Genomic DNA, 57,671 nt, shown 5'->3' on the forward strand with positions numbered 1-57,671 from the left:
TGTAGTCGATGCACGCGTCGAACCCGAAGTCCTCCACCACCGCCTGGCACTTCTGCGGCCCGCCCGCGACCCCACCGGCGCCGGCCGCGCCCGCGCAGCCCCCGGTGACGATGTACCTGCACTTCCCGTTCGTCACCGTGCCGATCCCGATCACCCCCCCGCCGCCGCCGGCGCCTCCGCGATAAGGACGTGGCGCGCGAGAGCCACGGCGCGCACACTGGGCGGTGACGGCATGAGCGGCGAGGAGGTCGCGTGGGCGAATACGGTGCGTTCGGGTTCGATCCCGACGAGTTCGATCGAATGATCCGCGAAGGCAGCGAGGGGCTGCGCGACGTGTTCGAGCGGGTCAGCAAGTTTGTCGCGGCACCCGGAGCTCGGTCCGGGTGGTCGTCCATCTTCGAGGACTTCTCGCGGCGGCCCCGCCCGGAGCCCGAGACCGCGGGCGAGGCGGGCGACGGCGTCTGGGCCATCTACACGGTCGACGCGGACGGCGGCGCTCACGTCGAACAGGTCTACGCGACCGAGCTCGACGCGCTGCGGGCCAACAAGGACAACGTCGACCCCACCCGCAAGGTGCGGTTCCTGCCGTATGGCATCGCGGTCAGCGTCCTCGACGGCGATTCGCACGACGACGAATCCCCCGAGGCGCCGTAACGGCCTCAGCCCTGCTGGACGACGTTCGCGCTACCCGAGTTGCTGACCTTCGGCGTGCCCGAATGGTAGGTGACCTTGTTGCTCAAGCCTGAGGCCTCGATGCTGTCGACGGCGTCGACGGTGATCTCGTTCTGCACCCCCGACACGCTAAGGCTCGCGCAATGACCGCTGATCACCACCGTGTTGGACACGCCGCTGACGTTGACGACGTTGTCGTTGCAGGCGATCGTCCGGTTCTCGTCGATGCCAGTGATGGTCACCTGGCTGCCCGGCGCCGGCGTCGGTGAGGTGGATGTGGTGGTCGACCCCGGCGTCTTGGTCCGGGTAGTGGTCGACGGGGCGGTGCCGCCGGGTGTGGTGGCCGGCGGACTGAACGTGTTGGTGAAGGTCGGCGGGGAGTTGATGATCGAGCGGACACCGGAGAGCTGGTGCGCCGCGAAAGCGGCGATGCCCCCGGCCAGGGCCAGCACGCCGACGACGATCAAGGTGCCCACGATCCACCACATCCGATTGCCGGAGGGGCCTTGCGGCGGCGGGCCGCCGAGTGGGCCGCCATAGCTCCACGCGGGCGGTGGCGGAGGGGGGCCCGCCGTACCCGCCCGGCCCGGCGGGCTGCGCGCTGCTCGCTTCGGATGCCCGCGCCGCATCGGCGAGCGGGCGTTCGAGTTCCCGGATCCGATCCTCAGGGTCGTCGTTTGCTGCCATGGGATGAATATGCCATTCGCCTGGGCGGTTTCGGCGGGTTCGGTAGTTTCTTGCATCGTGCCCGACTTGCCGAACCGTCAGGTCCTCCTTCGTCGCCGTCCCACCGGGCTCGTTCAGCCCGGTGACACCGAGCTGGTCACCACCCCGGCGCCCGTCCCCGCGGAAGGCGAGGCCCTGCTGCGCACCACCTACGTCGGGATCGACGCTGCCGCCCGCACGTGGCTCGACGACCAGCCCAGCTACCTTCCGCCGGTGCAGCTCGGCGAGGTGATCCGCGCCGCCGGGATCGGCGAGGTAGTCGCCTCGCGCTGCGACGCCTACGCCGTCGGCGACGTCGTCACCACGCTGACCGGCTTCTCCGAGTACTCGATCATCCGCGACGATTTGTTCAGCACGCCCATTCCCGGCGAGGACGATCAACTGGCGATCATGTCGGTGTACGGGCCCACCGGTGCCACCGCGTATTTCGGCATGACCGACATCGGCCGGCCGAAGGCGGGGGAGACGGTCGTGGTCTCGGCGGCCGCGGGGGCCACCGGGTCGGTGGCCGGGCAAATCGCCAAGATCGCCGGCGCCCGGGTGGTGGGGATCGCGGGCGGGCCGCAGAAGTGCCAGGCGGTGGTGGAGGACTTCGGGTTCGACGCGTGCATCGACTACAAGAACGACGACCTCGCCGCGGCGCTCAAGCAGCACTGCCCGAAGCGTGTCGACGTCTACTTCGACAACGTCGGCGGCCCCATCCTCAACGCGGTGCTGGGCCGGTTGGCCCCGCACGCGCGGGTCGTCCTGTGTGGCGTGATCTCCAGTTACCTGACCGGGGAGCACCCCGGGCCGGCCAACTACGTCAACCTGCTGTCCAAGACCGCGTTGATGCAGGGGTTCAACGCCCTCGACCAGTGGGGTCGCTTCGACGAGGCGTTTGCCGCGCTGCGGCAATGGGAGGCCGAGGGCCGGCTCAAGCACCGGGAGACCATCTTCGACGGCATCGAGTCCTGCGTCGACGCCCTCAACGGACTGTTCACCGGGATCAACATCGGCAAGACGCTGGTCAAGCTCAGCGAACCGGCCTCACGCTGACCCTCTTTACCACGCGAAAAGTCGCCGCCACGGCCGCGGTGTGGCATGCGGGGCATCGCGGCGCGTGGTTTCATAACACCGTTTGCAAGAGTTGCTTAGGGGTATCGCGCTAGGTCGGAGCACGGCTTTCACGATTGGTGGGTTGTAGATGGATCGTCGCAGCATGATGTTGATCTCGGGGCTCGGCATGCTGGGAGCTGCGATGCGGTTGCCGGGCGCCTGGGCCACCCCCTCGGCGCCGCAGGCGCCCCCGTCGGCCGGTCCCGGCGGTCCTTACATCTTCGCCGACGAGTTCGACGGCCCCGCGGGCTCGCCGCCCGACCCCGGCAAGTGGACGATCCAGACCTGGCAGGACGACGTGTTCCCGCCCGTGGAGGGCATCTACCGCGACGACCGCCAGAACGTCTTCCAGGACGGGCACTCCAATCTCGTGCTGTGCGCCACTCACGATCTGCTGAGCAACACCTATTACAGCGGCAAGCTGCGCGGCAACTTCCGCAGCATGATCAACCAGACCTGGGAGGCGCGGATCAAGCTGGACTGCCTGTCCCCCGGCCTGTGGCCCTCATTCTGGGGCGTCAACGAGGACCCGCTGCCCGACGGCGAAGTGGACATCTTCGAGTGGTACGGCAACGGCCAGTGGGCCCCCGGCACCACCGTCCACGCGGCGTCCAACGGCAAGACCTGGGAAGGCAAGTCGATCCCCGGGCTGGTCGACAGCAACTGGCATACCTGGCGAATGCATTGGGGCGAAAAGGGATTCGAGTTCGCGCGGGACGGCGCCGAGTATTTCAAGGTGCCCAACAAGCCGATCCACGTCGCTGGGGGCGCCCCCGACGACTTCCGGTGGCCGTTCAACATTCCCGGCTACTGGATGACGCCGATGTTCACGCTCGCCGTGGGCGGTGTCGGCGCCGGTGATCCGGCCGCGGGCACCTTCCCGGCCTCGATGCTGGTCGACTACATCCGCATCTGGTGACTAGCGCTGCGCTTTGAACACCTGAACGAGGTTGAACTGCCAACGCTCGACGAGCCGGAAGCCCAAGTCGTGCGGGACCGCGAAGGCGGGGGTCGCCCCGTAGACCGGTCCGGGCGGGATCGCCGGTCCCCGCTCGTGCGCCGGCTGTGACGGGTCGGCCTGGGTGATGATCCACACGACGCCGCACTGGCCCAATGGTTTCGCGACGACCTCCGGAATGAGGTTGGTGTCGAAGACGTCGTTGCGGTCGGTCGCCCGCTGCCACAGCGTCAGGTCCACCAACTTGCGGTAGGCGTCCGGGCGCGCCGCCAGCAACGGCCGCATCGGGGCCGGCATGAACGTCACCGTGTCGTTCACCAGCAGGCAATCGCCCCGTGCCGCCCGGGCGCTGATCAGGTCGGCCACCTGGCTGTAGTCCATCCCGTATTTGGCGTACGGATCACGCTGCGCCCGAACGTAATTGGGGGTCGCTGCGATGGCGAACAGCCCGACCAGGGCCGTCGTCCGCCAGGGCCGGGCGGTCACCGCGGCGGCGCAGACGCCCAGGATCAGTGCCATGCCCGGCGCCGTGAAAGACAGGTAGCGCGGGGTGTAGATCGGGTGCACCAGCGCCGAGTAGGCCACGATGGCCGCGGTCGGCAGCGCGAGCCACGCCACCGCGAGGGCCAGCAGGTGCCCGTCGGACCGCGCCAACGGCGCGGACTTGCTGAGCCACAACACGATAGCCGCCGTGATCACCAGCGCCGTCAGCACGGCGAACGGGGGGCAGCGCTCGAAATACTGTTGCACCACGACGTCTTCGAGCGTCCGGCGACCGATCGGCGCGATCCAGCTGATTTGATGCGCCTGCCCCGCGACCGTCACCAAGAACGGTGCCATGGCGCAGACCCCGCCGGCCGCCGCGACAGCGAATCGCAGTAAAGCCCTTCGCGCGCAACGGGATGCGACCAGCAGGACGACGTGCGCCGCGACCATCAACGCGAGGTAGACCTCGAGCGCGATCGATGCGGCCAGGGCGGCGCCGTAGGCCGCCCACAGCCAACCGGTGTCGCGGCGCGCGGCAAGCACCAGCAATACCGTCAGCCACACGGCGGCCAGCATCGACAGCGCGTAGGGGCGGGCCTCGATGCCCGCCCACGTCGTTCGGGGCAGGATGGCGCAGAAGACACCGGAGGCGACTGCGACGGTGCGCGACGAGAACTGCTTGCCCAGGACGACAATTCCGGCGGCCGCGCCCCCCACGGCCAGGCCGCTCGGGGCGCGCGAGGAGAACTCGGTGGGCGCGAAGACCTGAAACCAGGCGTGCATCAGCACGTAGTACAGGCCGTGCACGGCGTCGACGTTGCCGAGCATCCGCCACAGTTGGCCAAGCGACCGACTGTATGCGGCGGAGATCGTGGCGGCCTCGTCGTACCAGAACGACGGGCGGCCCGCGCCGCCCAGACTCACCGCGACGGCGAGCAGCCCGACGAGCAGCGGGTCCAGCGCGGCCGACGGGCGGCGAAGCGGGTTCCGCACGCCGCTATGGTGCCAGAACCTGATCGGGTTTCCGCCGCTGGTGGCCTATGACCGGGTCAGTTGAGCAGCCACACGTGCCAGAAGCCGTCGGAGCCCTCGCGGCAGTCCCAGTGGGTGTAGAGGTGGTCATTGTGTGCGATCTCGACGTTCGGGGCGTCCGCCTCGCAACCGGCCAGGCTCGAATAGTTGCCCTCGACCTCTACCTGGTCGGCGCCGGCCACGCCCACCCCGGTGGTGAGCAGCCCGGCCAACGCCAATAGGCCAGCGGCGCAAGCCATCTTCATGTGGGACCTCCCCTTGTTTGCTGAGCCGACTATATCCGCCGGGTCGATCGCCGGGTCGGAAATGCGGAACTCGGCCGCGTTCGAACGTATGATCGATTGATGGGGCAGTTCGTGTCCATCGGGTACAACGGCCAGCCGGTCCGCAGCCCGTTTCGGGTGGTGCGGCCACCGCTCACGGTGCTGGTGGACCTGACGGTGCTGTTCCCGCGCGAGCCGCACCGCTCCGGCCGGTACCAGCCCAACGGGCTGCAACTGCACAAGGTCGTCGAGGGGTTGCTCAGCTGCTGGGGCCTCTGTGAGCAGGGCGACTGGTGGGGCCTGGTCACCTACCCGGTCGCCTACGGCTCGGAGCGTAAGACCGTCACGCATTGGGTGCCCGCCTGGACGCTGCGCCGAAAGCCGTTCTGAGGGTGGCGGTTACACCGGATCCATGCGGTCGCGGCGGCCCGATGCGATGATTGCTGCCCGTGGACGCAAGTTGGGGTTCGGTGCTCACCAAGCTCGTCGCGCTGGCGGCGGTCATCGCGCTCTCGCCGATCACGGTCGTCCCGGCGGTATTGGTGCTGCACGCGCCGCGGCCGCGCCCGACCAGTCTCGCCTTCCTCGCCGGATGGGTGCTGGGGCTGGCAACCCTCACCGCCGTCTTCGTCAGCGGTTCGGAGCTGCTCGGCGGCCTGCACAAGGCGCCACCGACCTGGGCGTCGTGGGCGCGGGTGGGGCTGGGGTCGGCGCTGATCGCGTTAGGCGCATACCAATGGCTGACCCGGCATCGGCACGGCAGCATGCCGCGCTGGATGCGCTCGTTCGCCAACCTGCGCCCGGCGCGCGCCGGCGTGACCGCGGCGGTGCTGGTGGTGCTGCGGCCCGAGGTGTTGATCATGTGCGCCGCGGCCGGCCTGGCCGTCGGCAGCAGCAGCCTGGATGCGGCCGGGAAGTTGTTGGCCGCCGCGGGGTTCGTGGTCATCGCCGCGTCAACCGTCGCCATCCCGATACTGGCGTATGCCGGCGCCGGCGACCGCCTCGACGATCCGCTGGAACGCCTCAAAGTCTGGATGGAGGAAAACCACGCGACGCTGCTCGCCGTCATCCTGGTCCTGATCGGTTTGATGGTGCTCTACAACGGGATTCACGCCCTGTAGATTGCTGCCCATGGCAGGCAGCTGGGGCACCGTGCTCACCGGGCTCGTTCCGCTCGGACTGGTCATCTCGCTCTCGCCGCTCACGGTGATCCCGGCGGTGCTGGTGCTGCAGGCGCCGCGGCCGCGGCCGACCGGCCTGGCATTTCTCGGCGGCTGGGCGCTGACCCTCGCCGCGCTGACGGCGCTCTCGGTCACCGCCTCCCACCTGCTCGGCGGCTTGGACAAGTCGCCGCCCCGATGGTCGTCGTGGTTGCGGGTGGTGCTGGGGTCGGGGCTGATCGTGTACGGCATCTACAAATGGCTGAACCGGCACGGCGACGCCGAGTCGCCGAAATGGATGCGCTCGTTCGCCACCATCACCCCGGCGCGGGCCGGGATCATGGGGGCGGTCCTGGCGGTGGTGCGGCCGGACGTGCTGCTCATCTGCGTCCCGGCCGGGCTCGGCATCGGCACCGCCGGGCTCGGCCTCGCCGGTGACTGGGTGGCCGCCGCGTTCTTCGTCGCGATCGCGGCGTCCAGCGTCGCCATCCCGATCCTGGCGTACGCGGCGGCCGGCAGCCGGCTGGACGACACGCTGGCGAGCCTCAAAGACTGGATGGACCGCAACAACGCCGCCCTGCTCGCGGCGGTGCTGGTCCTGATCGGTGTGATGGTGCTCTACCACGGGATCGACGCTCTGTAGCCGCCGTCGGCCAGTCCCGCGTCCTCCTCGAGCCGGTTGAGCGCGCCGAAGGCGTATTCGCGGACCAATTCCCGGCCGTAGTCGCGCAGCATGCCCGCGTAGCCCTTCGCCGCCCATTGCCGGCAGTGCCGCTCCTCGTGGTGCAGCACGCGATCCAGGTCGAGGCGGCTCTGCACGGGCGTCCCGTCGGCGCGGACGTACCAGGCATGCCCGGACTCGACGATCCGGCGAAGCCATCCGGCGGGGTCGGTGACCGCGCCCAAGTTGACCATGAAGATGTCGCCCCAGGTGGTGCCGCCGCGCCGGCAGAACTGGCGCTGAATCCAATTGCCGCCCATGCCCATCAGGATCCCGTTCGGCGTCGCGACGAGCCGCCCGCCGTTGCGGTCCACGAACCTGACGTCGCGGCTGTAGCTCCAGCGATTCGCCTTCTGCCGCCGCATGATCCGCGTGATTTCGGCGGCGCCGTACGGGGTCGGGGGGAAGTCGGTGCGGTGCGCCCCCTTGGTGCCGTAGCCGGTGCCCGCGTTCAGGATGTAGGCGCACAGCGCCACCGCGCGGGCATCGTCGCCGCCGGTGCCGCGGGTTAGGAGGAAGAAGGACTTGCCGTCCGGGTCGCGAATCTCTGTCGTTGTCCCGAGCACCCGAAAGCTGGCCGGGGTGACGGCGTGCCGCCGGGCGATCTCCGCGACGACGTCCGGGGCCACGCCGCGCCGCGCGGCGTTGTCCCGCCATGCCTGGAAGTAGCCCGCTGCGTCCATGTCCGCCAACCAATTTAGGGTGTACCCAATGAACATGCGGCCCTGGCGACGCGCGCGCGGCATCAATCAGATCACCCGGGGCCTGGGCACCCTGGACCGGGAGATCTTCGAAGCGATCGCCGAGACCAACACGCCGCTGCTGGACTCGATCATGCCGCCGCTGACCCGCGCGGCCGACAACTCCAAGCTGTGGTTCGCCATCGCCGCGGCCCTGACGGCCTCGGGCAACAAGAGCGCGCAGCGCGGCGCGACGCGCGGCGTGGTGACGCTCGCGGTCACCAGCCTGGTCACCAACCAGGTCGCCAAACGCATCCGCCGCCGCCCGCGTCCCGGGTACGAGCTGGTGCCGCTGGTCCGGCAGGTCCGCCGCCGGCCGACGTCCAACTCCTTCCCGTCCGGGCATTCCGCCAGCGCCGCCGCCTTCGCCGTGGGGGTCGGGCTGGAGAACCCGATGCTGGGTTTCGGGTTGGCGCTGCTCGCCGGGCTTGTCGGGCTCTCGCGGGTGGTCACCGGCGCGCACTACCCGGGCGACGTCGTCGCGGGGTTCGGCATCGGTGCGGGCGTGGCAGTGCTGGGCGGCCGGCTGGTTCCGCCGATCGTCGAAACCGCCCTGCCCAAGACCGAACCGCTTCGCGTCCCGGCGCCCGAACGGCCCGACGGCGCCGGGGTGGTGCTGGTCATCAACCCGGAATCGGGCAGCGGCACCGGGTCCCGCGTCGTCGATGAGGTGCGCGAGGCGCTGCCGAAGGCAGACATCCGTGAGCTCGGCCCCGACGACGACCCGCAGCAGGTCCTGCGCGACGCCGCCGCGCACGCCGAAGTGCTCGCCGTCGGCGGCGGCGACGGCACGGTGGCTGCCGCGGCGAGGGTAGCCATCGAAGCCGGGCTGCCGCTGGCCGTGTTCCCCGCCGGCACCTTCAACCACTTCGCGAAGGACATCGGCTGCGACACCGTGGCCAAGACCGTCGACGCGATCCGCCGCGGCAGCGTGGCATGCGTGGACCTGGTGTGCCTCAACGAAAGTCAGATGGTCCTCAACACGGCGAGCATCGGCGCCTACCCGGCCTTCGTGCAGCAGCGGGAAAAGCTGGAGAAACGCATCGGCAAGCCGCTGGCCAGTCTCTACGCGATGCTGCACACGCTGCGCCGCGACCAGCCCGTCCGGATCTCCTACGACAACAAGACGCTGCTGACCTCTCTGTTCTTCCTCGGGAATTCGCTGTACCTGCCGACCGGCTTCGCCCCGTCGCGACGGACCCGGATGGACGACGGGCTGATCGACGTCCGGATGCTCGAGGCGGGACGACGGTGGTCGCGGACCAGGATCCTGACCGCGCTAGCGCTGGGGCGGCTGGAGCGCAGCCCGCTATATCACGAGCTGCAGGTGCCGGAGTTCGCGTTCACCACCGTCGACGGCCCGACGGTCATCGCGTGCGACGGCGAGGTGGGCGACGAATACGAGAAGGCCAGCTTCTCCGCGAAATACCGGGCGCTCCGGGTTTTTCGGCCCCGCGACTAGGCCCCCCCCGCTCACATCCTGGCCCATCGCCCGCATGCCCATCGCGACGCGAAGGGGCCAGCATGCTTCGAATCGTCCAGGAAACCTCCACCTCGACGTCGGCTGATGCGCCGACCGCATTTTTGGGCGCCCCAAGAGGTTGTCGACATCTGAGCGTCAAGCACTGCTATGCATGCACCGTGTCGTCCAATTCGCGGGAGTGCTCATGCTCGCACACCGCGTAGCGGCGGACGTACCGACTCGGTCGCGAGGAGTCACCAGGTTGTTCCCGCAACGGATGCTGCAGCAGGCGCACACAGGTTGGAAACAGCCAGATGCCAAATGCCCCGTCAACTGGGGGCTCACGTTCGAACCGATGCTGTGCGCGTTAGCCCGATCGGCGCCGCCGCTTCACGTGTTCGGGTTGCGCTTCAACGCATCTCGGATGCGCGTAACGTAGTGCCGGTGTTCGAAACATTCGACATGGCTGCTCGTGCCGTCGTCACCCAGGCACATCAAGAGGCACGCAATCACGGCAGTGATCACATCGGCACCGAGCACCTGCTGCTTGGAGTGCTCAGCGATAGCTCGGTGGCGGCGACGCTCAGATCCTTCGCCGTGACATTCGATGAAAAAATTCGTTCCCGCGTCGAGGATTCGATCGGCCCTGCAGGCGAACCACAGCCCGGCTATCTGCCCTTCAGCCGGCGCGCCAAACTGGCGCTCAAGCGCACCCGGATGATGTCTGAGTCGGGCGGTCTGGGTTCAGTGCGATCCACCCACGTCTTGGCGGCGTTGATGTCCGATGGCCAATCGGCCGCCGCGCAGACCGTCCTGAGCCTGGGGGTGGAACCTGCCGTGTTGCGGGAACGGGCACTGGAAAACAGCGCGGGCCGGCAGCCGTGATCACCGTCGCCGGCACCGTCGTCCGGTGTCCGGCGTCTGTCCCCCGGCGGGAGAGCGGCACGTGCCGGCAGGGCCCGACGTCGATCCTCGCCGTCGGCCAGTGATGAGTCGATCTGCTGCGGTCGTCGCATGCTGCGGGAATCGTGACTCGAAAATGCCTACTGAGCCACTCCGTGCGAATCCCCGAAGTATCGACGCTCGAATGTGTTACGAAATCCTTTAGGGGACAGCGTGATAACGAATAGGCGAACCTGTCACGCTGTCGGAGGGGATGTGTCAGGTCGACGTCAAGGGACGGCGCCAAGCCGGGCGCGACGACCAGCGAGTTCCCAGCGCTGCAGCGGACGCTTGACAGGCGGTACTACCTGTGCCGGTGGCATCCACCACTGCTCGGGTCACCGCAAGTAACCGTATACTGAACTATTGGCATATAGACTTTCTTGCGTATAGAGTAGCTTCCACGCAGATGTAGGGCCGCCGGGCGGCGAGACCTCACTACCGAGCAGGTCTGATGTCTGCATCCATGTTTCCACCGCGGAGTACAAATATGCGTAGAAACCCCAGCAGCGGCACCGCAGCTGAAGACGTTGACGCGTTCATGAAACCTCTCGCCGACTTTGATGCGATGAGGTGCTGGGGCGAGTTGTGGGCTCGGCCGGGCCTCAGTACTCAAGATCGCAGCTTCATCAGTGTCGCGTTGTCTGCTGCCGAGTCGAGATTCGACGAACTCGAGACTCATGTGCGGGCGGCGTTGGTTCTTGGATGCTCCGTCGAGCAACTTCAAGAGGTCCTGCTGATCGTCGGCACACACAGCGGGCGCGACACGTTGGCGGACGCGTTGCGCGTCGTTCGCTCGGTGGTGAGTCGGCAGCCGCGCTCGCGTTGGGGCGGTAAAACCGGATGATTCCTATATCGGCTGGGTGTCGAAAGTGTCGGATCGGGGGACCCGACGGCGGCGTGACCATTTGGTGCACACGACTGCAGTGGAGGCAAGGTGTTCGCTGACCGCACACTCGGAGGCCTTGGCCGGTACGCGGGCTTGCTTCTCGCCATCGTTGCGGCGGAGGTGGTGCCGCCGATCGGGCTGCCGCCGGCGCATGCTGCGCCCGCGCCCGAAGTGGAGTTCGTCTACGACGTCGCGGTGCGCCGTCACTACACGTTTCCCGGCAATGATGCCGTCGGATATGGCTGGGGAATCTGTGACAAAGTCACGGCCGGTCGAAGTTACGGTGACGTCATGGGTGATGTGAAGAACGAGGTGGTTCCGAACGACGAAACGTCCGCGAACTACCTGGTTTCTTACGCCGTCAATCTGCTGTGCCCTGCCCAGATCTGGCAATTACGTAATTCGGCGAGGCATTACCAATCGCCGTCGTAAGACGTCAGCTTCGCTGAATACGCCTGCACGCCTTAGCGGATCGAAGTGCTGGGTCCGCCGCTCCAACTTACGAGTCGTCGGCGGCGCGACGCATCGCCGTCAGAGCAGCGCATCGGTCTGTACATCCTTCGCTGTGCGTGCGGGCATACCGAAATCGATGACAGTGAGAGATCGGTAGCTTCGTTGGCCGTCGCGCGGCCGAGCGCGGTGATCGAGATACAGGCGGCTCGTCGATCGGTGGGATGCGGGCTACGGACCAGCATCTCTGGTTGTTCCGACTTTGAGTCGGTAGCTGTCTCCTTCCATGGAGAGCACGTCGGCATGACGCACGAGGCGATCGATCACGGCGGCGGCTACGACGTCATCGCCGAAGACCTCACCCCAGCGGCCAAAGGCTGGTTGGGGTGGCGACGCGGCTGGCCCGTTCGCCGCGTGCAGAGATCAGCTGGAAGAAGAGATTGGCCGCCTCGGGCTCGAATCGGAGTAGCCGACCTCGTCGATGATCAGCAAGTGGCAGTCGGGCGAGCTTGATCAGCTGGCCTTGGAGCCGGTCGCTATGCCGCGCGGCGGCGAGACGGTCAACCCATGGCCCTCCCGTGGCGAAGTCCAGGGTGCCCAGTTGAGCGTCTGTTCGCGATTGAGTGAGCGGTGATAGTCAAAGTCGCACGCCTCCAACGCTTTTCGGCTGCGAAACCGGGCGGAGTGGCATGCGGCTCGACGTAACACAACGGCGCCGCCAAATACCGGCGTTGATGCCGGCTTTGGTCGCGCCACCGCATAGCCCCATTTTCAGGGGCGCTTCGAGGCGCATACCGCCCAGCAGGCCACAGCAGATGTAGCGACTCACCACGAGCATTTCGCGGTTTGCTGGAACGCCGCCCCGGGTCATGGACGCGTAAGAGGGCGCGCTCGTTATGACATGCCCCTACCGCTTGGAAGCTGTCGCAACCCGGGCGCCACAATCTTGAGAATCGTGCCTGTCAGGTCCAAAGAGGACCTACTCTATGGGTTCTGCTGACCGGCTACATCGTGTTGGGCCGGGCGTGCCGGGCGATCGCCGCACCCTAAGGCCTTCGACAAACCGAAGAACTCGCGCGCAGGCATGTCTGCGCCCTCAACTATTGAAATCTAGACCTTTTGTGTTCTAGCCTGTAAGGCACCTCGAGGGTGAACCAGGTCACACTCGACCAAGCTTCGCGTCCAAGACTCCTGAACCACGACAAGGCATTGCGATCCACCGAAGATAGGAAGAATGCGTGGCATTGAGCATGTACGGGTCCGATGAGGGCGAGTCACTACATGTAGACGCCAGGAAGATCCAGGAGACAGAGCCCCTAGGGCGCCATGAGCTGGCCGAAGTTCCGCCGCTGTCGGCCCATGACGCTCAACCAGACGCGCAGACAACCCCATTGGAAACGGTTCAACCAGAACCGGAAAGTGTCGACTACACCCCGGGCCGGGTTTCGTTAGTCCAGCGCATGAAGCGGCGCATCGCGGTTGCGCCCTCTGCGCCGGCTGCCAAGCCTGTCAAGTCTCTGGGTGGGTTCTTTGCGATGGCGATGGACACCTTAGTGCTCATGCCGCGCAGGCAATTCGCATGGCGTGAATTCTTCTTGCAGTCGTGGTTCGTCGCGCGGGTGTCGCTCTTGCCGACATTGATGCTAGCGATCCCTTTCACCGTCCTGATGATCTTCACCTTCAACATTCTTCTGGTCGAGTTCGGCGCCGCGGACTATTCCGGGACCGGCGCCGCATTCGGGACGGTGACCCAGATCGGTCCGATTGTGACGGTGCTGGTGGTCGCCGGTGCGGGCGCCACCGCGATGTGCGCCGATCTCGGTGCGCGCACCATCCGCGAGGAGTTGGACGCTCTGCGGGTGATGGGGGTCAACCCGATTCAGTCGCTCGTCGTGCCACGGGTCCTTGCCGCCACCGTCGTGGCGACGCTGTTGTCGTCCGTGGTGATTCTCGTCGGTCTGATTGGCAGCTTTGTGTTCTCGGTCTTCATCCAGCACGTGACACCAGGTTCCTTCGTCGGCGGCTTGACGACCATCACCCACCTCGCCGACGTGATGACCTCTTTTGTGAAGGCGGCCCTGTTCGGTCTGTCGGCAGGCCTAATCGCTTGCTACAAAGGCATTTCGGTGGGCGGTGGACCAGCCGGAGTGGGCAATGCAGTCAACGAGACAGTGGTGTACACCTTCATCGCGCTATTTGCGATCAACATCATCGCGACCGCTGTCGGGGTGAAGGCAACTCTATGACCACAGCGGCTCCCGCCAAACTGCATTACCGGACCCAACGCGCCGCAATCAGCGGCGTAGGCGGCCTGACTCGCATTGGCGTTCAAGCTCGGTTCTACATCCGAACTCTGACATCGATTCCCTACGCTTTCGCCAACTACAGGCTGGAGATGTTACGACTGATCGCCCAAATGAGCTTGGGCAGTGGGGCATTGGCCATCATCGGCGGAACCGTGGTGATCGTCGGATTTTTGACATTTGCTACCGGCGCGCTGGTCGCTGTCGATGGTTACAACGAGTTTGCCGATGTTGGGGTTGAGGCCCTAACGGGCTTCGCGTCCGCATACTTCAACGTCCGCTTGATCGCACCTGTTATCGCCGGGATCGGCCTGTCCGCGACCATCGGCGCTGGCGCGACAGCTCAATTGGGTGCCATGCGGATCAACGAGGAGATCGACGCGCTGGAGGTGATGGGCATCCGTTCGATCGCGTATCTGGCGTCGAGTCGACTGGTGGCCGGTGTGGTCGTAGTTGGCCCGCTGTACTGCGTGGCGGTGTTGACCTCGTTCCTGGCCGCACGTGTCGGCACGACCGCCATTTACGGCCAATCAATTGGTGTCTACGACCATTACTTCAATACGTTCCTCAATCCGACAGACCTGATTTGGTCTTTCTTCCAGGCCACCTGTATGGCGGTCGTGATCATGCTCGTACACACCTACTACGGATTCTCAGCATCAGGGGGGCCGGCCGGCGTCGGCGAGGCAGTCGGCCGCGCGGTGCGGACATCACTGATTTCGGCGGTGCTCGTGGTCCTTTTCCTCTCGCTGGCTATTTACGGCCAGTCCGGCAACTTCCACCTGGCTGGTTAGGCATATGGAAACTAAACGGCTCAGTCGCGAGATCCACCCGATCTGGTGGGCGGTAGCAATGTTTGTCGCAATCGCCGTGATTCTGCTGGTCTGTCTCGGCTTTTTTGCTGGCACGTTCCGCAGCTATATCCCGGTGACGCTGGTGTCGGATCGAAGTGGTCTGGTGATGGAATCGGGCGCGAAGGTCAAGCTACGGGGCGTCGATGTGGGCCGGGTGAGCGGCATTGTCGGCGGCAAGCAACCCGTGAGCCTGAAATTGGAGATCGATCCCGACCAAGTCCGCTACATCCCCGCGAATGTACAAGCCGAAATCAAGGCCACCACCGCATTCGGGGCCAAGTACGTCGACCTCATCTATCCCGAGAATCCCAGCGGCAAGCGAATTGCCGCCGGGGCCGTGCTGCGGTCCCGCAATGTGGCAACCGAGGTGAACACCGTCTTCGACAACCTCGTGGGTCTACTGAACCAGATCGACATCGCCAAGTTGAACTCGGTGTTGACTGCATTGGCCGACGGCGTTCGTGGGAAGGGCGCGCGGATGGGCGAGGCGCTCACCGACAGCGACCAGGTGCTGCAGGCCATCAATCCGCGAATGGACACAGTGGCCGCGAACTGGCGGTCATTCAAGGGTTTTAACGACGCCTACGGCCCTGCCGCGAAAGATATCCTGCGGGCGCTTGATGCAGCGACCACTACCAGCGCAACAATCAACGACCACGCCAAGGACCTCGATACCTTATTGCTCAGCACGACAGGGTTTTCGAACCAGGGCATCGAACTGTTGGGTCCGAACAGAGACAATTTGATCACTGGCATCAATTCGCTGGAGCCGACGACAAGTCTCCTTCTGAAATACAACCCGGAACTGACCTGCACCATCGTCGGAGGCCGATACTTCCTCGATCACGGCGGCAGGGAACAGATCGGTGGGAACGGCCGCACACTCGTGGCTGACGCCGGATTGTTGTTCGGCGACGACCTCTACAGCTACCCCGAAAACCTGCCGATAGTGGCGGCCAAGGGCGGGTATAACGGCGAGCCGAGCTGCGGACCGCTGCCGGACGTGAAGAACAACTTGCCGGTGCGCTATCTCGTCACCAATACGGGTTGGGGTACCGGACTCGACATGCGACCGAACCCCGGCCTCGGTCACCCGTGCTGGGTGGATTTCTTCCCGGTGACCCGCGGATATTCGCAACCAGCGAGTCTCAGGCAGTGCCTGCCGGGCCCGGCGCCCGGGCCCGCGGTACCACTCGGTATGCCTCCCTATGGTGCGCCGTGGTACGGGCCGGACGGGGCTCCGCTGTACCCGGGAGTGCCGCCGCCACCGCCGCCCGGACCTCCATCCCCATGAGCATCGGCAACTTCCAGGAGCAACAGTCGTGAATGACAACCTGCGACGCGCGATCGTGTCGTTCGCCATTTTCGTCGTGGTGTGCGTCGTCAGCGCCTTTGCGCTCGTAGCGGTCTTCGCCCAGCTGCGTTTCCAGAACGAACAGGTATACAAAGCTGAGTTCAGCGACGTAAGTGGATTGAAGACCGGCGATTTCGTTCGAATCGCAGGGGTCGAGGTGGGGAAAGTCAAGAAAATCTCGATCAGCCCCAAAGCGTTTGCGGTCGTCGAATTCTCCAGCGATCCCTCAGTAGTACTCACGGATGGCACCAAGGCCGCAATCCGTTGGGCGAACCCGATTGGTGATCGCTATGTCGCGCTGTTGGAGGGTGCAGGCGGCGTCAAGCGATTGAACCCGGGAGGGACCATAGCCCTCTCGAAGACGCAACCCGCGCTGGACCTCGACACGCTTCTCGGTGGTTTCCGGCCGTTGTTTCGGGCGCTCAACCCGCAGCAGGTGAATGATCTATCAGGTCAACTCATTCAAGCCTTCCAGGGCGAAGGGGCAACAATTGGCTCATTCTTGAGTCAGGCGTCCGTTGTGACCAACACCCTGGCGGATCGAGACGATCTGATCCAGGAAGTCATCACCAACCTCGACGCGGTCTTGGGTTCCTTCGGCGATCAAAACCGGCAGTTCGCGAAAGCGGTGGACTCCCTTTCGCAACTCATGAAGAGTTTGGCGGCCCACAAATCCGACGTCAGCAACGCGATCGCCTACACGGACGCGTCTTCCGCAACTCTCGCGGATTTGTTGGGACAAGTGCGGCCGTCGTTCAAGAACAATGTGACACAAACGGACCGCGTGAGTTCGCTGGTTGTGAACGACCGAGAGTGGTTCGACGACTTCCTCAAGACACTGCCGGACTCATACAAAATTCTTTCTCGACTTGGCATTCAGGGGGATTTTTTCACCTACTACCTGTGTGACGTACTCCTGAAGGTTAACGGCAAGGGCGGTCAACCGGTCTATATCAAGTTGGTTAGCCAGGACACAGGAAGATGCGCACTCAAATGAAGTCGTTCAGCGAACGGAATCCACTGATTGTCGGCGGGGTAGGGATACTCGTGACCCTCGGTACAGTCGCTGCCGCCCTCGAGTACGACAAGTTGCCTTTCGTCAACCGCACTAACCACTATTCGGCGTACTTCGCTGAGGCGGGTGGCTTGAAAGCGGGTGCGGCGGTGCAAGTCGCCGGATACCGGGTGGGACAAGTGTCGTCCGTCGACTTGGATGGCCCACGCGTGTTGGTTGACTTCGATGTCGACGATGACGTCCGGATCGGCGAGATGAGCGAGGCAAACATCAGGACGAAAAGCCTTCTGGGCGCCAAGGTCCTGCAGATCACTCCGCGGGGTAATGGACAGTTGTCGTCAACTATTCCGCTCGAGCGCACGCGGTCGCCTTACCAGCTGCCCGACGCCCTCGGCGATTTATCGGCGACGATCAGCGGGCTGAACACCAACGCAGTGTCCGACGCGTTGACGACGTTGGCCCAGACTTTCCAGGACACTCCTCCGGACTTGAAGGTCGCTGTTGCCGGCGTCGCCCGATTCTCTCAGTCGATCGACGCCCGTGACGAGCAGTTGCGCAGGCTGTTGGCCAATGCCAACAAAGCCACCGCCGTACTGTCCGAGCGTGCTGACGACCTGGCCGGGCTAGTCTCGAACACCAACGCCCTATTGGCCCAACTGCGCACGCAAAATGCTGCGCTGCAACATATTTCGGGGAACTTGTCTGCTTTTGCGCGCGAGCTTGCGGGTTTCATCAGTGATAACAAGACGGAGCTCCGTCCGGCTCTAGACAAGCTCAACGAGGTCTTGGCCATGGTCGACAAACGTAAAGACGGCCTTATGAAATCCATCCAGTATCTCAACGAGTACGTCTTGTCGCTGGGTGAGTCGGTGGCCTCGGCCCCGTTCTTCAAGGCCTACATCGAAAACCTGCCGCCGGGACAATTCCTTGAGCCGTTCATCGATGCAGCGTTCTCTGATCTGGGCCTCGACCCGAACGTGCTGTTGCCCTCGCAGCGCACCGACCCGCAGACCGGCCAACCGGGCACCCCACCGCTGCCGGTGCCTTATCCCCGCACGGGACAAGGCGGCGACCCCCAGCGCCAGCTGCCTGACGCGATTACCGGAAACCCCGGCGACATGCCGTGTCCCCTGCCCGGACCCGGCTGCTACCCGTACCGTCAGCCGCTGCCGGCGCCGCCGCCTGGCGGACCGCCGCCCGGCCCGCCCCTTCCACCTGTGGGAGAGCAATCGTTGCCTGCTCCGGCCGGGCCGACACTCGTGTACGAACCGGCGCCCGGTGAGTCCCGGCGGCCACCTCAGGAAGGTGGACGATGAACCGACGGCCTGTCCGACTGGCATTGATGGTGACGCTGGCGGTTGTCTTGGTGTGCGGCGCTGTGATTGCAGTCCGGGGATTCTCACACCTGAACAGAAGCCATATCGTCGCTTATTTCGATAACAGCAATGGTCTGTTCCGAGGCGATGAAGTGCGCATGCTTGGCGTGCCGATCGGTGAGATCGAGTCGGTCGAGCCGCAACCGGAAAGAGCGAAAATCAGGTTTTGGATCGACAAGAAGTACAAGGTTCCCGCCGACGCCAAGGCGGTGATCGTGTCACCTCAGCTCATCACCTCGCGCGCGATTCAACTCACGCCGGCTTACACGGGCGGTCCTCAGATGAGCAACGGCGCGGTCATTCCGCAGAGTCGCACGGCGGTCCCGGTCGAGTGGGATGAGTTGCGCGAGCAGCTCAAGAAACTCACCGACGCTCTGCAACCGACCCAGCCGGGCGGTGTGAGCACATTAGGTGAGTTCATCAATACTGGCGCAGCAAACCTCCGCGGCCAAGGAGCCAATATCCGTGACGCCGTGATCAAGCTTTCGCAGGCGTTTTCGGTGTTGGGCGACCACAGTAATGACGTTTTCTCGACGATCAAGAACCTGTCCACCGTCGTGTCCGCACTCAAAGACAGCGCTACGTTGCTCGCCCAACTGAACAGGAATCTCGCGGTAGTGACCGGCTCGTTGGCGGCCGAGCCCGACACAGTCGGCGCTGCGGTCCACGACCTCAATGCGGTGGTCGGTGAGACCACGCAGTTCATCGCCAACAACCGTGAAACGCTTGGCACAATGACGGATCGGCTGGCTTCCCTGACTAGCACCCTGCGCGACCACATCGGAGATATCAAGCAGTCGCTGCATTCGTTCCCCAACGCCGGAGCGAGCTTCGTCAACATCTATCAGCCGACTCAGATGGCGGTCACCGGAGGGCTTGCGTTGCAAAACATGGGCAATCCGATCACGTTCTTGTGCGGAGCGATCGAAGCGGCGTCGCGATTGAACTCGCAGCAAGCCGCAAAGTTGTGCGTCCAATACCTCGCGCCAATTATCAAGAACCGCCAGTACAACTTCCCGCCGATCGGTGAGAACCTGGTCGTTGGCGAGGGAGCGCGGCCGAACGAAATCGACTACAGCGAGAATTGGTTGCGCCCGGACCACGTACCCGGCCGGCCGGCGGCGGCGGCGCCCCCGACGCCAGCATCGCCAGTCGGTCCGGCTCCTCAGGATTCCGGTGAAGTACCGACCAACCCGGCCGCGGGTCTTTCGGGAATGATGGTCCCGGCCAACCTGGGCGGCGGATCGTGAACCGGGACGCCAGAGCCAGCCACCTGCGCAAGATCGGTGCCGCGGCCCTGTTCGTGCTTGCGACGCTGACGAGCTGTGAATGGCGGGGATTGAATTCCCTGCCAATGCCGGGAACCCAGGGAAGGGGCGCCGGCGCCTTCGAAATCCAGGCCCAGTTACCCGACGTCAACTACATTCAGCAGAATTCGCGAGTCCGGGTGGGCGACGCAAATGTCGGGACCGTCACGAAGATCGAGCGCCAGGGCTGGCACGCGTTGGTGACCATGCGACTCAACGAAGATGTCGACCTACCGGCCAACGCCACCGCCAAGGTCGGTCAAACCAGCTTGCTGGGTTCGCTTCATATCGAACTGGCTGCGCCGACTACCGCGGCTCCGCAGGGCAAGTTACGGAATGGCTCACTGATCCCGTTGGCCCATGCCGGAAACTACCCGAGTACCGATCAGACGCTGGCTGCGCTATCCCTGTTGCTCAACGGCGGCGGAGTCGGCCAGATCCAGGACATCACAGCGGCCTTCGCGACCGCATTTGCGGGCAAGGAGAAGGAACTCCGCGACCTGATCGAGCAGATCGATCAATTCGTGGGGCGCCTCGACAAGCAGACCGGCGATATCATCGCCGCCACTGACAGTTTCAACAACGTGGTTGGCCAGTTCGCTGCGAGTCGACCCGTGCTGGACAAGGCGCTGCGGACCATTCCGAATGCCTTGTCGGTGTTGGCGAACGAGCGCGACAATCTGGTAGCGGCCACAGATGCTTTCGGAAAGTTCAGTGCCTTGGCGGCGGACTCGGTGAATCAAACCAAGGCCAACCTGGTCAAGGAATTGAAAGCGATTGGGCCAGTGTTTGAATCGCTGGCGAACGCCGGACCCGACCTCACCCGGTCTTTAGATTTCTTCGGCACGTTCCCATGGCCGAAGTCGGAACTCGCCAACTGGGTTCGCGGTGACTACGGCAACCTCACCGGTATTTTCGACTTGACGCTGAGTCGAATCGACAACTCGCTGTTCACCGGAACCAGGTGGGAAGGCAACCTGACCGAACTGGAAATGCAGTGGGGTCGCACCATCGGTCAGATTCCCAGCCCCTACACCGCAGTGAATCCGTTGGTAGCTCCCTACCACGCCGAATTTCCCACCCACCACGATTAGGGGCAGTGACATGCGCATGCCCGGAGAACAGCTCCGTCAGCGTCTGAACCGGCGCGTCAAGGTTCAGTTGGCGGTCTTCACGTCCGTCGCCGTGATTGCGGCGGCGGTGATGATCTTCGGTTACATCCGACTACCCGACCTCTTCGGAGTCGGGCACTACATCGTTACGGTCCAACTTCCCCAAGCCGGCGGACTCTACAAGAGCAGCAATGTCACATACCGGGGCACCGAAGTTGGTCGCGTTTCAGAGGTACGTCTCACGGACACCGGTGTAGAAGCTGTGCTGTCCCTGCGATCCGACGTTCACATTCCCGCGAACCTAGATGCGCAGGTACACAGCACTTCTGGCGTCGGTGAGCAGTATGTCGCACTACTTCCACGCGGCGGCACCGGTCCCGTACTAAAGAACGGTGACGTGATACCCCTCAGCCGAACTTCGGTGCCGCCCAACATCAACTCACTTCTCGACGCCGCCAACCGCGGGCTGGAAGCGGTACCCCGAGACAATGTCAAGACATTGATAGACGAAAGCTACACCGCCGTAGGCGGTTTAGGGCCGGAGCTCTCCCGCATCGTCAACGGCTCGACTCAACTTGCGATTGATGCACGCGCGAACCTGGACCCGTTGGTATCCATCATCGATGAGTCCAAACCACTGCTGGACTCACAAGCGCAAACATCTGATGCGATCCAGGCCTGGGCGTCCCACGTCGCGAACATCACACACCAACTTCAGACGCAGGACACATCAGTTGCAGGCTTATTGCACAACGGCGCTCAGGCAGCTGAGGAGGCTCGCCAACTAGTGGAGCGGTTGCAGCCGACTCTTCCGATTCTGCTGTCCAACCTAGTCACGCTCGGCAAAGTGGGAGTGACCTACAACGCCGCGATTGAACAGCTCCTGGTGCTATTTCCAGTAGTCACCGCGGACTTCATCGCCGCCACAATCCCAAACTCCAATTCGAAGAGGCCGTATGCCGGACTCAATCTTTCCTTCAACCTCAACATCAACCTGCCGCCACCCTGCACCACGGGATATCTCCCTGCAACGCAAATTCGACCTCCGACCATGGTCGACACACCCGAGCGGCCGCCAGAACCGATGTACTGCCGGATCCCTCAGGACTCGTGGCTCAACGTGCGTGGCGCACGAAACTTCCCCTGCTTGAACAAGCCTGGGAAGCGGGCCCCGACGGCCGCGATGTGCGAGAGCGACGAAGAGTACGTGCCGCTCAACGACGGCTTCAACTGGAAGGGCGACCCCAACGGGACACTTTCTGGGCAAGATGTCCCGCAGACACCGCCCGGCGCACCGAAGTCGCCGCCTCCGGGTCAGCCGACACAGTTCCCTATCGCTGCGGCCTTCTACGATCCGTCCTCCGGCGAATATGTAGGGCCCGACGGCGTCACTTACAAGGAAGCCGAATTGGCTCAGAACGCGAAAGGTAAGACATGGCAAAGCATGTTGACACCGCCGAACAGCAACTAGACGAGGCCTCGACCGAAAAGGGGTCGAGTGACCAGGCGTTGACTGAGGAGGCAGCGACTCATGAAAACCCCGCTGCGGACGAGGAAGAGAAGAAAGGCGTCGACCGCACGAGCCGCTGGAAGCGGGTCCGATCGAAGCAACGATCCGATCGCGGAGGCTCTTTGCTACGAGGTCGGCTAAAGCCGAGCCTGACGTCGACGCTTGTGGCGATCACCATATTGTTGGGGTCCCTGGTCGGATGGTTCGGATATAACGCATTTCAAAGCCATCAGGAAAAGACACAGCGTGACAATCTCGTTGCCGCGGCCCGTCAGGGAGCCGTGAACTTGACCACGATCAACTACACCCAGGTCGAAGCGGACATACAGCGAATCCTTGATTCCTCGACCGGAGCGTTCCATGACGATTTCAAGAAGCGTTCCGATCCCTTCGTCAATGTGGTCAAAAGAGTGCAGTCGAAGTCAGAAGGCACCGTTACGGCGGCCGGCCTGGAGGCGTGGTCCGGTAACGAGGCTCAAGTGTTGGTCGCCGTATCGGTGAAAACATCGACAGCGGCGGCGCCGGATCAGCAACCGCGATCCTGGCGGATGCGGATCAAGGTGGAGAAGTCAGGTGACGCGGCCAAAATAGCCGAGGTCCAATTCGTTCCATGATCGCACCGGCTTACAAGACAAACTCACTGGATTGGACTCAGCGTGCCCAGAAATAATTCCCATACGAAAGAACTCATCCCGGGTTCCCTCTTGGCCGACGACTCAGAGGTCGCCAAAGCAAAGATCGGCACTCCTGCGGATGCCACCGGCAACGCATCGGACGTGACCGACAATGCGGGCGAGCACCTGTTCGACGGGACTGCGCCAGAGGATCCTGCCGTCGGCGCCACGGACATGTCACAGAAGCTTGCCGACCCTGCCGAAGCGGATGCGCAAGAGGTTGCGGACAAAGCCGACATATCCGCGGCTGAGGAGCGCGAGGTTTCGGCCGACGGCGATGGCGAGTCTGATAAGTCGGAGGAGCGCGGGGACGGCGAGAGCGAGGCGGCGGAAACTTCGTCTCCGCGAGACGCGCGGTCGCGGATATATCGCATCGCTACGCGAATCGTCCTGCCCGTGTTGGTGGTGCTCTTGGCGGGTGCCGCCGGCTACCTGAAGTGGCAGGACAACTCGACCCGAGCGTCGTTCTCCGCTGCTACCAGTTCGGTGCAGGCGGCCACGGAAAGCACCATCGCGATGCTGTCCTATCGGCCGGACAACGCAGAAAAGGATTTGGTCGCCGCGGGTAACCGGATGACCGGAAACTTTCGCAACGACTATCTGAAGCTCATCAAAGATGTCGTCATTCCAGGTGCAAATCAGAAGCAGATCACTTCGGTTGCTACTGTTCCGGCCGCGGCTGCGGTATCGGCAACAGAAAACCATGCGGTGGTCTTGGTCTTCGTCAACCAAAGCATTGTGATGGGCACCGACCCTCCCACCAATACCGTTTCCAGCGTGCGTGTGACACTCGACAGGAGTGGCGACCGATGGTTGATCTCGCAATTCGACCCGGTCTGACCTTTATGCGCTCGGGGGTCGGATCGGCAGATCTGTCGGGCCGCAGGTGCGGCACAAATACTCGGCAAGTTGTATGGGCGATAGGCGAAACATTATGACACTCCGATCCGGTCCCGGTTCTGTAGCACCATGCCGACCGGTAGGAGAACTCGTGCGTAATACCCTCCGGCGCGGCGGCGCATCAATTGCGTCCGGAACCGCTTTGTTCGTTACTGCGGCAACGATGGCGTCGAGCGCGCACGCCGATAATGCCAGGCTGAACAGCAGTGTCGTGATGAACATCTACACGCTTCAGCACGAAGCCGGCTGCGTTAGCGAGATAAAGATCGATCCTCGTTTGCGACTCGCAGCCCAATGGCACACCGACGACCTGATGAATAATCACAACCTCGACGGTGACGCCGGAACAGATGGAACCACAACGCAGGACCGTGCCCAAGCAGCGGGATTCAAAGGCATCGCCTCTGAAACAGTAGCGATCAACCCCTCAATTGCTATCAACAATCTTGAGATCATCAACCGGTGGTATTACGACCCAGGTTATTACGCAATCATGTCGAATTGTGCGAACACAGCCATTGGCGTCTGGTCGGCGAATAGCTTGACCCGCAGCGTAGTTGTGGCCGTCTACGGACAGCCAACCTAATTCATCTACTAGTGCAAGCTCCGGCCAATTGATCACAACGAATAGGAGATGAAGAGATGGATCCGTACCCCGACTATGACGCAAGCGATGAGCTCGAATACGCTTTCAATTGGTTCGCATGGGCCTTGCGCGGCCATTACCCGCCGCCAGAAAACCCACAAGTCTGACCTAAGTCAATTTGTTGTGGGCTAACTTCTCATGCTGCGCGTAGCAGTTACAAGACGGAGGCGGAGACCTGAAATGAAGGCCTATGTTTTGCTATTGCGGGCATTTCTTGCCGCAGTAGTCGGGGTATGTCTGCTGCATCCGGCACAGGCGAAGCCCGATGCCGTCGAGTATCTGATGGTGCCCTCCGCGGCAATGGGGCGAGATATTCCGGTGGGATTCGTCAAAGGGGGGCCCCATGCGGTCGTCCTCTTGGATGCGTGTGACGCCGGCGAGACGGTGAGCAACTGGATCACAGCGGGAAGTGCGGTTAATGCGCTTGCGGGCAAAGGTATTTCGATTGTCGCACCCGCCAGCGGTGCCTATAGCTTCTATACGAATTGGGAACAGGACGGTAGCCGGCAGTGGGAGACGTTCCTGACAAGCGAACTGCCCGACTGGCTGGCGGCTAATAAAGGTATCGCGCCCGGTGGAAATGCGATCGTTGGCGCCTCACAAGGCGGGACGGCCGCGGTGACGTTAGCTGAATTCCATCCCGATCGGTTTCGTTTTGCAGGTTCCATGTCGGGTTTCCTCTATCCGTCGAACACCATGGTCAACGGCCCCATTACCGAGGGCATGATGCGGTTCGGCGGCGTGGACATTCGTAATATGTGGGGATTGCCCCAGCTCGGCCGTTGGAAGTGGCATGACCCGTGGGTGCACAGCCAACTTCTCGCTGAGAACGACACCAGGCTGTGGGTCTTCAGCCCTCAAACCCTCACCGCATCCGACCCTGCCGCAATGCTCGGCTATCCAGAACAGGCGCAAAGCACGAATCGTAATTTCATGAGCCAATACCGGTCCAACGGTGGAAAAAATGGTCACTTCGATTTCCCTGTCAGTGGTGACCATGGTTGGTCGAGCTGGGGGCCCCAGCTGGCGGCAATGTCTGGCGATATAGCTTCCACAATCAGATAGATATCTGCTGATCGACATCTTCGGATTTAAGGCACGGGACCGCTCGAGGTGTGAACACGAGCATCGGCCTGCGCGACACGCGCCACCGTCTCGCGAACTGAGCATTGTGAAGTTCCGAGCGCTCGCGATCGAGCGTGCGACGATCGCTTCCGGTAGGCCGCTAACACGAGCGCCATGAGGGTCCGCCTGGGCACGTAAGTTCCCGCAAGTGTCCGAGGTGCTGCCGCCGCTGCATCTGCACGGGCTGTCCGGGGAGCGATCACTGTGGAGGATTGGGTCGTGAAACTCTCACCCGCGTCAGATGTTTGGGTCGACGACGCTAAATCCATTGCGACCGCGATTTCGGGTTGTGAGGACTCCCGCTGCGGCCAACTGGGCCGGCTCGGCTCGAGCAGATCCTATTTCGTGCGATCACCAAAGCGGCGCCGATGCCACGAGGGCGGGTGCTCAGCGAATCATGTTGACAGGGTGCGATCGCAACTTTCGCAGACATCGCTGGCGATGTGAGTGGTCAGCGGGCCAAGCGTCGACGTCACATGTGTCCGAACCGTCATCGAAACCCTGGGTGCCGCGGGCGATTTGGGTTTCGGGTAGCGACGCTGAAGTTCACCTAACGATCGGCGCGGACCTCCGACTCGCCGGGCGCCACGGTCGTCGGTGACTCACTTTCCTCGACGGCCGCCGACCAAACTTCATTCAGGCACGCTGACGATTTCGTGCATTCGATGGCCTGAATGACGAGGAGTTTACCGGTATTCACGAGATGTGTTCGCATGGCCAACTCGGCGCGGTCGGCGTCACGATCAATGATCGCTGAGAGGACGGGGTCATGCTCGGTTTCGATGTCGTGCAGTGTGCGCGTGTTATCGGCCGTCGAGGCACCCAACAACCGTGTCGTCTCGCGCAGGGATTTCACTATCGCGCGTGCGCGGTTATTGCCCGCCGCCTCCATGATCAGGTCGTGAAGCCGAAGGTCGTGCTGTGCGAAGGCGGTCTCGTCGGCCGCCGCTGCGGCGTCATGCATCAGCCCTCGCTGATGCGAAAGAGCCTGAGCCAGCTGCTGATCGCAAAACGCTGCCGCCCTGCGCGCAGCCAGCGTTTCTAGCGCCAATCGAACCGCGAAAATTTCGGCTATCTCACGCGGCTCTGGCACCCTAAGGGTGAATCCTTGACGAGCTTGGAAAGTGATGAGGCCCGCGTCCTCGAGGCGAAGCAATGCCTCTCTCGTAGGTGTCCGCGAAATTCCGAGCGACTTCGCCAGCTGGTACACCGAATATTTCATCCCCGGTTTCATCTCGCCCCTGTCGATGGCAGTGCGAACTGCGAGGAGAGCCTGATCGGTACGGCGGCCGCATGCCGCTGGAAGCAGGTCTAGGTCGGGCACCGCGTGCGTCATCACGCAACGTTAGCAACCGCCGGATTCCTAGCATGCTACACGGCGTAGCATGCTAGGAATGATTGCCGCGAACGCGATGGCTGCAGCATTACGCCGGTCGGGTGTCACCGACGTTATGAGCGACACGACAACGCGGGCCGCGTACTCCTCAGATGCATCTTTGTACCGAGTGCACCCACTGCTCGTCGTGCGTCCGCGCCACGTCGACGAGGTGGCGGCAGTGTTGGAAGTATGTCGACGAGAACAAGTCCCGTTAACCGCACGGGGAGGCGGTACATCGGTCGCGGGAAATGCTGTGGGTCCCGGTGTGGTAATGGATTTCAGCCGTCACCTCAACCGTGTTCTGGAAATCGATCCCGACGCGCGGACCGCGACCGTGGAGCCGGGCGTCATCCAAGAATCTCTTCAGCGGGCCGTCGCACCAGTGGGCCTGCGCTTTGGACCGGACCCGTCGACGTTCACCCGCTGCACGATTGGCGGCATGATCGGCAACAACGCCTGTGGATCACGCACGCTGGGCTACGGGCGTACTTCCGACAACGTGGCCAGTCTCGAAGTGGCGACTGCTAACGGTGAGATCCTCGACTTGACATCCGGGGACGGCACGTCGTCTTCTGCGATATTGAACGAGTTGCGCGAGATCGCGCAGGCCGGGATGGCGACGATTCGAACCGAATTCGGCAGGTTCGGCCGGCAAGCCTCGGGTTATGCGTTGGAAAATCTGCTGCCCGAGTGCGGATTTGACGTCACACGGATGCTGGTGGGAAGCGAAGGCACCCTCGCGGTGACCACGCGAGCCACTGTCCGGCTGGTGTCTGAGCCGGCTCACCGTCTCCTCGTCGTCCTCGGCTATCGCGACATGGTGGAGGCGGGATATGCGACGCCGGCCATCCTGCGCTTCAAGCCGGTGGCCTGCGAGGGCATCGACTCCCGGCTGGTCGATGTGGTCCGTGATCGGCACGGCCAAGCCGCAGTACCTCCACTTCCCGGGGGACGGGCGTGGTTGTTCGTCGAAATCGCGGGCAGTGATTGGGACGCTTTGACTTCGATAGCCCAGCAGATGGGCTCCAGCTGCGACGCGCAAAGTCACTTGGTGGTGTCGGAACCTGAAGATGCCGCTCGGCTATGGCGCATTCGTGCAGACGGTGCGGGTCTGGCCGGACGAAGTCCAGCTAACCTCCCCGCTCACGCCGGCTGGGAAGACGCCGCGGTCCCTCCCGAGAAGCTCGGCGATTATCTGCGGGAGTTCGATGCACTGATGAATGAATTCGCCGTCACCGGGCTGCCGTACGGGCACTTCGGAGACGGATGCATGCACATTCGCATCGATCTACCTCTTGACAAGCCGGGCGGCCGCAGACAGTTTCGCGAATTCGTACTCGCCGCCGCGCGGCTCGTCGCCAAGTATGGGGGATCTTTGTCCGGTGAGCACGGGGACGGGCGAGCACGTAGCGAGCTGCTTCCACTGATGTACTCCCCGCACGCTCTCCGACTCATGGCCGGCGTGAAGCACGTTTTCGATCCCGACAATGTGCTGAATCCGGGGGTACTGGTGGATCCCCGGCCCGTCGATGCGGACATCCGCATTTCAGCGGCGCCGCCCATCCGACGCGACCTGGCATTCGCCTACCGCCACGACGGAGGTGACTTCACCACTGCCGTGCACAGATGCACGGGCGTGGGAAAGTGCCGAGCCGACAACACGCAGGCCGGCGGGGTCATGTGTCCGTCATATTTGGCGACATCCGAGGAGAAGGACTCGACGCGGGGTAGAAGTCGCGTGCTGCAGGAAATGATCAATGGCACGGTCGTTGCAGGCGGGTGGCGATCGCCCGAGGTGCACGCCGCGCTCGATTTGTGCCTGTCGTGCAAGGGGTGTTCGTCGGACTGCCCCGCCGGCGTCGACATGGCCGCGTACAAGTCAGAGGTCCTGCACCAGACATACCGTCGCCGCATTCGCCCCGCATCGCACTACGTCTTGGGACGGCTACCTACATGGGCACGCATCGGCAGCCGGGCACCACGAGTCATCAACCGCCTCATGGGTATTCGCGGGCTGGCGAGTATCGCGTTGGCGGCTGCGGGCGTCGATCCCAGGCGCACGATCCCTCCGCTGGCCACCGAAACGTTCAGGTCATGGTTCGCCAGGACAGAATCCGATCGGTCCAAGACCGGGCGCCCGGTGGTGGTATTCGTCGATTCGTTCACCAACTTCTTCGCGCCAGAGCCGGGAAAGGCCGCAGTACGCGTGCTGGAGGCCGCCGGATTCAGGCCCCAATTGACCGACAAACAGGGGTGTTGCGGGTTGACGTGGATTTCCACCGGACAGTTGACCGCGGCGAAGAAGATGCTGGGGGGCACAGTTGAGGCGCTCGTGGATTATGTGGAAGCTGGCATCCCTATAGTCGGCCTGGAGCCCTCGTGCACGGGGGTATTGCGTTCGGACGCAATGGAATTGCTGGCGACCGAAGCCGCGACGTCGGTCGCCCGCTCTGTCCGCACGCTTGCCGAACTGCTCACCGAACACGGTTGGAAACCTCCGAGGCTGACCGCGGTCACCGCTGTGGCACAACCCCACTGCCACCATCATGCGGTGATGGGCTGGCAGCCGGACGCTGAACTGCTGCGTAGGGCGGGTGCCAGAGTCCAGCGACTAGGAAGCTGCTGTGGACTGGCGGGCAATTTCGGAGTGGAACGAGGACACTACGACGTATCGGTGGCGGTGGCCGAACAGCAGCTATTACCGGCGGTTCGAGCAGCAAATCCGGAAACGGTGGTATTGGCCGATGGATATTCTTGCCGAACGCAATTGACTGATCTGGCCGGCCGCCGAGGCATCCACCTCGCCGAACTCCTGGCCGCTGCCCTCGATGCCGAGTAGCCGACGGCCGCCGCCGGGGCTGCCGGTTAGGCGGACGCTATCGGGCGGTGCTCCAACCTCGTCATACGAAGTGCGAAGTCAGACCGGGCTGGCGCCGTAATATCCTCACGCGTCGCCAGCTGACCGACGCATTGCGTGCAGCGCAGCACCCAGTTGGGCGACATCCTCCGCGGTGCTGCCAGACATACCAAAATCGATGGCGGTCAGCGCGCGGGTGGCTTTGTCGACGGTGTCGCGGCCTAACGCTGTGATCGTTATGCACGTCGCCCGTCGATCGGTCGGGTGTGGGCTGCGTTCAAGCATGGCCCGCTCCTCCAGACGGTCCGTCGCCAATGTGGCCGTCGTAGCGTGCACGAGGAGATTGCGCGCGAGACTGGAAATCAATCGAGTGCCCGTCTCAGAGAGCTGCAGCGTCATAAGGAGGAGGTAGTCGGTGAGATTGAGACCGTGTTTCCTTAGCTCTGTGTCGACGGCATCAGTAACGATGCGCTGGTAGCGCAGAAGCGAGGTCAGAGCGAGGAAGCGCTGCTCGTCGCCATCCAGGCCCTGCTGCTCCCAGTAGTGCTTCGCCCAATCAACCGGATCGCTGATTCTGTCGGGTGTCGGAGGCCTTGGGGTCATTGTGTCTCCTCGGACTTTGTCGATAACTCGATTCTATATGTCACGGGTTTTCTATCTGGCCTTCACGCGCTCCGCCGACCCGGGCTGAAGGGCAGCCACGGGATCAACGGTCAAGATTGAGTCGTTGTGCCCGCAGCAACTTTTGCTGCGCTGGCAACGCCGACCCGGTCGAACTCCGCGAGGCCACCCGTCAGCACTTCCTGTTGGTCACGTCCGCGAACTACGAATTCGATGGCCGTGGCCTCGGTTGCCCACATGTCCACGCGAAGCGTGTCACCAGGGTAAACCGGCGACTTGAAGCGAGCCGAAATGGACCTCAACCTGGCGTCAGGCGCCGCGAGATTGAGCACGGCTCGACCTGCGTATCCAAACGTGCACAGTCCGTGCAGTATCGGCTGGTCGAACCCTGCTTGGGCGGCGAACGACGGATCGGAGTGGAGGGGGTTGTAATCCCCGGAGAGCCGATAAATCAGTGCTTGGTCCGGCCGGGTTCGATACTCGACGGTCTTAGCGACTGCGTGCGGTCGGCTCGTTACTGCTGCAGGAGTGGACGGACCGCGTTGGCCCCCCCACCCTCCGGCATGCTTGATGTACAGGCTCGCCGCGCTACGCCAAAGCACAGTTCCTACCGGGGACGTCCCCGTCGTCTCGGCGACGACGAGCGCAGCCTTGCCCTTGTCCCACATTTCGATGATTTCGGTGACCGCTTCTGCCTGGCCCTCGACGGGGATCGCAGCAAGTAGTTGGAGCCGCTGTTCGGCGTGCAATACATCGGCCCAGCTGAACCGACCAGCGTATCTAAGCACGCTGTAGTCGACTCCGAGCGTCACGGGCATCGTGGGGGCCATCCGCTGCGGCACGCCGTTGGTGTTGTTGGTCGTGAACGCAAGGTCCTGAGTGCCCGCACCGATCCCGAGCGCATACAACATGCAGTCGCGGGCAGACCAACGTACCTGCTTCGGATCGGATCGACGTCCGACCGCGGCGGGATCAAACGGTTCAGGCTGGGTCCCCACAAAGCCTCCTCAGGTAGTGGAAAGTATTCGTGGTATGGATACTCTAGTACTAAGCTAATGATCACTAAGCAGTTAGGTACAAAATGCGGAGGTTACGGTGACAAGCGTCATTCCGGCCGTTGACTATCTGAGGTTGGGCGATGAACCTCACTTGGTGGCGCATCGATGCGACCAGTGCGGGGCGCTCTACTTCGATCGCCGCAACGCGTGTGCGCGATGCTCAGCTACCACGTTCTCGGCTAGCCGGCTTAGCAACGAAGGTGTGATCCGTGCCTACACAGTGGTGCAACGGGGCGCCAAGTCGGGGCCTTTCACATCGGTGGTTGTCGATTTGGTCGGAGGAGGGGTCGTCAAGGCCAATCTCGTTGGCCCAACCGGCTCGGGTGATCTTCACCCCGGCACCAAAGTTCGACTGGTCACCTTCAAAGCCGGTGTAGACGACGACGGAACGGTTGCAATGGCGTTCGGTTACGAGCCGATGGGAGCGGCTGCACCGTGAGCGAAAGTGTCTGGATCATCGGAACGGCGATGACGAAGTTCGGGCGATTCCCGGATCTCGACCTGCTGGACCTGGCTTCTCGCGCGGCCCTCGATGCGCTGGTCGACTCTGGACAGTCGATGAGCGACGTCGGCTTACTCGCCTTGGGAAACGTCTATGAAGCGAACTCCCACAACGGGCAACGCCTCCAGAAACAAATCGGCCAGACGGGGATTCCCGTCTACAACGTGGTCAACGCGTGTGCGACAGGAGCGACCGCCGTCCGCGTGGCGATGCTCGGGATCAAGGCAGGCGAGTGCGACATTGCTCTGGCGGTCGGCGTCGAAAAGATGGGCAAGATGGGCATGCTCGGCGGTGCCGCGAAGCCGGGCGCTGACAAGCGCGTATTCACCCCGAAGGGCCGATACGGTGCGGTACTCAAGACCGAGGGACTGCTTGGAACCGGGCTGATGCCAGGCGTGTTCGCGCAGGCGGGCACCGAATATGCGCTGGCTCATGGCGTTACCGCCGAACAGTTCGCCAAGGTAGCGGTTAAAAACCACGCCCACTCGACGATCAACCCGCTGGCACAGTATCGAAAGGCGTTCACCCTAGAAGAAATCCTGAGCGCCGAAATGATCAGCTATCCCAACACATTGCCGATGTGTTGCCCAACAGGTGACGGCGCGGCTGCGGTGGTACTGGTTTCGGACGCCAAGCTGCAGACATTGGACCCCGATGTGCGCCGACGCGCAATCAAGGTTTCGGCGTCGGTCATGACCTCGGATCCGTGGAGTGAAAGCGGCCAGGTCCAGCCCGACGTCAACACTTTGACTCGAATGGCTGCTGACCAGGCTTACGAGCAGGCTGGTGTGGGACCGGAGGACCTCGACTTGGTGGAGTTGCACGATTGCTTCGCCACCGCTGAGTTGATCCACTATGACAATCTCGGCCTGTGCCAGGCGGGCGGTGCGGGCGACTTCATTGACTCTGGCGCCCCGTTGCGTGACGGCAAGATGCCGGTCAACGTTTCCGGTGGTTTGCTGTCCAAGGGCCATCCTATTGGTGCCACCGGAATCGCCAATTTGTACGAAGTGGCGACCCATCTGCGCGGAGAAGCGGGCGATCGCCAAATCGATGGAGCGAAGGTCGGCCTGACCCACGTGATTGGGCTGGCATCCGCGTGCGCCGTGCACATTCTGGAAAGCAATACCAAGACTGCTGCGAAGGTCAACTGATGTCAGGACCGCTCGCGGGTCTGCGCGTGCTGGAAATCGCCAGCGCAGCACCAGCTCCCTTTGCCTGCATGCTGTTGTCTGACCTCGGTGGTGACGTCGTAGTCGTGGATCGACCACCAAGAAAAGGCCGGGAGGCCAAGCGCACTCGTGACCCCCTGATGCGCGGTCGGCGCTCGGTAACCGCAGACCTGAAAACCGACGACGGGATCGCCGTGGTACGTCAACTCTCGTCTGCCGCAGATGTTCTCATCGAAGGCTTCAGGCCGGGAGTTATGGAGCGCCTCGGTTTGGGCCCCGATGAAATGCTGGCTGCCAACCCGCATCTCATCTACGGGCGTATGACGGGGTATGGCCAGACTGGACCGCTGTCGATGCGCGCTGGTCACGACATCAATTACATCGCGGTGGCGGGAGCACTGGAACCAATCGGGCGTCACGGTCAGCGACCGGTCCCACCGCTGAACCTGGTCGGAGATTTCGGCGGCGGCGGAATGCTGCTCGCGGTCGGCATCCTTGCGGCCCTGCATGAACGGCAGCGATCGGGTCTTGGGCAAGTGGTCGACGCCGCCATGGTCGATGGCGCAGCCCTGATGATGGCGTTTGTGCACGGTTTGCGTGCCGAAGGGCACTGGTCGGACCGGCGTGGGACGAACCTGGTCGACGGCGGCGCTCCGTTTTATGACACATATCAAACCGCTGATGGCGGCTACATGGCCGTGGGTGCTTTGGAATCGCGATTTTATGAGCAGTTACTGATCGGACTTGGCTTGCGCGACGATCCAGATCTGCCTGATCAGATGGATCGCGCCGGCTGGCCCCAGCTGCGAGCGCGATTCGCAGATATCTTCGCAAGGCGCAGCCGCGCCGAATGGGCCGAGGTGTTCGCCGAATTGGATGCATGCGTTTCGCCGGTGTTGGCCCCCGCAGAAGTGGCCGACTCAAGCCACGCCCGGGCCCGCAACGGTTTCATTGAGGTGGCGGGTGTTTGCCATCCGTCACCGGCTCCCCGGTTCAGCCGGACGCCGGCACCGGTTCCAAGCGCACCGAGAATACCGGGCGAGGACACGGCCGAGGTTCTCGCCGACTGGCTTTCGTGGGTACGGCCGGTCCCGGCGGCCGATGGCATGCTTGCCACCGACGTCGTTGTAACAGGTCTGGCGACCGAGCCGTCTTAGACAGCAGGATAGACCCGGCTCACTGGCCCAGCGATGCGACGACTCGTGAGGGCATCGCGTTCGGCAGCGATCGGATGGCATTGCTACGGCGGAGTTTTCGAAGACCACGTGAAAGTCGGTACATACGGAGGAGACACTTATCGTGGGAGTCACCCCTGACGACGGCAGCGCGCAGCACTGGGGGGAGACAGTCGTCGAAGGAGCGTACGCGGGTCGATCTGGCTTCGTTTACGAGCCATCGCCTAATTCGTTACACCAACTGCTTGGCATGCCCCGGGAGTGGGGAAGTCGCGACTATCTGGTGCAGGACGGCTTTCGGATCACTCATGAAGCATTCCGTTCCGCCGTTCCCGCCGCTGCTGATTTGTTCTCCCGGTGGGCCGTTGGCCCGGGTGAACGTGTTTTGTTGCATAGCTTCAACCGTCCGGAGTTCATCTTGGCGACGTGGGCTGCGTGGTGGCTTGGCGCGGTGCCGGTTTACGCGAACCGCTGGTGGAGCGACGCGGAATTGCAACACGCAGTAACGATTACCGCTCCGACGCTTTGCCTGTCAGACGCTCCGGATTTCGTTGACGCGCCCGTTCGGTCCGCAGCGATTTCTTCTCTGAGCCGGTGCTGGGGCAGCGCTGAATCACCCTGTGCCCCATCGACAACCGACATCGACGTCGATAAACCTGCGCTGATTCTGTTCACCTCAGGCAGCTCGGGTCCGCCGAAAGCGGTCGAGTTGTCGGCGCGCTCGGTGATAACCAATCAGCACAATCTGTTGTTGCGTTCACACCGACTGCCCCACAAGCTCGATCCGCAGCGTCCACAACCGGTCGCACTCGTGTGTACGCCCCTGTTCCACATCGGGGGAGTGTCGAACACGTTGACGAGCCTTATCACGGGCGGCAAGCTGGTCCTCACCGCGGGCCGATTCGATGCCGCGGAGATACTCCGCTTGATCCAAGACGAGCGCGTGCAAACGTGGGGTGGAGTACCGACCATGGCGCTGCGGATCCTTGAGCACCCCGACTTCGACGCTTATGACCTCGGCAGCCTCCGGTCGTTTCCGTTAGGGGGAGCCCCACTGCCTGCCGCGCTGCTGGAGCGCATGGCACGGAAGCTTCCCCAGCTCCGCCAGCGCGGACTTGCCAACACCTGGGGTATGACAGAAACCGGCGGGTTCATGACGTTGGCCGCCAACACCGACTTACGGGACCGGCCCGGCACGGTGGGTAGGCCGTATCCGGTGGTCGAGCTGCGAATCGAAGATCCCGACGAAAACGGCTGCGGTGAGATTCTGGCCCGCGCCCCCACCGTGATGCTTCGCTACGTCGGCATCGACGACGGCACAATCGATGCGGACGGATGGTTGCACACCGGCGATCTGGGACATCTCGACGATGAGGGCTACTTGTACCTGGACGGGCGAAGCAAGGACATCGTCATCCGCGGCGGCGAGAACATTGCCTGCGCACATGTCGAAAGGCGTTTGATGAGTCACCCTTCGGTGATCGAGGCCGCGGTGTTCGGGGTGCCTCACGACGATCTCGGCGAAGAGCTTGCCGCACGAGTTACCCACCGGCGGGGACAACCCGTCAGTGAAAGACAACTCTCACGCTATTGTGCTGAATCGCTAGCCTATTTCGAGATTCCCACTAGGTGGCAGATCGGCGAGACCCCCATGCCTACTCTGGTCGGGGAGAAGCTGGACAAAAAGGCGGTGAGGGCGGCGTACCTCCAGCAGCATTCGGACGCGAAGCCCTGCGAGGTCCCGTGGGCTGCTGGCCGTCAGCCCGAACTGCTACCCAAGAAGCGCTAATTCGTCGGCCACTTCGGCCAACAAAGTGAGCGTGTTCATTCGCTCGGCGTCGATGCCGATTACCATTGCCGCTAGATCTGTCACGCCGGCCTCCGCTAGCTGCCACAGCCCGGCAATGACCTGTTGCCTAGTGCCGACCAAAGCGATATCGGCGACGTGCGAGACACCTTGAGCCTCAAGAGAATTGCAGTAGGCGGGCAGTTGCTCGATCGGTTCAAAGATCTCCGCGATGAGGGTACGAGCCGCCTGCTCATCTGCGGTGACGACCACGGGCAATAACGAGACCACACGCGGTGCCTCACGGTTGGCCCGCCTCGCGGCGGCACTCAAGCGCGGAACAACAGCCGTCGCAATGTGTTTCGATCCGACGCACGACAAGATGGCTCCGTCGGCATGGGCTCCTGCCATATCGGTCATCACAGGTCCGAGCGCTGCAATCATGACCGGCAGATGCGCGACGCCAGGCACATACGGCTTGATACCAGCCGACGCGGACTCCTCAGTGTTGCATGGCAGATAGCGTTTAAGATCGCCCAGATAGCGGCGCATTGCTGTTGCTGGCCGGTCGTACAACAGCCCCCATCCCTGCTCGACGATCCTTCGGTGAGATAACCCGAGTCCGAGCGTAAATCGGCCGTGCGCGGCCGCCTGAACCGTTAGGGCTTGCTGAGCCATGGCGAACGGGTGACGGGTGTAGATCGGCACGATCGATGTACCGAACTCGACCCGCTCGTATTCTCGGGCCAGCACCGCCACGCACGTTAGAGCGTCCATGCCGAAGAAGTTGGGCACCCACACGGAGTGCAGTCCGAGAATCTCGACTTGTCCGACTTCGGACATGACTGCGTCAAAGGCGCCGCAGGCGAGTCCGGGGTTCAGCGACTCTCCTTGGGCGACACTCAGTAGTTGTAAACCAAGCTGCATGTCAGAACATGTGCCGCGGACGGCGACTGATGCGGGTGGCCGCCCGGTCGCAGGGGCGGCGTGTGCGGTGGTTCGTCATCAAACCTCATCGATCTCGGTCGGGTTGGGGTGTCGGTCAGGCGCGAATTGACGCTGCCTTTCGAATAGTCTAATACTAATATGTAGTTAACTGGACTATTTGGAGATCAGGTGAGTGCCTCGGTTCCGCCGCCGCTTGAGGAATTCGTCACGTCCGCACGATCGTTCTTACAGACCGTGGGCGTACAGCGAGCGCGTACGCCGCAAGCCAGCGCCAAGTCGCGGTACGCGTTGTTTGCCGGCTCTACCGACGAGGAGATCTCCGCGGCAATTGAGTACCAACGCGCGGCCTTTGACGCCGGATTCGGGTGGATCACCGGCCCCGCCGAGTACGGCGGCGCAGAACTGCCGCCCAACTACGAACGGGCCTTCGCCGCCGTCGAACGCGAATACACGATTCCTTCGAAGGGGCCACTGTCGGTGAGCCTTGGAATGGTGGCCCCGACGCTCGCTCGATTCGGATCAGAGAGTGCACGAAAACGTTATCTGCGGGGCCTTCGCCGCGCAGACATCGTCGGCTGCCAACTGTTCAGCGAGCCAAGCGCGGGTTCTGATCTGGCCGCCGTCCGTACGCGCGCAGAGTCGAGCGTGGACGGCGGTCAGTGGACGATCAACGGCCAGAAGGTTTGGACCTCAGGTGCCCACTACTCGGATATCGGCATTGCACTGACTCGCACCGCTGACGGTCCGCGGCATCGTAATCTCACCGCGTTCGTCATCGATATGCATGCGCCAGGAGTTGACGTGCGACCGTTACGTCAGATCACCGGCGCCGCCGATTTCAACGAAGTGTTCCTCGTAGATGTCGGTGTGGGCGATTCGTGCCGACTGGGAAACGTGGGCGAGGGCTGGTCGGTGGCGATCGCAATGCTCATGTTCGAGCGAAGCGCGATCGGCGGCAGTTCCAGCGGCGGCAGCGGTCTGTTCCGGATGCATGATCTTGCTGCCTGGATCACTGCCCTAGGCCGGCAGAACGACCCCTCGGTCATCGACGCATTTGCGCGCCTGTATTCGGGGGTAGTCGGTGCCAAAGCTATGCGAGTCCGTGCCGAAGCGAACCTGAGGGAAAACGGAGCTCCGGGGCCGGAGATGTCACTGGGCAAGCTCGCACTCACAGCCAACTTGCAATTGTTGAGCGACCTGGTCAGCGCCGTGCTGGGTCCCAAACTTGTTGCCGATACCGGAGACCCGCAGTCGTTTGCGTGGTCTGAATTGGTCCTCAGCGTGCCGGGGATGCGGATCGGCGGCGGCACCGATGAGATCCACCGGAACACGGTGGCCGAGCGGGCCCTTGGACTGCCCAAAGACAGGCCCTAAGGCAAGACGTTGCACCCGGGACCACCCCCTCCAACGACCGACCAGATAGGACTGAAAGCAGGGATGAACAATGGGATATCTTGACGGCAAAGCCGTGATCATCACGGGTGCAGCGCGCGGTATCGGCCGCGAACACGCACTGCTTTTCGCGCGCGAGGGCGCGCGCGTTCTGGTCAACGATCTCGGGGGAGCGCACGACGGCAGCGGCGCCTCCGCGGGGCCAGCCCAAGAGGTTGTAGATGAAATCAAGGCCGCCGGCGGCGAAGCCGTGGCCAACGGCGACGACGTCGCTGACGCGGCCGGTGCAAAGCGGATTGTCGACGCCGCGCTCGAGGCCTTCGGCCGCCTCGACGGACTGGTCAACAACGCCGGCATTCTGCGCGACCGCGTGCTGGTCAATCTTAGTGACGACGACTGGGACCTCGTGCTTCGAGTGAACCTCCGAGGAGCCTTCCTCATGACGCGCGAAGCGGCTGGTTATTGGCGGGAGCAAAGCAAGGCCGGCGAGCCCGTGTCCGCGTCCGTGGTGAACACCAGTAGTGAGTCGGGTGTCTTCGGCAATCCGGGGCAGGCAAATTATGCAGCTGCGAAATCGGCAGTCGCGACGTTGAGCCAGGTAGCAAGTAAGGAACTCCGTCGCTACGGCGTCCGGGTGAACGCAATCCTGCCGCAGGCGCGAACACGGCTCACTGAGAACGCATTCGGCGATTCACTCGCAGCCAAGAACGGGGAGTTCGATCGCTTCGATCCGGCAAACGTAGCGCCATTCGTGGGATATCTTCTCTCATCGGTTTGCGACTTAACCGGTGAGGTGTTCCTGGTCGGCGGTTCGCGGGTGCAGCGCATTCAGCCCTGGGCCAAGGACGCGAACTGGAAGTTGATGACCGACAGACGGTGGACACTCGAAGCGCTTGAGAAGGCCGTGGCCAACGCCGGTACACCCGGCAGCGCCAACACCTGGTCGGCCAACCCGGACAAGGGCGCTCAGTGACGACGACCGATACGGCGGGTCAACCAACCGGGGATAAGTCTGAGCATGCGCGGATGCCCGAGGCCGTAATCGACGAGCAGATGCTGGAGTCGATGAAGGCGCGGATCGGAGTGGAACTTCGCATCGATCACTCAGTGAACAACGAGGAAGCGACCCGCATCGCGGTAGCGAAATTCGCCGGCGGGATCGGCGACATCAACACGCTCTGGGTTGACGCCGAACAAGCCACCGCCTCGGACTACAAAGCACCGGTTGCGCCACCGTCGTTCGTCATCGGATGCTTCTCGGGAATCCAGTTCGGTTGGCCTGGGCTGGGTGCGTTTCATAACGCAACTCAGGCGCACTTCTATAAGCCTGTCTACTGGGGAGACAAGGTCACCGCCAGGTGCCGCTACGACGGTTTCAGCGGTCCCCGGCCCAGTAAATTCGCCGGCCGCATGGTGACCGATCACTTCGTCAACAGCTATCGAAATCAGCGTGACGAACTTGTGGCCGAGATTGACTGGCAGGTCGTCAATTTCGAGCGCGCGTCGGCGAGATCACGCTCGAAGGACGCCGTAGTCACTTCCGACAAGTCCGCCTTGGTCCTGCCCCACCCGTGGACTGAAAGTGAAATCCTGGCGGTCGAAGAGCAGGCTCTGGGCGAGTTGCCCCGCGGTACGCGATCCCGATTCTGGGAGGACGTCGAGGTGGGCGAGTCACTGCAGACGCTGACGAAAGGCCCGATAGGCCTGACCGATGAGGTGGCCTTCATTGCCGGCGGTGGCACCCCGATACCGCGGTTGAAGGCTCATGCAGCGGCGCTCGTAGATTACCGAGCGCACCCGGCATGGTCGTTCCGCGACCCGGTCATGGGCTCGAGTGAGCCGATCTACGCCGTCCACTACAACAAGGCAGCCGCCAACGCGATGGGCGTAGCGTTCCAATATGACGTTGGATTTCAGCGCCAATGCTGGCACATCCAGCTACTGACTCACTGGTGTGGTGACAGCGGTTGGATATGCGACTCCAACGCCGAATATCGAGGCTTCGTTTACCTTTCCGATGTGGTCGTTCTTGGCGGCAAGGTGACCGGTAAGTCAATCGGCGACGACGGCGAGCACCTCGTGGAGCTCACTACCTTCGCTCGCAACCAGCGGGGCGTCGACGTGATGCCCGGAACCGCGACGATCGCGTTGCCTACACGTAGCGGCCCCTCTCCGGTGGCCCGGCGCGCGCGGTCAGCGTGAGGACGTGCCCCGATGAGTATTAACGCTCAAGAACGCTCTGCGCTGGCCACAGCTGTGCATGCCGCCGCCAAATCGGGCCCGCGGCCATTCATCGACGACGCAGGTCAGCCCGTCCGCGACGCGCGGCTCTGGACACTTCTGACCGAACAGATGGGGCTAGCGGCATTGCTGATTCCCGAGCCCGATGGCGGAGCGGGGGCGGGTGTCGCGGAAGTGGCGGTCGTTCTTGAGCAACTGGCGCAGACGTTGGCGGTGGTGCCGGCGCTCTCGTCGCTAGGCGTGGCGACGGGTCTGCTTCGTGTCCTACGCACTCCGGCGGCGACGGAGTTGATGAAACGATTGGCAACCGGTGAGCTCACCGCAACCGTGGCTTGGCCCCAGCCGGAATCATTCGACCTCAAGCCAACTCTCGTCGGATCTGGTCCAGCACAAGTTGGTGAGCACGTGACGGTCAGCGGTCAGTGCAATTTCGTACTGGACGGGTCCGAGGCAAACCTTATCTTCGCACCAGTGCGGTGTGGAGAATCCAACATCGCCGTTTGCATTGAGGCCGAGCAACCCAACGTCGCGTGCGCGAGGATGAGAGGAATTGATCTCACCCGCGGCTTCGCATCCATCACAATGACCGACGCAACCGCAACGGTGATGGGCGCTGATGTGGATCTGCAACCCGCCCTGGACATTTCACTCGTTCTCATCGCCGCGGAGCAAGTCGGTATCGCCCAGCAGCGACACGATTGTGCTACCGCCTGGGCAAAGGAACGCATTCAGTTCGGCCGCCCGATTGGGCAATTTCAAGCTATCAAGCATCAACTCGTCGACTTGCTAATGGCGCTCGAACTAGCGCGTTCCAGCCTGGATCTAGCCACCGCGGCCGCTGACTGTTACCTCGGCGACCCCGGGCACCGTAACGCGGTGGCCCTCAGCATTGCCGCCAGTGACGCGAAAGCGCGCTGCGGCGAGGCGGCGATGCTCGTCGCCCGAGAATCCCTGCACATCTTCGGCGGAATTGGGTTCACCTGGGAGCATGACGCACACCTTTACTTCCGGCGCGCGAAGGTCCTCGAAGTACTGCTGGGAACTCCAGCGGCACACCGCTACCGTTACGCGGGCCTCCTTCTCGACGGGGCCACCAACGCCTGATCCGCTCGCCGCGGCTGATTTTGGCTCCTGACGTTACGGCGCCGCGGGGACCCAATTTGGGACAACCACGTCGCCCACTGCTTCGAAGACGGCGCGCATCGGCGTGCCCGGCGGCAGGTGGTGTCTGCCGTCCAAACGTCCAATCAGTCGCACCGTCGGAGCGTCGTCGAGCTCTACTAGCACCACGGTGTACGGCACCGCAAAAGCCGGGTGGATTTGCATCTCCACGACTGTCTGGCAGATCAGTCGCGCATGCGGTGTCACATCCCGCCACGTGGTCGCTGCATAGCAAACATCGCATAGAGCACGCGGCAAATGAACGGTGTGGCCGCATTGTGTGCACTCACATACAGCGATCGCGCTGCGCGCCGCGGCGGAGAAAAAGCCGCCGCTGTCGGGGTCGTCCGTGACGGGGAGGGGCCGGTTCATGTCAACGGTCCTTTGTCAGGATGAGAGCGCTCGACGCCACCGGCAGGCCAGACGTGACAAGGCATGTCTCGGCCGACGCAACCGGATTCGTCGAGTTCCCGCGAAGCTGACGAACGCCCTCAACTAGATGATTCATGCCGTGGATATATCCTTCTGAGAGATGACCGCCGGCGGTATTGATCGGTAACACTCCATCGCGCCCGATCCCGCCGTTGGCAATGAACGAGGCTGCCTCACCACGCTTGCAGAAGCCGTACTGCTCCAGCTGCACGAGGACCGTGATGGTGAAACAGTCATAAAACTGCGCGACGTCGATCTCGTGAGGGCCGAGTCCCGCTCGCGCATATAAGGTTCGACTCAAGCTGACCGAGGGTTGATCGTCGAGGTCGGCGCGCAAGATCGATGGGTAGAAAAGACCCCCTTGTACGTTCGCGCCAGCTCCCTGCGCCACAGCACGGATCAGCACGGGATGGCCGGGAAGGTCTCGCGCTCTCTCGGTCGATGTGATGATCAAGGCGCAGGCGCCATCAGTTTCTAGGCAATAATCAAGGAGTCTCAGCGGGCTTGACAACACCCACGACTCTTGGTGCATCGCAAGCGTGAGTTCGCGTCCATGCATCTGCGCCGCAGGATTCGACATGGCGTTTTCACGGCACACCACGGCGATGCGGCCAAGATCGGCCGATGTCGTGCCGTACTTGTCAAAGTGATACTGAGCCTGAAGTGCCCACAGTTGACCCGGTGCAGTCAAGCCGTAGGGAATGAAGAACTCGTCTTGGGAACCGTTGCCCCCAACAAACGCACGTGAAGCCCGCCCTCGACCCCACCGGCGGCCAGAGCGGCCGTTGAGTGCTCGGAAAACGAGCACTGTGCTCGCCAATCCCGACACTACAGCGGCGACAGCCTGGCCGACCATTCCTGACGGGGCAGCGCCGCCGGCACCAGCTTGTCCCCAATATGTCAGTTGGTGGACGCCAAGAGCGGTTGCCAGGTCATTATGTCGGACAAGGTCTGCGTCGCTGCTAATGATGCCGTCGACGTCTTTCGGATCGATGCCCGCATCCTCGGCGGCGGCCAGAGCTGCCTGCACCGCGAGGGTCAGCGTGCTTCGCCCTGACTCCCGGGAAAAGTCGGTCGAGCCGATACCGACGACAGCACACTGGTCCCTAGGAAAATCTCTGGTCATGACTAACTCCATGTCTACGCGACGCGCCGGTAGTTGACGATGGCGGTGCGATTCTGGCGAACCCTATAAATCGTCGTGGCTGGGCAGTGATCTGCGAATCATCGACATGACCCGAGTGCAGCGCCGTGCGGAACCGGGGTGCGGGCCGTAGCGACGATGACTCCGAGATAATGCTGGCACAATCTAATGTTTAGCACTAGAGTATCTCGGTGTCACACCACTACGCAGCATGAACCAGCATTTTGCTGTAGCGACCGAAGGAGCCCGAGTAGTGAGCAGCGGAGGCACTGTCCTCGATTACGAAGTTGTGATCATCGGCGCAGGAGTGGCAGGGATCTACCAGATCTACAAGCTCACCCAGCAGGGGATCAATGCGACCGTTCTGGAGGCGGCCGATGATCTAGGCGGAACTTGGTACCACAACCGTTATCCGGGCTGTCGGTTTGATTCGGAGAGTTACACCTACGGTTACTCCTTTTCCCGCGAGCTTCTGAACGAGTGGCACTGGAAGGAACGCTATTCGCCGCAGCCGGAGAACCTTCGCTACCTGAACTTCGTGGCCGACAAGTTCGACCTCCGTCGCCACATGCAGTTCAACTGCAGGGTGGAGCGGATGTCCTTCCACGAAGCGGGAGATTTCTGGACGCTCGAAACCTCTGACAATCGCACGATCAGCGCCAGATTTGTGATCACTGGCATCGGACTACTGTCGGTGCCGACCGCTCCTCGTTACGCGGGCATCGACACGTTCAAAGGGCAGTCCTTCCACACCTATGACTGGCCGAAGGAACCGGTGGCGCTTGAGGGGAAGCGGGTGGCGGTCATCGGCACGGGTGCGACCGGTATTCAGGTCATCGCCGATATCGCAGACAAGGTCGGACAGCTGACCGTCTTTCAGCGCCGCCCGAACTGGGCGGCTCCCCTGCACAACGGACCCATTTCAGAAGAAGAGATGGCCCATATCCGCGCCAGATACGACGAAATCTTTGCGATCTGTTCGGGAACCCCGGGCGGATTCGAGCACGAACCCGACCGGCGCGGCTTCTACAACTTCTCCCACGAGGAACGAGTCGAGTTCTGGGACAAGTTATACGAGATGTCAGGCTTCTCGATTTGGCTGCGCAACTTCCGAGAAATCTTCACCGACGAGAAGGCCAATGCCGAGTTTTCGGAATACATCGCCAACCGCATTCGCGCGCGCGTCAAGGACCCGTCGGTTGCCGAGAAACTCATACCGCGCGACCACGGCTTTGGCGTTCAACGATTGCCGATGGAGACCAATTACTATGAGGTCTACAACCGCGACAACGTGCGTTTGGTAGACATCAGCGAGGACCCCATCGTTCGTGTGACGGAGAGTGGCATTCGCACCGAAAACGAAGAGCACCTATTCGACATCATCGTGTATGCCACAGGATTCGATGCGATGACGGGCGCCTTCGACAAGATCGACATCCGTGGTGTCGGGGGACAGACCCTTCGCGACAAGTGGGCCGTTGATGTCAGCACCTTCATGGGCATGCTGGTCCACGGCTTCCCGAATCTGGTCATGCTTGCCGGCCCGCAGAGCGTGTCGGTATCTGCCAACTTCCCGCGCGGGATTGAGACCTGTGTCAACTGGGTGAGCGGTCTGCTGGAGTACGTGTGGGCCAAAGGGATACGGCGATTCGAGGCCACCCAGGAAGCCGAAGATGCTTGGTCGCAGCATGTGGCTGAGATGTTTCAGAAAGTACTGATGCGGAACGCGACGCGCAGCTGGTTCACGGGCTATAACTCGAACATCGAGGGGCGGGGGCCAGGCACGACTCGATACCTCGTTTACAACGGCGGCGGACCAAAGTACATGAAGCGGCTCCAGGAAATCGCTGAGCACGAGTATGAAGGCTTGGAATTCGGCTGAAACCAGCTCAAGGTCCGATATCAAGAGTTGCGACGCTCGAACTGCAGAACGTCGCGCGAGTGGAAAGGAAGTCGTTTGCGCAACGCGCCGGAAGAAGAGGAAATGCTGAAGTGGTTCGACACGCTGTCGAACTGGGGTCGGTGGGGCGAGGACGACCGGCTGGGCACCCTCAATCACATTACCGCCGAGAAGCGTGTCGCAGCAGCACAACTCGTGCAGGACGGTGAGTCGGTGTCCTGCAGTTGGGATATCCGAACCGGACGCCAACCGGGCGCAATCGTCGAGTCGCAGCGTTACATGATCGCGACCGGCCTCGGACTGGAAGACGAAGGCCGGCGCGGACTATTGGGGCCTGGCCGAGCTGGTGGCGCGCAGGAATACATCGGCATGGTCTTCCACGGGCTCGATATCACGCACCTTGACTCCCTCGCCCACGTGTTCTGGAACGGCCAGATGTACAACGGCGTGCCGGCGTCGTTGGTGTCGGACAGGCACGGGGCGTTGAAGCACGACGTTCTGGCCGTGGCCAACGGTGTGACGAGCCGCGGGGTTCTGCTTGACATCGCGAAGTTGCGCGGCACCGACGTCCTCGATGCCGACGACCACATCTATCCGGAGGATCTGGAAGCCGCCGAAGAAGCGGCCGGTGTACGCCTGGAGCCTGGGGATGTGTTGCTGGTGCGGACCGGTGAGGGTGCGGCGCGTATCGCCGAGAAGAAGGAATACAACGCGAACAAGCCCCGCTCCGGCTTCCAGGCTGCCTGTCTGCCATGGATGCACGAGCGAGGTCTTGCGATCGTGGGCTCGGACGTCACAAATGATGCGTCGCCAACCGGTTATCGCGAACTCCATATGCCGATTCATATGATCGGCCTCGTCGCGATGGGTCTTTGGTTGTTGGATAACTGCCAGCTCGAAGATCTCGCGGCAGCCTGCGAGCAGCGCCAGAGATGGGAGTTTCAGTTCATGCTGGCGCCAATCCGCTTCCAAGGAGTTACCGGCAGCCCGGTCAATCCGCTCGCGGTGTTCTAACAGATGCGTAGCTACGTTTCGCTTTTGGTTACCGGCGGGGGCCCAGGTGCCGTCGCGGTCGCCGAGATTGCCAGTGGGTTCGGGGTGGACAGTTTGGTGATCGGGCACAAGTCCGGTCAGGGGCCCGACCCAGACTTGCCGGCAGCGCTCGATGGGGCAGCGATTCGGACGCTCAAACATCACGGGGTGTTAGATGTCTTGCGGCCCTTTCTGGTTCGGCACGAGCCACCGACCCTGTCGCCGCGGACCTTCGAAGATGCGCTCCGACCACACTGTGCTGCCGATCTCAACGTCACAATGTACGACGACGTTGAGTTGACTGAATTGCGCCGCGCAGAGGGCGCCGAGGGTCCGTGGCAGGCGACGATCTCCCACGGGAAAGCACGATTCGCCGTGTCTGCGCAAGCGCTCATCGATACGAGCGACTTTCCGGCGGACCTGTCCGCACTTATCAACGCCGCCGCCGCGCGTCTTGATGCGCTGTTAACCGCATATAGCTGACTATCGGCCGTAATCAATTTAGAGGGGTGTCGCATGCATTTGGCGTCATTGGTGGACATGATCGAGTCTGCCTTCGCCGATCGAGTGCTACTTGGCGGTGAGCGACGACTCACCGGTGCAGATATCGGACAGCTCGCCCGGGCCGGTTCGGCCTCTCTCGGCGGCCGAACGGCAGTGGTATATGCCGGAGAAAACCACCCCTTCTTGCCTGTCCCACTGTTGTCGGCCGCATGCGCGGGTGTCCCTTACATCCCACTGAACTACCGGTTGACCGATGAGCAACTGAACGCGTTGGTGTCCCGGCAAAGCGGCGCACTGGTGCTCGCGGACAAGTCCACGGCATCGCGCATCACCAGTGTGGGCGCGACAAATGTCGACGATTGGCTAGCCGGGTTGACCGGCGCGCGGGCCGAGATGTCGCTGGCTGACGACTTCGACGACGGTGACGTAGCGGTTGTTCTCTATACCAGCGGCACCACCTCGGAGCCCAAGGCGGCGCTGCTCAGGCACCGCCATTTGATGGCGTACCTAATCGGCGCGGTGGAATTCGCCGGCGCAGATCCGGCGGAGGCCGTTCTGGTGTCGGTTCCGCCTTACCACATTGCCGGGGTGGCGAATACCCTCTCCAACCTTTACGCAGGAAGGAGATTGATTTACCTCAACACGTTTTCGGCGGCGACCTGGCTGGATACCGTGCGCCGGGAGGCGGCGACCAACGCCATGGTGGTCCCCACAATGCTCACCCGAATCGTCGAAGAGTTGGCGGGAAGTATGGCCGATGTTCCGACGCTTCGCTCGCTGTCCTATGGCGGCGCGCGGTTATCGGAGCGGGTGTTGCGAGACGCCATCAAGGCTTTCCCGAACACTGGGTTTGTCAACGCCTACGGATTGACGGAAACGGCTTCGACGATCGCGGTCCTGGGACCAGAGGATCATCTAGCAGCCTTGGAGTCTGATGACCAGGCGGTGCAACGAAGATTGCAGTCCGCAGGCAAGGTGCTGCCGACCATTGACGTCGAGATTCGCGACGAGGACGGGACTGTCTTACCCGAGGAGGCGGTCGGGATGATCTACCTGCGCGGTCCGCAGATCGCAGGTGAATATGCCGGTGCGGCAACATTACTCGATACGGGGGGCTGGTTTTGCACCAGAGATCGGGGCTGGATGGACGCCGACGGTTATCTCTACATCGAAGGACGCGCCGACGACACAATCATCCGGGGTGGGGAAAACATTGCCCCCGCGGAGATAGAAGAAGTGTTATTAGCTCATCCACACGTGCAGGCGGCGTGCGCCGTCGGATTGCCAGATGACGAGTGGGGCAATCGAATTGCCGTGGCAGTCGTAGCCCGTGAAGGTTCGGCTGTCGCTGAAAGCGAGCTCCAGGAGTGGGTTCGCGCTCGGCTGCGCGGATCTAAGACGCCCGATCACGTGGCGTTCTGCGAAGAGTTGCCCTACACCGAAACGGGCAAGATGCTGCGTCGAGTCGTCCTCGCCGATTTCCTCGACGGCCGTCTGTCCGCGCGGGCCATGGACTCAAGTAACAACTAGCGTTAGGAACATTGACATGCCGTTGAACCTCCGGCCAGGAACAAGAATCTTCAGTGGTGTGTGTGACACCGAACTGATTGTCGTCAAAGCTCCGAAGACCGAGGTGAATTTGACCGTCGGCGGAGCCCCCGCGCTCAGCGAGAAATCCGATTCAAGGGCTCCCGGCGGTGTGCAGGACGGGCATGGCGGCGGGGCAGTGATGGGCAGACGCTATGGCGATGCTGCAGGAGAGCTGGAGTTGTTGTGCACTAAAGCAGGTGAAGGCGTGCCCGGCGTCGACGGCGTCGTGCTGGGCTTGCGCGAGCACAAGGTGCTCCCGTCCAGTGACTAACTCCGTGACCGCTACGAAGCATCTCCTTCGCACCCGCAGCAGATATGCTGCCAACGCGCTCTTCGACGCCTTGACCGACCCTCGCCCCCGAGACGGCTCCGACGTACCCTGGCGTGCCGAAGCAATGACGTCGGCGTGGTTGACCGCAAACATCTGCAGCCAGGTGCCTGGCGCCGCCGTCACCAACGTCATTGTTGACGGCGGTCACGAGGGATCCTCGATCCGGCGGAAAATCACGGTCGAATACAACGCTGCAGGGGTCGACGCCGGTCTTCCAGTGCACCTGTTCGCGAAGTCGTCGCCCACCTGGCTGACTCGACTAGCCTCAAGCGCTGAGATCGCCCGAGCGGAATCCGAATTCTTGCGCCAAAAAGCACATCTCGACATCGAGACACCGACACTGGCTTACGGGGCGGTAGATCGCGCCACCGGTCGCATGATCGAGCTCTTTGTCGACTTGGTGGCCGAGAGCGGTGCCGTCTTCTTCGATTGGACTACAACGATCGACCGCCGGCAGGCCGACCAAGTGGCGGATACCCTCGGTGTGCTGCACGGCAGCCTGGCCGCGGAAGTGGCCGCAGGGAAATTTTCGTGGCTACCGGTATACGGCGGACGAATCACCCGCGGCGATCAAAACGGTCTGTTGAATGCCCATGAGACCGCCCTGGACCGCTGCGGAGACCTGCTCCCCACCACCTTGCTTGCTGAGCGAGACCGAATCTGGCCGGCCGTGCTGCGCAATGTCAGAGTCGATGCCGGTCGGGCGCAAACCGTCATCCACTCCGACGTTCATCTCGGCAACTGGTATGAAACCGCTAGCGGACGAATTGGTCTTGCAGATTGGCAGTGTGTGAGCGTAGGGCATTGGGCCCGCGATGTGGCTTATGCTTTCTCCACTCTGCTGGCAGTCGATGACAGGCGAGCGTGGGAACGGGACCTCTTCGACCGTTACCTCGACGTCGTGCAATCTCGCTCAGGCATGCGAATCGCGGTCGACTCGGCGTGGTGCGATTACCGCCGGTATTTGGTTAACGCCTTGCTGTCTTGGACGCCCACCCTCGTACCCACCACCACGATGCCCGATATGCAGCCGTTAGAGATGTCAACGCTCATGCTGAAGCGAATCGGTTCGGCGATCGTTGATCTCGATGCCCTCGATGCCTGCGAAATGTCCGGGGTGGCTTGATGTCGAAGGACGTATCTCCAGAGCAATGGGGTCGAGCGGCACTCGAAGAGGCACTATTCCGGGCGGCGAGCAAGCTGGGACCTACTGGCGCAAAAGCAGTGGATGTCATCGAGGTCGCGGTCCCAATTCAGGTATCGGCCGGAGCGGACGGCACTTTGCGGCTGGTGATTGTCAGTGACACGGAAGGGCCCATCAGCACCGCTTTGCGGCCACCGTTCTGACCGCTGAGGCCGGGCCTGGCGCCGGAGGCTCGATGCCGTGCGCCGAGCTCATGCCGGACGCGGGTCCGGCCGCTCCCCAGCCGAGATACTCTTGTTGCAAACTATCAAGTGTGAGAGTATTTACTCCTGGCCGCCACGGCCCTCGGCCCGTGCTCAACCTGGGCGGGACGTTTGCGGACGGCAAGGCTTCGCACCTAGTTGGGTTTGCTGGCGTAGGGCCTGACGCGCTGAAATCCCGATCGCCAGCAACCTAGGCGCAACTGCTCGATGCAATCACACATTCGCTCTGAAAGAGGCACCGATGGAGGACCCCGGCATCATTGGACGCACAGCGCTCATCACCGGCGCGACGTCGGGCATCGGGCACTCTTCGGCGGTGACACTTGCCCGCGCCGGCGCCAGTGTGGTCATCACGGGCCGCGACGCGAAGCGGGGCAACGCCGTGGTCAACGAAATTGCCGCCGCTGGCGGCCAGGCGCACTTCGTGCGCGCGGATCTCGCTGATATGGATGACGTGCGGCAACTCGCTGCCCATGTCGAAGTGGTCGACATGCTGGTGAACAATGCAGGCTTGTGGGACTTGCGCACGACCGCTCAGACCAGTGAGGCGGAGTTTGACGCCATGTTCGCTGTCAATGTCAAGAGCGCCTTCTTTCTAACCGCTGCGCTGGCCCCGAAGATGGCCAAGCGGGGGCGGGGGAGCATCGTCAACGTTTCCAGCATGGCGTCCCTGCGTGGCGGCGCAGGAACCGCTGCCTACGGTGCAAGCAAGGCTGCGATCGACGCTCTGACCCGCGCGTGGGCTGTGGAATTCGGCCCTGCCGGTGTGCGAGTCAACGCGGTGGCGGTCGGTCCCACCCGGACCCCGGCAACGGCCCATTTGGGGTCGATGTTCGAGGATCTAGGCGATGCCAACCCCCTGCGACGCCCCAACGAGGCTGCTGACGTCGCAAATGCCATCTGCTACTTGTTAAGTGACGCCGCCAAGGCCATCACCGGTGTCGTGCTCTCGGTGGATGGCGGTCGCGTCGCCGCGCTGTGAGTGGCGGCCGAACGCCCCACGCCTGCATCACACGAAACTTCGCTGCATTTCGCCGGTTTGGAGAACGGAAATCAGCCCCAGACATCGCCTGCTGTCAGACATGAGCGCGACGTCAACTCTCAGTCGGCGAAATCATGAGCCAGGTTCGCAGAATCGGGTCCGTGTCGACGCCCGTTGGACTTCAATTCGTTGAGGTCGGGCAAACCCGTCATCCGCGGCGCCCTCCACCCGGGCGGCGAGCCCAAAAGTGATGATAGTCTTGTAATCAACTATTTAATGTGAGACATTTAGCTCGCGGCCGCAGGAGGGGCCCGCAGGGCGTGCGCTATCGACCAGCTTGGAGGATGCCGATGGAGGCCGAGAGCCCCGGAGGTCTCGCCGGCGTTCGGGTCCTCGAGGTCGCAGGCAGCATCGCGGTGGCCTGGGCCGCGAAGCTCTTCGCCGACCTGGGGGCTGACGTCATCCGTGCTGAGGGTGAAACAGACCTAGTGCGTGAGCGGCCATTCGACGTTCACCGTTGGCTCAATACGAACAAGCGCTCCGTTCGGCGCGGATCGGCGGAGCAACTGCGAGCCCTGGCCATCGATGCTGATGTCGTTCTTCATGGCCTAGACAACGGTTCGGCGGTTGCGGCAGGTCTCGCATACGAGACTCTGCGCGATCTCGCTCCAGACATCGTCGTCTGCGCCATCACGGCATGGGGCAATCGTGGGCCGTACGCGGCCTACCGTGCGGAAGAGATCACAATCATTCACGGATCCAGCTGGGGCTTTTTGTCGCCGGCTGGTGCCACGCAGGTCGAGTTGCCGCCGCTGAAGGCACCGGGCCATCAGGCGATGATCAACCTATCGACGTCGGCGGCCGCGGTGGCACTAGCGGCGCATTACCGTTCGCGCAATTCGGGCTTCGGCGAATTCATCGACTTTTCACTGTTCGCGGCCGGCGCCAAGATCACGGAGTTCGCCCCGGTCAAGGCGACGTTCTTGGGCAAGGATGCCACGCGGCTGGGGACGAAGTCGGTCATTCCTTGGGGCATCTATCAATGTCAAGACGGGTTGATCCAACTCCTCTGCGTAGAGGAAGAGCAGTGGCGTGCGTTTCGGTCGGTGATGGGGGATCCCGACTGGGCTCAGCTGGAGATCTTCGATACCGCACCCGGGCGACGGGAAAACGCCGACCTCATCGACCACTACCTCGAGGAGTGGTTCAGTACCCAGAAAGTCGAGGAGGTATGCGACGCGGCCCAACAGCTCGGAGTTTGCCTAAGCCCTGTGTACACCATGCCCCAGCTCGCGCAGGATCCTCACCTCAACGCGCGCGGTTTTTTCGCCACCACTCCGGACGGGCTGACCCTACCGGGGCGCCTGTGCAAATTCGACCAGCCGTGGTGGGGCCTGCGCCGGGCGGCGCCTGAGAAGTGGGAGCACGATGGTCAAGGCTGGTTGTCCCGCTCTAGGAAAAACGAGGCTTTCGACCCGGAAGCCCTGGCCGGACCGCGCCGTCCGCTGGAGGGCGTGCGAGTCTGTGACTTCACCTGGGTGTGGGCCGGCCCGTACTGCACACAGCAGCTCGCCCACCTCGGAGCCGACGTCATCAAGATTGAGTCGCCGGAAAGGCCGGATTTCTACCGTCGGTCGCCGTTACGCCCCAAGGGCGTCGTGCAAACGTTAGATACATCCGGAGTTTTCCAGATGTATAACACCGATAAGCGTAGCTTGGCGATCGACCTGAATCGTCCAGAAGCACGCAAGGTGGTGCTCGACTTAGTACGGCACTGCGACGTCGTCGTTGACAACTTCAGCGTCGGAGTAATGCAGCATTTGGGCCTCGGCGTAGCCGACCTCCGCTCGGTGAACCCGGCGGTGATAATCGCCTCCCTCTCGGGATACGGACAGTCAGGTCCGAAAGCCCGCTATAAGGCATATGGACCGGCCGCCGCGGCCCTTGCGGGGCTTGACTGCGCAAATGGTTACGGCCCCGGCGATGTCAAAGAGCCAGGTCTAGCGATCGGTGACCCTGCTACCGGCCTCGCCGCCGCGTGGGCCATCGTCAGCGCACTAGTCGCACGGCAAAACCACGGCACGAGTGCTGTATTGGATGTGGCCATGGTCGAGGCTGTTACAGCGACCGTAGGCGAGATTTGGATGGAGTATTTGGCCGCCGACACACAGCCAGCCCCCCGCGCCAATCGCGACCCCCAGTGGGCGCCGTGCGGATGCTATCCGGCTGCGGGAACGGACCGCTGGGTGACCATCATCTGCACCACTGAAGACGAATGGCAATCGCTGTGCTCGGTTGTTGATCCTGCCCTCGCTAAGGATGAACGGTTCGCGACCCGTGACGCGCGGCACGAGAATGAGGACGAACTCGATCGGCTGTTGGCGGGATGGACTCAACACAGAAATCGGTGGCACACCTCTGCCCTGCTTCAGGCTGTCGGGGTGGCGTCCTTCCCATCGCTCTCACCGCTGGACCTTTGGAGGGGTGACCCACAACTCGAGGCTCTCGATATGCTGGAATCTCCGCTGCACCCGGTAACCGGCGCGATGACACTACCCGGCGTGCCTTGGCATTTGACCAACGGTCCCAACGGGATTCGGCTCGCCGCACCGATGCTGGGACAGCACAGCCAGGAGATCCTCGCCGACCTTATCGGCTACCCGATCGAAAAAATCACGGCGCTGCGCGAGGCGGGAGTTCTACCAAATGAGACCTAACTGGTCTGGCGGATCTACGGAGAAGATCGCGAGGTGCGATGTCTGACTGGCCAACTATGTATCCCGGCGCACCGGCCCTAGACCAGCCGGACAAAGCCGCGTTCGTAATGGCGTCGACTGGCGCGGTCACCACCTATGCCCAGCTGGACGCGGCCGCGAATAGGTTGTCCCGCGTCCTACGAGACGCAGGTGTCGAGCCAGGCATGCACGTCGCCTTCTGCTTGGAGAACCATCCGCGACTGCTTGAGGTGGCGTGGGGTTGTATCTATGCAGGAGCGGTGTTCACCGCCTGCTCCTCGCGCACGACCGCGCAGGAACTGGCGTACTTAGTGAACGACTGCGGCGCCACAGTCTTCATCACCTCGTCGGCGTTGGCGCAAAACGCAGTCGACATCATCGAGTTGACACCGCGGGTGCGGCTGAGGTTGATGCTGGACGAAAATGTACCGGGATACCAGTCCTACGACGAAGCGACCGCAGCTCAGACGCCCGAGCCGCTCGCCAATCGGATCGCCGGTATCGACATGTTCTACTCATCGGGTACCACCGGCAAACCAAAGGGCGTGAACCGAAACTTCACTGCAGAGCCGCTCGAGAAGGGCACGAAGTCGGCACGGGCGACCACGCGATTGCTGACCAAACTTCTGGGCGCTGGACCGGATTGCGTGTATCTCTCGCCGGCGCCGCTCTACCATTCGGCCCCGCTGCGGTTCTGCCTCGCGGTCACAGGCTTCGGGGGAACCGCAATCATCATGGACCGATTCGACGCGGAGGATTACCTGGCGCTCGTCGAGCGCTACCACGTCACCCACAGTCAGGTGGTCCCCACCATGTTCGTCAGGTTGCTCAAACTCGACGATCAGACGCGGCGTAGCTACGACGTTTCGTCGCTGCGAAGTGTCGTGCACGCGTCGGCGCCGTGCCCTGTTGCCATCAAGAAACAGATCATCGAGTGGCTCGGGCCGATTGTGCACGAGTATTACTCCGGTACGGAGGGTAACGGTTTCACTTTCGCCAGCTGTGCGGAGTGGTTAACGCACCCAGGCACTGTCGGTCGTCCGCTTGGTTGCGTGATTCACGTTGTGGGGGAGGACGGATCCGAACTGGGAGTTGGTGAGACGGGTACTGTCTTCTTCGAAGGTGGCGCGCCGTTCGCATACCATAACGACGAGTCGAAAACGCTTGAAGCGCAACACTTCCGGGGCTGGACAACGATCGGCGACGTCGGACACGTGGACGCCGATGGTTACCTCTTCCTCACCGACCGAACGGCCTTCACCATTATCTCTGGCGGAGTCAACATATATCCGCAGGAAGCCGAGAACGTTCTCATCACGCATGCCAAAGTGGCCGACGTTGCGGTCTTCGGGGTGCCGAATGAAGAATTTGGAGAGGAGGTCAAGGCGGTCGTCCAGCCGGAAGTCATGCCCTCAACGAGTACCGAAGCTTCCGATTTGGAAGCCGAACTGATCGCCTTTTGTCGCTCGCAGCTCACTGATCTCAAATGCCCGCGGACGGTCGATTTCCGTTCCGAGCTGCCGAGGCATCCAACTGGGAAGCTGCACAAGCGCATCCTTAAGGACCAGTACTGGCCTGCGTCGAGCACGAGCTGACTGACAACCGCAGGCTCGATCTGAGCACGCGAAGATTGATCTACGGATCTAGTAAATTTAGTCTAGAAATCTACTATCATGGGTGTACTGCCCCCAGACATCCGACGAAGGGTCGACACGGTGAGCCTTGACAAGTACTTCGAAGAGAAGGTCCGCGAGTACGGTCGCGGCGCCTCGGTGTCATTCATCGACGAGCCCGACACAGAGCCGCTGTTCTGTCCGATCATCTCGGTCGACGACCACGCCCTCGAGCCGGCAGATTTGTTCGAGAACCGCCTGGCGAGCAAGTTCGCCGATCGCATGCCCCGCTGCGTTGATCAGGACGACGGTGCACCGTGGTGGATCATCGACGACGTACGCGTCCCGATAGTCATGTCCAACGGCGCGTCCGGACGGCCTATCAGCGAATGGTCGCTCGCGGCATGCAGATTTGAGGAATTCCGGCAAGGAGTATGGGACCCGGAGGCGCGCATTCGCGATATGGATCTCGTCGGGGTCTGGGCGCAGCTGTGCTTCGGATCAATCGTTTGGGGCTTCGCCGGCACCCGGTTCGCCAAGATGAGGGACCCTGAACTGGGACTGGCATGCCTGCGCGCCTACAACGATTGGATGCTCGAAGAGTGGTGCGGCGCAGCGCCGGAGCGTTACATCCCATGCCAACTGCCCTGGCTGGCAGATCCAGAGATCGCCGCGCAAGAAATCCGAAAGAACGCCGCCCGCGGCTTCCGATCGGTCAGTTTCAGCGAAAATCCGGAAGGCCTCGGCTTCCCAAATATCTACAACCAAAGTTGGGATCCATTCTTCCGGGCTTGTGAAGAGACGGGCACGGTCGTAAACCTGCATGTGGGTTCCTCCGGAAAGACGCAGGTTCCGACGACTTCCTCAGCCGAAGAGGTTACGGTGGCGCTGTTTCCTGTCAGTGGGCTGGAAGCCGTGATGGACTGGGTGTATTCCGGTGTGTGCCTTAGGTTCCCGGAGTTGAAGATAGCCCTGTCAGAGGCCGGGGTGTCGTGGGTACCGATGGCCCTGGAGCGTTTGAGGCGAGCGTATCGGCAGCGAGACGGGATCGGTCACGGCTGGCCCAACGGCGAGATCACTCCCATGGAGTTGGTACACCGCAACTTCTACTTCACCTCGATTGAAGATCCTTCCGCATTCCGGTTACTCGACATCATCGGTGAAGACCATGTGATGGTTGAGACTGACTATCCGCATTTCGACAGCACGTGGCCGAACTGCCAGGCGATGGTCCGTGGTGAGATGGCCGACCTGCCGGCCGAGACGGTCCGCAAATTGTGCTACGAGAATGCAGCCCGCGTCTACAACCATCCACTACCGCCAGTGGAGTTGATCGCGCGCTCGGAGATCGCGAAGACGCCTGACCCCGAGTACGCGACGTCATGACAGCGGACTTCGGCGCGGTCAACTGACGTGCCAGAATCAATGTGGGCGTATCGGCTATGCGCCCCAGCAACATTCGAGAAGATCTCCGTCGACGCGCTGGACGCGTCGCGACTGCTGGAGGGTCAAGTCCTTGTCCGTCCGCAGGCCGCGGCACTCTGCGGCAGCGACTACGCATTCTTCAGAGGGGCCCAGAATCCTACGGTGCCGGCCCTGACGGGCGCGTCTTACGCTTCGGCGCCCCCCGGTGCGTCGCTGCACGAAGTGGCCGGGGATGTAGTGGCCTCGCGCGATCCGTCGATAGCCGTTGGGGCGACTGTCGCCGGCTGGGCCACAGGAATGGATGCACTAGCCGAACTCGTGATCACAGAAGGCGCAAGTGTCGCGCCTTACGAATCGATGCGTGCTACAACCGCCGTCGTGATGCAGTCGCTGGCATGTGTCATCTATGCGTTCGACCAGATGACTTCGGTCGAGGACGCGCGCGTCGCCGTGTTGGGCCTTGGACCGTTTGGCTTGTTGTTCTCCCATTACGCCAAAACATCTGGCGCG

51 protein-coding genes and 2 pseudogenes (1 of these 53 running past the window's edge) are annotated in these 57,671 nt (G+C 62.6%); 42 read left to right on the plus strand and 11 right to left on the minus strand.

Annotation, left to right across the window (positions count from 1 at the left end; genetic code table 11):
- Positions 1-252: 252 nt before the first annotated feature.
- Positions 253-654 (plus strand): hypothetical protein, encoded by a 402-nt coding sequence (locus tag A5695_RS14400; RefSeq protein WP_068082943.1) that lies wholly within the window; start codon positions 253-255, stop codon positions 652-654.
- A gap of 5 nt (positions 655-659) precedes the next feature.
- On the opposite strand, the pseudogene A5695_RS14405 reads toward A5695_RS14400, so the two are convergent.
- Positions 660-1,359: pseudogene (locus tag A5695_RS14405) on the minus strand (DUF3060 domain-containing protein).
- 57 nt (positions 1,360-1,416) lie between these two features.
- On the opposite strand from A5695_RS14405, the gene A5695_RS14410 reads away from it, so the two are divergent.
- Together A5695_RS14410 and A5695_RS14415 are read left to right on the plus strand one after the other, a co-directional pair.
- Positions 1,417-2,436 carry an NADP-dependent oxidoreductase gene (locus A5695_RS14410; protein ID WP_068083077.1) on the plus strand — a complete coding sequence of 340 codons (1,020 nt, stop codon included), beginning with the start codon at positions 1,417-1,419 and terminating at the stop codon, positions 2,434-2,436.
- Positions 2,437-2,584: 148 nt separating this feature from the next.
- Positions 2,585-3,415 (plus strand): family 16 glycosylhydrolase, encoded by an 831-nt coding sequence (locus tag A5695_RS14415; RefSeq protein ID WP_068082945.1) that lies wholly within the window; start codon positions 2,585-2,587, stop codon positions 3,413-3,415.
- Here A5695_RS14415 and A5695_RS14420 read toward each other — a convergent pair whose 3' ends face one another.
- On the minus strand, positions 3,416-4,933 hold the full coding sequence (locus tag A5695_RS14420; RefSeq protein ID WP_068082948.1) for a glycosyltransferase family 39 protein: 1,518 nt from the start codon (positions 4,931-4,933) through the stop codon (positions 3,416-3,418).
- Between the two features lie 56 nt (positions 4,934-4,989).
- The gene (locus A5695_RS14425; protein ID WP_068082952.1) at positions 4,990-5,217 is read right to left on the minus strand and encodes a hypothetical protein; all 228 of its coding nucleotides are present in this window, start codon (positions 5,215-5,217) and stop codon (positions 4,990-4,992) included.
- Positions 5,218-5,316: 99 nt separating this feature from the next.
- Here A5695_RS14425 and A5695_RS14430 point away from each other — a divergent pair, with 99 nt between their 5' ends.
- The 3 genes from A5695_RS14430 (at position 5,317) to A5695_RS14440 (ending at position 7,038) form a co-directional block, all read left to right on the plus strand.
- Positions 5,317-5,625, plus strand: a complete 309-nt coding sequence (locus A5695_RS14430) for a hypothetical protein (RefSeq protein WP_068082955.1) — start codon at positions 5,317-5,319, stop codon at positions 5,623-5,625.
- Between the two features lie 80 nt (positions 5,626-5,705).
- Positions 5,706-6,356, plus strand: coding sequence for a GAP family protein (locus A5695_RS14435; RefSeq protein ID WP_068083083.1), 651 nt, complete (start codon positions 5,706-5,708; stop codon positions 6,354-6,356).
- Positions 6,357-6,366: 10 nt separating this feature from the next.
- Positions 6,367-7,038 carry a GAP family protein gene (locus tag A5695_RS14440; protein WP_068083086.1) on the plus strand — a complete coding sequence of 224 codons (672 nt, stop codon included), beginning with the start codon at positions 6,367-6,369 and terminating at the stop codon, positions 7,036-7,038.
- Here A5695_RS14440 and A5695_RS14445 read toward each other — a convergent pair.
- Positions 7,014-7,799: a hypothetical protein gene (locus A5695_RS14445; protein WP_068083089.1), complete on the minus strand. Its 786-nt coding sequence runs from the start codon at positions 7,797-7,799 to the stop codon at positions 7,014-7,016. The two genes, A5695_RS14440 and A5695_RS14445, sit on opposite strands and share 25 nt — an antisense overlap.
- A gap of 28 nt (positions 7,800-7,827) precedes the next feature.
- On the opposite strand from A5695_RS14445, the gene A5695_RS14450 reads away from it, so the two are divergent.
- The 4 genes from A5695_RS14450 (at position 7,828) to A5695_RS14465 (ending at position 11,581) form a co-directional block, all read left to right on the plus strand.
- Positions 7,828-9,318 (plus strand): bifunctional phosphatase PAP2/diacylglycerol kinase family protein, encoded by a 1,491-nt coding sequence (locus tag A5695_RS14450; protein ID WP_068082958.1) that lies wholly within the window; start codon positions 7,828-7,830, stop codon positions 9,316-9,318.
- A gap of 444 nt (positions 9,319-9,762) precedes the next feature.
- Positions 9,763-10,203, plus strand: a complete 441-nt coding sequence (locus A5695_RS29085) for a Clp protease N-terminal domain-containing protein (RefSeq protein WP_197515493.1) — start codon at positions 9,763-9,765, stop codon at positions 10,201-10,203.
- A gap of 511 nt (positions 10,204-10,714) precedes the next feature.
- Positions 10,715-11,107, plus strand: coding sequence for a carboxymuconolactone decarboxylase family protein (locus tag A5695_RS14460; RefSeq protein ID WP_082946084.1), 393 nt, complete (start codon positions 10,715-10,717; stop codon positions 11,105-11,107).
- Between the two features lie 90 nt (positions 11,108-11,197).
- Entirely contained in the window at positions 11,198-11,581 is a 384-nt protein-coding gene (locus A5695_RS14465; RefSeq protein WP_231974832.1) for a DUF732 domain-containing protein, read from the plus strand.
- A 249-nt stretch (positions 11,582-11,830) separates the two neighbouring features.
- Here A5695_RS14465 and A5695_RS29655 read toward each other — a convergent pair.
- A pseudogene (locus tag A5695_RS29655) lies at positions 11,831-12,283 on the minus strand (ATP-binding protein); the annotation flags it as partial.
- Between the two features lie 776 nt (positions 12,284-13,059).
- On the opposite strand from A5695_RS29655, the gene A5695_RS14470 reads away from it, so the two are divergent.
- The 12 genes from A5695_RS14470 (at position 13,060) to A5695_RS14525 (ending at position 25,715) form a co-directional block, all read left to right on the plus strand.
- The gene (locus A5695_RS14470; protein WP_156749655.1) at positions 13,060-13,845 is read left to right on the plus strand and encodes an ABC transporter permease; all 786 of its coding nucleotides are present in this window, start codon (positions 13,060-13,062) and stop codon (positions 13,843-13,845) included.
- The gene (locus A5695_RS14475) at positions 13,842-14,696 is read left to right on the plus strand and encodes an ABC transporter permease (RefSeq protein WP_068082967.1); all 855 of its coding nucleotides are present in this window, start codon (positions 13,842-13,844) and stop codon (positions 14,694-14,696) included. Before A5695_RS14470 ends, A5695_RS14475 begins: the two co-directional genes overlap by 4 nt.
- Positions 14,697-14,700: 4 nt before the next feature.
- Positions 14,701-16,050 carry an MCE family protein gene (locus tag A5695_RS14480; RefSeq protein WP_082946085.1) on the plus strand — a complete coding sequence of 450 codons (1,350 nt, stop codon included), beginning with the start codon at positions 14,701-14,703 and terminating at the stop codon, positions 16,048-16,050.
- 28 nt (positions 16,051-16,078) lie between these two features.
- Positions 16,079-17,107: an MCE family protein gene (locus A5695_RS14485; RefSeq protein ID WP_068082969.1), complete on the plus strand. Its 1,029-nt coding sequence runs from the start codon at positions 16,079-16,081 to the stop codon at positions 17,105-17,107.
- On the plus strand, positions 17,104-18,441 hold the full coding sequence (locus tag A5695_RS14490) for an MCE family protein (RefSeq protein ID WP_068082972.1): 1,338 nt from the start codon (positions 17,104-17,106) through the stop codon (positions 18,439-18,441). The genes A5695_RS14485 and A5695_RS14490 overlap by 4 nt, the downstream gene beginning before the upstream one ends.
- Positions 18,438-19,751, plus strand: a complete 1,314-nt coding sequence (locus tag A5695_RS14495) for an MCE family protein (protein WP_068082975.1) — start codon at positions 18,438-18,440, stop codon at positions 19,749-19,751. The genes A5695_RS14490 and A5695_RS14495 overlap by 4 nt, the downstream gene beginning before the upstream one ends.
- Before the next feature lie 23 nt (positions 19,752-19,774).
- Entirely contained in the window at positions 19,775-20,902 is a 1,128-nt protein-coding gene (locus tag A5695_RS14500; protein ID WP_068083099.1) for an MCE family protein, read from the plus strand.
- A gap of 10 nt (positions 20,903-20,912) precedes the next feature.
- On the plus strand, positions 20,913-22,391 hold the full coding sequence (locus A5695_RS14505; RefSeq protein WP_231974833.1) for an MCE family protein: 1,479 nt from the start codon (positions 20,913-20,915) through the stop codon (positions 22,389-22,391).
- Complete coding sequence (locus A5695_RS14510; protein ID WP_068082979.1) at positions 22,355-23,044, plus strand: hypothetical protein; 690 nt, start codon at positions 22,355-22,357, stop codon at positions 23,042-23,044. The genes A5695_RS14505 and A5695_RS14510 overlap by 37 nt, the downstream gene beginning before the upstream one ends.
- A gap of 90 nt (positions 23,045-23,134) precedes the next feature.
- A complete protein-coding gene (locus A5695_RS14515) occupies positions 23,135-23,944 on the plus strand; it encodes a hypothetical protein (protein ID WP_369830189.1) in 810 nt (269 codons plus the stop codon).
- A 223-nt stretch (positions 23,945-24,167) separates the two neighbouring features.
- Positions 24,168-24,590 carry a CAP domain-containing protein gene (locus A5695_RS14520; protein WP_231974837.1) on the plus strand — a complete coding sequence of 141 codons (423 nt, stop codon included), beginning with the start codon at positions 24,168-24,170 and terminating at the stop codon, positions 24,588-24,590.
- Between the two features lie 240 nt (positions 24,591-24,830).
- The gene (locus A5695_RS14525) at positions 24,831-25,715 is read left to right on the plus strand and encodes an esterase family protein (RefSeq protein ID WP_082946088.1); all 885 of its coding nucleotides are present in this window, start codon (positions 24,831-24,833) and stop codon (positions 25,713-25,715) included.
- Between the two features lie 610 nt (positions 25,716-26,325).
- Here A5695_RS14525 and A5695_RS14530 read toward each other — a convergent pair.
- Positions 26,326-27,111 carry a GntR family transcriptional regulator gene (locus A5695_RS14530; RefSeq protein WP_068082985.1) on the minus strand — a complete coding sequence of 262 codons (786 nt, stop codon included), beginning with the start codon at positions 27,109-27,111 and terminating at the stop codon, positions 26,326-26,328.
- 49 nt (positions 27,112-27,160) lie between these two features.
- On the opposite strand from A5695_RS14530, the gene A5695_RS14535 reads away from it, so the two are divergent.
- Positions 27,161-29,992 carry an FAD-binding and (Fe-S)-binding domain-containing protein gene (locus A5695_RS14535; protein WP_068082987.1) on the plus strand — a complete coding sequence of 944 codons (2,832 nt, stop codon included), beginning with the start codon at positions 27,161-27,163 and terminating at the stop codon, positions 29,990-29,992.
- Between the two features lie 105 nt (positions 29,993-30,097).
- Here A5695_RS14535 and A5695_RS14540 read toward each other — a convergent pair whose 3' ends face one another.
- Positions 30,098-30,613, minus strand: a complete 516-nt coding sequence (locus A5695_RS14540; RefSeq protein ID WP_068082990.1) for a MarR family winged helix-turn-helix transcriptional regulator — start codon at positions 30,611-30,613, stop codon at positions 30,098-30,100.
- Positions 30,614-30,723: 110 nt separating this feature from the next.
- On the minus strand, positions 30,724-31,629 hold the full coding sequence (locus A5695_RS14545; RefSeq protein ID WP_231974834.1) for a MaoC/PaaZ C-terminal domain-containing protein: 906 nt from the start codon (positions 31,627-31,629) through the stop codon (positions 30,724-30,726).
- Between the two features lie 97 nt (positions 31,630-31,726).
- Between A5695_RS14545 and A5695_RS30040 the strand changes: the two genes are divergently transcribed.
- The 4 genes from A5695_RS30040 to A5695_RS27640 all read left to right on the plus strand — a co-directional run bounded on the left by A5695_RS30040 (position 31,727) and on the right by A5695_RS27640 (position 36,327).
- The gene (locus A5695_RS30040) at positions 31,727-32,128 is read left to right on the plus strand and encodes a Zn-ribbon domain-containing OB-fold protein (protein ID WP_068082994.1); all 402 of its coding nucleotides are present in this window, start codon (positions 31,727-31,729) and stop codon (positions 32,126-32,128) included.
- Positions 32,125-33,345, plus strand: a complete 1,221-nt coding sequence (locus A5695_RS14555) for a thiolase family protein (protein ID WP_068082997.1) — start codon at positions 32,125-32,127, stop codon at positions 33,343-33,345. Before A5695_RS30040 ends, A5695_RS14555 begins: the two co-directional genes overlap by 4 nt.
- On the plus strand, positions 33,345-34,520 hold the full coding sequence (locus tag A5695_RS14560) for a CaiB/BaiF CoA-transferase family protein (protein ID WP_068083000.1): 1,176 nt from the start codon (positions 33,345-33,347) through the stop codon (positions 34,518-34,520). Before A5695_RS14555 ends, A5695_RS14560 begins: the two co-directional genes overlap by 1 nt.
- A gap of 268 nt (positions 34,521-34,788) precedes the next feature.
- Positions 34,789-36,327 (plus strand): class I adenylate-forming enzyme family protein, encoded by a 1,539-nt coding sequence (locus A5695_RS27640; protein WP_082946089.1) that lies wholly within the window; start codon positions 34,789-34,791, stop codon positions 36,325-36,327.
- Here A5695_RS27640 and A5695_RS14570 read toward each other — a convergent pair.
- Positions 36,310-37,251 (minus strand): TIGR03564 family F420-dependent LLM class oxidoreductase, encoded by a 942-nt coding sequence (locus A5695_RS14570; protein ID WP_068083006.1) that lies wholly within the window; start codon positions 37,249-37,251, stop codon positions 36,310-36,312. The two genes, A5695_RS27640 and A5695_RS14570, sit on opposite strands and share 18 nt — an antisense overlap.
- Before the next feature lie 189 nt (positions 37,252-37,440).
- Here A5695_RS14570 and A5695_RS14575 point away from each other — a divergent pair, with 189 nt between their 5' ends.
- The 4 genes from A5695_RS14575 (at position 37,441) to A5695_RS14590 (ending at position 42,009) form a co-directional block, all read left to right on the plus strand.
- Positions 37,441-38,646, plus strand: coding sequence for an acyl-CoA dehydrogenase family protein (locus tag A5695_RS14575; protein WP_068083008.1), 1,206 nt, complete (start codon positions 37,441-37,443; stop codon positions 38,644-38,646).
- A 70-nt stretch (positions 38,647-38,716) separates the two neighbouring features.
- Positions 38,717-39,637, plus strand: coding sequence for an SDR family oxidoreductase (locus A5695_RS14580; protein WP_068083011.1), 921 nt, complete (start codon positions 38,717-38,719; stop codon positions 39,635-39,637).
- A gap of 92 nt (positions 39,638-39,729) precedes the next feature.
- Entirely contained in the window at positions 39,730-40,866 is a 1,137-nt protein-coding gene (locus A5695_RS14585) for a MaoC family dehydratase N-terminal domain-containing protein (RefSeq protein ID WP_231974835.1), read from the plus strand.
- 12 nt (positions 40,867-40,878) lie between these two features.
- The gene (locus A5695_RS14590) at positions 40,879-42,009 is read left to right on the plus strand and encodes an acyl-CoA dehydrogenase family protein (protein WP_082946090.1); all 1,131 of its coding nucleotides are present in this window, start codon (positions 40,879-40,881) and stop codon (positions 42,007-42,009) included.
- A 33-nt stretch (positions 42,010-42,042) separates the two neighbouring features.
- On the opposite strand, the gene A5695_RS30295 is transcribed toward A5695_RS14590, so the two are convergent.
- Both A5695_RS30295 and A5695_RS14600 read right to left on the minus strand, forming a co-directional pair.
- Positions 42,043-42,438, minus strand: coding sequence for a Zn-ribbon domain-containing OB-fold protein (locus A5695_RS30295; protein WP_068083020.1), 396 nt, complete (start codon positions 42,436-42,438; stop codon positions 42,043-42,045).
- Position 42,439: 1 nt separating this feature from the next.
- Positions 42,440-43,624: a lipid-transfer protein gene (locus A5695_RS14600; RefSeq protein ID WP_068083117.1), complete on the minus strand. Its 1,185-nt coding sequence runs from the start codon at positions 43,622-43,624 to the stop codon at positions 42,440-42,442.
- 271 nt (positions 43,625-43,895) lie between these two features.
- On the opposite strand from A5695_RS14600, the gene A5695_RS14605 reads away from it, so the two are divergent.
- The 11 genes from A5695_RS14605 to A5695_RS14655 form a co-directional block, all read left to right on the plus strand.
- Positions 43,896-45,524 carry an NAD(P)/FAD-dependent oxidoreductase gene (locus tag A5695_RS14605; RefSeq protein ID WP_197515495.1) on the plus strand — a complete coding sequence of 543 codons (1,629 nt, stop codon included), beginning with the start codon at positions 43,896-43,898 and terminating at the stop codon, positions 45,522-45,524.
- Positions 45,525-45,599: 75 nt separating this feature from the next.
- Positions 45,600-46,556 carry a cyclase family protein gene (locus A5695_RS14610; protein ID WP_156749649.1) on the plus strand — a complete coding sequence of 319 codons (957 nt, stop codon included), beginning with the start codon at positions 45,600-45,602 and terminating at the stop codon, positions 46,554-46,556.
- Positions 46,557-46,559: 3 nt separating this feature from the next.
- The gene (locus A5695_RS14615; protein WP_068083028.1) at positions 46,560-47,057 is read left to right on the plus strand and encodes a hypothetical protein; all 498 of its coding nucleotides are present in this window, start codon (positions 46,560-46,562) and stop codon (positions 47,055-47,057) included.
- 33 nt (positions 47,058-47,090) lie between these two features.
- A complete protein-coding gene (locus A5695_RS14620; protein ID WP_068083030.1) occupies positions 47,091-48,608 on the plus strand; it encodes a class I adenylate-forming enzyme family protein in 1,518 nt (505 codons plus the stop codon).
- 16 nt (positions 48,609-48,624) lie between these two features.
- Positions 48,625-48,939 (plus strand): hypothetical protein, encoded by a 315-nt coding sequence (locus A5695_RS29090; RefSeq protein WP_197515496.1) that lies wholly within the window; start codon positions 48,625-48,627, stop codon positions 48,937-48,939.
- Positions 48,940-48,943: 4 nt separating this feature from the next.
- Complete coding sequence (locus tag A5695_RS14630) at positions 48,944-50,125, plus strand: phosphotransferase (protein WP_197515497.1); 1,182 nt, start codon at positions 48,944-48,946, stop codon at positions 50,123-50,125.
- Between the two features lie 522 nt (positions 50,126-50,647).
- Positions 50,648-51,388 (plus strand): SDR family NAD(P)-dependent oxidoreductase, encoded by a 741-nt coding sequence (locus tag A5695_RS14635; protein WP_156749650.1) that lies wholly within the window; start codon positions 50,648-50,650, stop codon positions 51,386-51,388.
- 350 nt (positions 51,389-51,738) lie between these two features.
- Complete coding sequence (locus A5695_RS14640) at positions 51,739-54,105, plus strand: CoA transferase (RefSeq protein WP_068083038.1); 2,367 nt, start codon at positions 51,739-51,741, stop codon at positions 54,103-54,105.
- A 56-nt stretch (positions 54,106-54,161) separates the two neighbouring features.
- Positions 54,162-55,718 carry an acyl-CoA synthetase gene (locus A5695_RS14645; protein WP_068083045.1) on the plus strand — a complete coding sequence of 519 codons (1,557 nt, stop codon included), beginning with the start codon at positions 54,162-54,164 and terminating at the stop codon, positions 55,716-55,718.
- A 120-nt stretch (positions 55,719-55,838) separates the two neighbouring features.
- The gene (locus tag A5695_RS14650) at positions 55,839-57,122 is read left to right on the plus strand and encodes an amidohydrolase family protein (protein ID WP_231974836.1); all 1,284 of its coding nucleotides are present in this window, start codon (positions 55,839-55,841) and stop codon (positions 57,120-57,122) included.
- A 39-nt stretch (positions 57,123-57,161) separates the two neighbouring features.
- Positions 57,162-57,671, plus strand: partial view of an alcohol dehydrogenase catalytic domain-containing protein gene (locus A5695_RS14655; protein WP_068083048.1) — the 5' portion only. Its footprint extends 471 nt past the window's final position; the window shows 510 of its 981 coding nt (coding positions 1-510); the start codon lies at positions 57,162-57,164; its stop codon lies beyond the right edge, outside the window.

The organism is Mycobacterium sp. E1747, assembly GCF_001667775.1.
GTDB lineage: Bacteria > Actinomycetota > Actinomycetes > Mycobacteriales > Mycobacteriaceae > Mycobacterium.

Bases quoted from the DNA above. Each gene is read 5' to 3' on its own strand.
- A5695_RS14470 (WP_156749655.1), top strand. From the start codon at position 13,060: ATGAAGCGGCGCATCGCGGTTGCGCCCTCTGCGCCGGCTGCCAAGCCT.
- A5695_RS14620 (WP_068083030.1), top strand. From the start codon at position 47,091: ATGCATTTGGCGTCATTGGTGGACATGATCGAGTCTGCCTTCGCCGAT.
- A5695_RS14580 (WP_068083011.1), top strand. From the start codon at position 38,717: ATGGGATATCTTGACGGCAAAGCCGTGATCATCACGGGTGCAGCGCGC.
- A5695_RS14480 (WP_082946085.1), top strand. From the start codon at position 14,701: ATGGAAACTAAACGGCTCAGTCGCGAGATCCACCCGATCTGGTGGGCG.
- A5695_RS14535 (WP_068082987.1), top strand. From the start codon at position 27,161: ATGCTAGGAATGATTGCCGCGAACGCGATGGCTGCAGCATTACGCCGG.
- A5695_RS14495 (WP_068082975.1), top strand. From the start codon at position 18,438: ATGAACCGACGGCCTGTCCGACTGGCATTGATGGTGACGCTGGCGGTT.
- A5695_RS29090 (WP_197515496.1), top strand. From the start codon at position 48,625: ATGCCGTTGAACCTCCGGCCAGGAACAAGAATCTTCAGTGGTGTGTGT.
- A5695_RS14585 (WP_231974835.1), top strand. From the start codon at position 39,730: ATGAAGGCGCGGATCGGAGTGGAACTTCGCATCGATCACTCAGTGAAC.
- A5695_RS14425 (WP_068082952.1), bottom strand. From the start codon at position 5,217: ATGAAGATGGCTTGCGCCGCTGGCCTATTGGCGTTGGCCGGGCTGCTC.
- A5695_RS14430 (WP_068082955.1), top strand. From the start codon at position 5,317: ATGGGGCAGTTCGTGTCCATCGGGTACAACGGCCAGCCGGTCCGCAGC.
- A5695_RS14570 (WP_068083006.1), bottom strand. From the start codon at position 37,251: ATGCAGCTTGGTTTACAACTACTGAGTGTCGCCCAAGGAGAGTCGCTG.
- A5695_RS14520 (WP_231974837.1), top strand. From the start codon at position 24,168: ATGGCGTCGAGCGCGCACGCCGATAATGCCAGGCTGAACAGCAGTGTC.
- A5695_RS27640 (WP_082946089.1), top strand. From the start codon at position 34,789: ATGCCCCGGGAGTGGGGAAGTCGCGACTATCTGGTGCAGGACGGCTTT.
- A5695_RS14540 (WP_068082990.1), bottom strand. From the start codon at position 30,613: ATGACCCCAAGGCCTCCGACACCCGACAGAATCAGCGATCCGGTTGAT.
- A5695_RS30295 (WP_068083020.1), bottom strand. From the start codon at position 42,438: ATGAACCGGCCCCTCCCCGTCACGGACGACCCCGACAGCGGCGGCTTT.
- A5695_RS14640 (WP_068083038.1), top strand. From the start codon at position 51,739: ATGGAGGCCGAGAGCCCCGGAGGTCTCGCCGGCGTTCGGGTCCTCGAG.
- A5695_RS14450 (WP_068082958.1), top strand. From the start codon at position 7,828: ATGAACATGCGGCCCTGGCGACGCGCGCGCGGCATCAATCAGATCACC.
- A5695_RS14615 (WP_068083028.1), top strand. From the start codon at position 46,560: ATGCGTAGCTACGTTTCGCTTTTGGTTACCGGCGGGGGCCCAGGTGCC.
- A5695_RS14600 (WP_068083117.1), bottom strand. From the start codon at position 43,624: ATGACCAGAGATTTTCCTAGGGACCAGTGTGCTGTCGTCGGTATCGGC.
- A5695_RS14445 (WP_068083089.1), bottom strand. From the start codon at position 7,799: ATGGACGCAGCGGGCTACTTCCAGGCATGGCGGGACAACGCCGCGCGG.
- A5695_RS14460 (WP_082946084.1), top strand. From the start codon at position 10,715: ATGTCTGCATCCATGTTTCCACCGCGGAGTACAAATATGCGTAGAAAC.
- A5695_RS14505 (WP_231974833.1), top strand. From the start codon at position 20,913: ATGCGCATGCCCGGAGAACAGCTCCGTCAGCGTCTGAACCGGCGCGTC.
- A5695_RS14525 (WP_082946088.1), top strand. From the start codon at position 24,831: ATGAAGGCCTATGTTTTGCTATTGCGGGCATTTCTTGCCGCAGTAGTC.
- A5695_RS14490 (WP_068082972.1), top strand. From the start codon at position 17,104: ATGAAGTCGTTCAGCGAACGGAATCCACTGATTGTCGGCGGGGTAGGG.
- A5695_RS14475 (WP_068082967.1), top strand. From the start codon at position 13,842: ATGACCACAGCGGCTCCCGCCAAACTGCATTACCGGACCCAACGCGCC.
- A5695_RS14415 (WP_068082945.1), top strand. From the start codon at position 2,585: ATGGATCGTCGCAGCATGATGTTGATCTCGGGGCTCGGCATGCTGGGA.
- A5695_RS14590 (WP_082946090.1), top strand. From the start codon at position 40,879: ATGAGTATTAACGCTCAAGAACGCTCTGCGCTGGCCACAGCTGTGCAT.
- A5695_RS14645 (WP_068083045.1), top strand. From the start codon at position 54,162: ATGTATCCCGGCGCACCGGCCCTAGACCAGCCGGACAAAGCCGCGTTC.
- A5695_RS14510 (WP_068082979.1), top strand. From the start codon at position 22,355: ATGGCAAAGCATGTTGACACCGCCGAACAGCAACTAGACGAGGCCTCG.
- A5695_RS14560 (WP_068083000.1), top strand. From the start codon at position 33,345: ATGTCAGGACCGCTCGCGGGTCTGCGCGTGCTGGAAATCGCCAGCGCA.
- A5695_RS14440 (WP_068083086.1), top strand. From the start codon at position 6,367: ATGGCAGGCAGCTGGGGCACCGTGCTCACCGGGCTCGTTCCGCTCGGA.
- A5695_RS14530 (WP_068082985.1), bottom strand. From the start codon at position 27,111: ATGACGCACGCGGTGCCCGACCTAGACCTGCTTCCAGCGGCATGCGGC.
- A5695_RS14635 (WP_156749650.1), top strand. From the start codon at position 50,648: ATGGAGGACCCCGGCATCATTGGACGCACAGCGCTCATCACCGGCGCG.